The sequence below is a fragment of the Pseudomonas sp. lyk4-R2A-8 genome (assembly GCF_030209095.1).
In the GTDB taxonomy this organism is placed as follows: Bacteria; Pseudomonadota; Gammaproteobacteria; order Pseudomonadales; family Pseudomonadaceae; genus Aquipseudomonas; species Aquipseudomonas quebecensis.
The window spans coordinates 1-55995 of sequence record NZ_JARVSS010000014.1; the positions used below are offsets into that span (position 1 = coordinate 1).

Genomic DNA, 55995 nt, shown 5'->3' on the forward strand with positions numbered 1-55995 from the left:
GGCACCGTGATGAGGTGGATTCAGACCGACCTACCACCCTGACCGTGCAGCAATCCGGTGAGCTGCTTGATTACGTTCAGGCATTGAGGGACTGGCCTGCAGCGGTCGACTTCCCGGAGAAAGAGGCTCGCCCCGTTCCTCCCAGCTGGATCGCTGAACAAACACGCTGACGGTATCCCCCTGTAACCTGCCCGCCTACAAGTGCCCGCGCTCGCCCAACCGGCGCGCGCGCGGCAGCCTGTGCACTGTCATTCCATCACAGCGCAGGCACCAACCCATGGCCGATTATCTCCACGGCGTGCGGGTCATCGAACTCAACGACGGCACCCGCCCCATTCGCACTATTCCCACCGCAGTTATCGGCATGGTTTGCACGGCTGAAGATGCGGACCCTTTCGTTTTCCCTTTGGATACGCCCGTCCTGCTCACCAACGTGCAAAGCGCCGTCGGCAAAGCCGGCATCAAGGGGACGCTCGCGGCGAGCCTGCAGGGCATCGCCGATCAGACAAAGCCCTACGTCATCGTGGTGCGCGTCAAAGAAGGCGCCGATGCTGCGGCCACCACAAGCGCCCTGATCGGTGGCACCACACCGACCGGCCAGTACACCGGCATGAAAGCCTTGCTCGCCGCCAAGTCACGAGTGGGCATGACGCCGCGCATCCTCGGCGTGCCGGGCCTGGACAGTTTGCCGGTGGCCACCGCCCTCGGCGCAATCGCCAAAGACCTGCGCGCCTTTGCCTACGTCAGCGCCTGGAACTGCAAGACCAAGGAAGAGGTAGTGGCGTACCGCGAGAACTTCGGCGCACGCGAAATGATGGTGATTTGGCCGGACTTCCTGAACTGGGACACCGTCGCCAACAAGACCACCACGGCTTCGGCCGTTGCGCGTGCCCTGGGATTGCGAGCCAAGATCGATCAGGAAACGGGCTGGCACAAAACCCTCTCCAACGTGGCTGTAAGCGGTGTGACCGGTATCAGCGCCGACGTGTTCTGGGATCTGCAGAACCCAGCCACCGACGCCAACTACCTCAACAGCAACGAAGTGACCACGCTCATCAACGCCAACGGCTTCCGCTTCTGGGGTAGCCGCACCTGCAGCGACGATCCGCTGTTCGCCTTCGAAAACTACACCCGCACCGCGCAGATCCTCGCCGACACCATGGCCGAGGCGCACATGTGGGCGATTGACCGCCCAATGCACGCCTCCCTGGTGCGCGACCTGGTCGAGGGCGTGAACGCCAAGATGCGCGAGATGAAATCCCAGGGCTACCTGATCGGCGGCAGCAGCTGGTACCCGGACGACATCAACACCAAAGACACCCTCAAGGCCGGCAAGCTCTGGGTGGATTACGACTACACCCCTGTGCCGCCCCTGGAAGACCTCACCTTCCGCCAGCGAATCACCGACCGTTACCTGATCGACTTCGCCAAGGGCATCAACAGCTAAATCGGGCCTCCCCGCAAGGGGAGTTCGCCCTGAACACGTTTCCCGGAGAACACCGCTATGGCAATGCCTCGCAAGCTCAAAAACCTCAATCTGTTCAATGACGGTAACAGTTACCTCGGCGTGGCGAAGACCGTCACCCTGCCCGCCCTGGGCCGCAAGATGGAAGCCTATCGCGGCGGCGGCATGAATGGCCCGGTCAAAGCCGACCTCGGCTTCTCGGACGACGGTATCCAGTTCGAATGGAAGACCGGCGGTCTGGACCTGATTTCCCTGCGTCAATTCGGCGCCGTCAATGCCTCCAGCGTGGCTCTGCGCTTCTCTGGCCCGTATCAGCAGGACGATACCGCCGAAGTCAGCAACGTGGAGGTGGTCGTGCGTGGTCGCCACGAAACCATCGAGATGGGCGACGCCCAGCCCGGTGAGGACACCGAACATTCCATGACCACCACCTGCAGCTACTACAAGCTGACCGTGGACGGTGAAGAAATCATCGAAATCGACCTGCTCAACTTCGTCGAGAAGGTCAACGGCGTGGACATGCTGGAGAAGCACCGAACCGCCATGGGCATCTGACCCGCCCGCTCGATCAAGCCCCACACTTCAATCACCAGGAGCAAACCCAATGAAGAACGAAACCATCGAACAGCCCGACGTGCAGCAGCTGGCCGACGACAACACCGTCACCCTCGACACGCCGATCCGTCGCGGTACCACCAGCATCGACAGCATCACCCTGCGCAAACCGAACTCAGGTGAGTTACGCGGCGTAAGCCTGGTGGAGCTGCTGCAGATGGATGTAGGCAGCCTGATCAAGGTTCTGCCGCGCATCAGCTCGCCGAGCATCACCGCCATCGAGGTTGCCAGCATGGACCCGGCCGACCTACTGGCCTTGAGCAGCAAGGTCTCTGGTTTTTTGTTGCAGAAGTCGGCGAAGACGGATGCATCCCTCGTCGCGTAGAAGACGCCATGGCCGATCTGGCCGTGGTTTTCCACTGGGCACCGGCTGACATGAATCAGCTGGGCCTGCAAGACCTGATGGACTGGCGCGAGCGCGCCAGGGTGCGGAGTTCCACCGATGGCGAATGATCTGAGACTTCAGGTGCTGCTCAGCGCCATCGACAAGGCCACAGGTCCGCTGACGAAAATCACGGGAGGGAGCAAGGAAACCGCACGCGCCCTCAAAGCCGCTCGTGACCGTCTCAAAGAACTCAACACCCAGCAACGCGACGTGAGCGCCTGGCACGAGCAGCAAGCCGCCACGCGCGCGACATCTGAGGCGCTCGCGGCCAACAACGCCAAGGTGGGCGAACTCGCCCGCGAAACCGCCAAGGTTCGTCAGCAGCTCGCACCGACCCAAGCGCTTTTCGAGAAGTCCCGTCAGAAGGTCGACGCGCTCAAAGTCAGCCAGGTCGACCTCAAGCGCGAACTCACCGGGACACGCAATGCCCTGGGCTTGTTGAGCGACGAACACCGGCAGTCCGGCAGTCGGATCGCCGCGCTCAATGCGGTAATGCAGAAGGGTAATGTCCTGACCCGCGAGCAGCGGGACGAATACACCCGCCTCACAGCGGCACAGCGGGAGCGTAAGGCCCAGCTGGATCAGCTCGCCGCCAAAGAAAAAACCTTGGCCGACCGCTTCACCCTGAATAACGCACAGTTGCGCACCAGTCGCGCAGGACATGCAGGCCTGCGCGACGAGATCCGCCGGCTGGAAACACCGTTCAAGGACCAGCTCACGCTCCTGAAACAGCACACCGCCGAGTCGAAACGCCTGGGTGAGCAGTACGGGCAGCAGCAAGTAAAACTTGCCAACCTCGGCGCGCAGCTTAAGGAAGCCGGCATCAACACCAGTGCCCTGGGCGCCCACGAGTTGAAGCTCAAGCGGGATATCGACACAGCCACCCAGGCCATGAAATTGCAGATGGAGCACCTGGACGCGCTGAAGCGCAAGCAGGACAGCCTGGCAAAGGCGCGGGCCACCTATGACAGAACCCAGGCCCTGGCCGGCAGCGTTGCTGCAACTGGCGCCGGTAGCCTCGGTGCGGGCTACGCCGCCAGCCGCCCCGTGGTGTCGGCAATCAAAGCCTTCGCCCCGAACGAGGACTCGGCCACGCAGCTCAAGGTGTCGATGATGGGCGACACCGGCAAAGTGTCGGAGGACTTCCAGAGAATCACGGACCTGGCCACCAAGCTTGGCGACCGGCTGCCAGGCACCACGGCCGACTTTCAGAACATGATGACCATGCTCCGGCGCCAGGGGCTTAGCGCGCAGAGCATCCTGGGTGGCACCGGTGAGGCGGCCGCCTACCTCGGCGTCCAACTCAAGATGGAAGCCACCGAAGCGGCCGAGTTCGCTGCCAAGATGCAAGACGCCACCCGTACCACCGAGAAAGACATGATGGGGCTGATGGACACCATCCAGCGTGGCTTTTACGCGGGTGTGGACCCCGGCAACATGCTGCAGGGCTTCAGCAAAATCGCGCCGGTGATGGACGTCATTAAAAAATCAGGAATCGATGCAGCCAAGGAACTGGCACCGCTGCTGATTATGATGGACCAGGCCGGCATGGAGGGTGGTTCCGCCGGCAACGCCTTCCGCAAGATCTTCCAGGCAGGACTGGACAAGGACAAGGTCGACAAAGCCAACAAAATCGCAGCGGGTGCCAACAAGGGTATCTCGCTGAAGTTCACCAACGACGACGGCAACTTCGCGGGGCTGGAGAACCTGTATGCGCAGGTGGAAAAGCTCAAGGTTCTGAATGACACCGACCGGACCGCCGTAATCTCCAAGCTGTTCGGTGACGATGCCGAAACCCTGACCACCTTGAACACGATGATGAACAAGGGGCTAGCTGGGTATCAGGAGGTGCAACAGAAGCTGCAGAGCCAGGCCGACCTGCGCACCCGTGTCAACGAGCAGCTCGGCACACTGACCAACGTCATGGAAGCGGCCGAGGGCAGCTTCACCAACGCCATGGCCGAGTTCGGCGCGGCAGTCGCTCCCGAGCTAAAGGAGCTGATCAACACACTGGGCGAACTTGCCAACGGTGTTGGTGCCTGGGCCAGGGAAAATCCTAAGTTGGCCGGGGGCCTGGTCAAAGTCGTGGCGGCTGTAGCCGTTGCAGCCGTGGTCTTCGGCACATTGGCATTGACCATGGCAAGCATGCTCGGCCCTTTCGCGGTGCTGCGTTATGGGATGGCGATGTTCGGCATACGCCTGGGCAGTATCAAGGCTCAATTGATCGGCACCCGCATCGCGGCCGCAGGCGCCGGTGTAGAAGTCGGCCGGATGGGAAGGATCTGGAAAACCGTCACGGCCAGCCGGGCCGCCGGCGGCATGGTGAGCGTCATCCCGACGTTGATCAGTTCCGCACGGCTAGCGGCGGTCAGCGTGTTGCCAATGCTCAGCGGCGCAATCAGCACGGTAGGCGCGGCCATACTGGCTACCCCGGTCGGGTGGCTGATCGCCGCTGTCGCAGGCCTGGTTGCTGCTGCATTGCTGATTTACAAATACTGGGAGCCGATTAAGGGCTTCTTCCTCGGCTTCTGGCAGGGACTCACAGAAGCCCTGCAGCCGGTGCTTTCCGGTTTCAGCAAGTTCGGCGAGTTGCTGGCCAGCTTGGCGAAAGCGGCCTACTCCATTCCGGTCGTGGGCTCTGCACTGCGGCTGCTCGGCAGCATCGTGCGTCCGCTGTTCAACATGATCTCTTCAGGCATCAGCGGCGTAATCGGTTGGTTCAGCGACTTATTGAAACCGGTCGAAGACGTCGGCAGCGCCGCGCAGTCGATGGGCCAGCGCTTCGGCGCCGCTATCGGCAACATGATCATGACTTTGTTGCAGAGCATCAGCTCAATCACCACCGGCGCGGTCAACCTATGGACCAGCGTCAAAGCCAGCTTTGACCAGGGGCTGACGGGCATCCTGCAGTTGATCATGAATTTCAGCCCGCTTGGCATGTTCTACCAGGCGTTCGCCGGCGTGATGAATTACTTCGGCGTGGAGCTGCCGGGGAAATTCGCCGAGTTCGGTGGGATGATCGTCAACGGCCTGGTCAACGGCCTAACCGCCGGCCTCGGTGCCGTGAAAGGTGCCATCGGATCCATCGGCGATTCCAGCATCGGCTGGTTCAAGGAAAAGCTCGGCATCCACAGCCCATCGCGGGTGTTCGCTGAGCTGGGTGGCTTTACCATGGAAGGGCTGACAAAGGGCCTGGAGGGTGGACAAAAAGGCCCGCTCAACGCGCTGTCGAGCATGGGCAAACAACTCACAGCCGCCGGTACGCTGGCTCTCAGTGCGACCGCCATGCCTGCGCTGGCAGTCGATGATCGTCCCCCCATCAGCAGCGCGGGCGCACCAGCGGTGTACGACAGCCACGACACCTACCAAATCACAATCCAAGCGGCGCCGGGCATGGACGTACAGGCCATGGAAAAAAGCCTGCGCGCGATGCTGAGCAAGATTGAAAACGAGAAACGCGCCCGTCAGCGCAGCAAGTTATCGGACCGGGATTAATCACCATGATGCTCAGCCTCGGCATGTTCGTATTCAGCCTATCGACCCTCGCTTACCAGGAGCTGCAGCGCCAAACGAATTGGCGCCATGCCAGCAACAGCCGTGTCGGCGCGGCGCCTGCACTGCAATTTGTCGGGCGCGGTGAGGACACCATCACCCTGCCCGGCATCCTACTGCCGGAACTGGCCGGCAGTACTCTGAGTCTGGACGCCCTGCGCCTGATGGCGAACACCGGCAAGGCTTGGCCGATGGTCGAGGGCACCGGTCGAATTTATGGCTTGTGGGTCATCGAAAGCTTGAGCGAGACCAAGACGCTGTTTTTCCGCGACGGCACGCCACGGCGCATTGAGTTCACGCTGACTTTAAAGCGCACCGATAACGACCGTATCGATCTGCTCGGTGCTGCGACCAGTACTGGCCTCAGCATTCTGAGGGGGCTGCTGTGATTGACGCCGCGCTGTCCAAGGTCACCGGTTTCCTCAGGGACACAGCGGAGCGTTTCGTTCGGGACGCCGCTTACCCCGTGCCGGCGTTCCGCCTGATGGTAGACGGCAACGATATCGCTCAGAAGATAAGTCCGCGGCTGATGAGCTTGGATCTGACCGACAACCGTGGCGTCGAGGCCGATCAGCTCACTATTACTCTCAGTGACCACGACGGGCTGCTGTCGATTCCACCCAAGGGCGCCGTGCTGCGTTTGTGGCTGGGCTGGAGCGACACCGGCCTGGTAGACAAAGGCACTTACACCGTCGACGAAACCGAACACAGCGGCGCGCCCGACGTGCTCAGCATCCGCGCGCGATCAGCAGACCTGCGAAAGGGCCTCAAAACCAAACGCGAGCGCAGCTGGAGCAACACCACTCTCGGCGAAGTGCTGGCCGATATCGCCATTGGCAACGGTCTCACAGCCACCATCGCTGGCGCACTGGACGGCCTGCCGATCCTGCAGCTCGACCAGGCCAACGAATCCGACGCCAACCTGATCAGCCGCCTGGGCGAAGAGTTCGATGCGGTGGCCAGCGTTAAAGCCGGGTGCCTGCTGTGCCTGCCGGCGGGCGGCGGTAAGACTGCCAGCGGGCTGGATCTGCCGCACATCACCCTCACTCGCGCAGATGGCGACCAGCACCGGTACCTGCAAGCCGACCGCGACAGCTATGACGGTGTGCGGGCCTATTACTACGATGTGAACAGCGCCAAGAAACAGGAAGCCATTGCTGGCGGCGGCGACAACCTCAAGGACCTGCGCCATACGTACAGCGATCAGCAGTCAGCGCTGCGCGCGGCCCGTGCGGAGTTTCGGCGCCTGCAACGCGGCAGCGCCACGCTCAGCTACAGCCTGGCAATGGGCCGGCCGGACCTGATCCCAGAGTTGACCTATACGCTCCAGGGCGTGAAGGCGGAGATTGACGAAATCATTTGGTATGGCGGGAACGTGCAGCACAGCCTCACCGCTGACGGTGGCTACACCGTGAGTTTGGAGTTGGAAAGCAAACTGCCAGAAGACAACGTCGAGGACATGGCGGAAGAGGATAAAGGCAACTACACGGGAATCATTGCTCATTATCGCGATGAGAAAACCGGGAAGGAAAAAACAGTTACGGCAGGAGATCAGAGCAGGCCGAGGCGACTGCACTGGTTGTATGCCACAGAAAAATCGGCCAAGCGGGCCGTGGATCGGGAGTGGAAGAGAGTTCAAGCTGACCAGCAGGCATAAACCCCGGAGCATGTCCGGGGCCTGCTAGCGTTTAATCTGTTGCCTGAGTGAAGACCTCCAACAACCTCAGCAAATCTTTCTGGCGCTGGTGGCTGATCAATCGGAACATTGCCAGCAACATCACCTCCTGATCGCTAAGGCAGCTCGCATCTACGATCTGCACTTTGCTCACTGATACACCGCTGTTCTCCATCATGCGAATACTCCTTTCACACGCAACGGGGACTCGGCGCCCACACGGCGCCGTTAAAGTTTCCCGGGGAACAGCTAATTTCCAACACGTTTTGCCGTGTCATCGGACACTGGGCAAATAAATTATGTGTTTTGTTACGTCACTGAGCTGGATTAAACGGGGGTAGCGTCATGTACACGCCGTTCTCACCCCAGCCTTGCAAGTTGCCTTTGGCATCAACCACATAATGTTCGTTGAAATCAGTCTCCGGGTCATCGAGACGCAGGCCGCCGTCCGGGAGCTGCTTGCCAACATACGTGGCTGTGTTCTTCCCCCCACTAGGAAAAACGGAGTCGATCAGGTACTTGTCACCCTGTTTGAACAACACCATCACGTATCCCGGCGCGCCATCCCGTAACCAGCTCCCAATCCTGTTGGGGTAGGCCTTCAGGTCAAGCGCTTTCAGGGTCTGGTAATCGTGTAGGCTCAAACCGATAAGCGAGGCTTTATAGTCGGGATCAAACGTGGCATTTGCCCAGAAGGCCCTATCGGATTGCCCCTCGATGCGGAATCCGATGAAGGTTCTGTCAGCCTTGAACTTAGTATCGGCACGAACGGCTTCAGCCACTTTCGCGAGGTCAGCGTTGTTTAAGCGCTTAGGAAGCAGGACTTCAACTTTACGAGGCCGGCCTTCGCGGAAGTCATCTTTAGTGATTACGTAGGCAGTGGGCAAAGCAGCAGTTGAAGCATCTTGTTTCGCAGTCAATTCAGCAGGGTTGTCTTTACTCGCGATCGAACACATCGAAACAGCAACAACGACTAGGACCAACAATGTCACTAGCCTGAATACCTTCTGGCCCGAGCTCAGGCCGGGATTTTTAGCGCCGCAGTTGGGACAGACTTTTGCGGTGGCATCCACGTTGTGCTTACAGGATTTACAGGGTTTCAACGCCATCCGAACAGCTCCTTTCTTTTTCACACAAAAAACCGACCTTCATGGTCGGCGTTTCAAATCCATTTCTCCGGGTGCAATTCGCTACTTTTGCGGTTTGTTGCCTGCCAGGCTCGCAGCACTCGCAAATGCCGCCGCCGTTCGCAACAGCACATTACGGTCGTCCTCGGACATCTGCCGCAGGTTCCCCAACACGGCTGATTCAATCTCGCTGAGGTTGTTGAGATCGATATCGACGCGAGCGCCGGTCAACACGTAATGCACGTCAACCCCAAGCTCTTGCAGCCCAGAAAGGTAGCGCACGTCGGGGGAGCTGGACCCAAGTTCATAGGCCTTTTGAGTCCCACGGCTTACCCCAGCGGTGACGCCAAAGTCGGTCTGGTTTTTACCCAACCGCTCGCGTTCTTCCCGCAGGCGTTCACCGACCCCTGAAGAAATGAGCATTTTTTTGATCAATATAAGTTGACTTGAACAGAAATCTGCCCAAGAATCCTTCTCGTCGAACACGATTAAACACGGACGAACACTATGCATGCCCTACAGACCCCCGAGCAAGCCCGCGCGCTTCTTGATCGCGAGGGTAAAAGCATTGCCGAATTTAGCCGCCAACATGGCTTGAACAAAAATTTGGTCAGCGACTTGCTGAACGGCCGGAAAAAAGGCCGTCGAGGTGAAGCGCATCGAGCAGCTGTATTGCTCGGGATCAAAGACGGCCAGATCACAAACTAGGGCCTCTGGCTCCAAGGGGAAACCAGAAGATGAAACGCCCAGTTCTAGACAGCAGAAAAAGCGTCGTCATGGCCGTCATCGGCGCCTACCCAGGCGGTCGGGAATACGCCTCGGCAGACCTCGGCATGCCGCTGAAGAAGTTCGACAACCAAGCCTACGAGAACGCCGGTAGCCGCCCGCTCACCGACGAACACATCCGTCGTCTGGAACAAGTCGCCGGCACCACTTTCCTGGCCGATTACATCGCCTCCATGTACGGCGGCATGTTCGTACCGCTGAGCCTCCCGGAAACCTTGGACAACGTGGAGTTGTACAGCCGCTCGCTCAAGGCCTCGGCCAAGCGGGGCAAGGTCGACCAGATCATGTCTGCGGCTCTGGACGACGGTGTTATTGAAAAGCGTGAAGCCGACGCAATCATCGCTGCACTTATTACCTACATGTCGGCCCGTTACGCCGAGGTGTTTGCGACGATCCAGCTGTACAGTCAGGGAGCCAGCCTGTGAGTACCTACAAGCTGGTCTGCCCTCACTGCCACGGCCGCATGCGCATTCGTACCAGCGAAGGCCAGCACATCTTCCTGCGCATCACCTACCTGCAGTGCACCAATGAAGCCTGCGGCTGGGCGGGACGCGCTGAATTTCAGATGACCCACGAATTGAGCCCCAGCGGCATGCCCAACCCGGCGGTGAAGCTGCCGATTGCGGACGTGGTCATTCGTCGCCAGGCAATGAAAACCGCCAATGATCAACCCGATCTGCTGGACCAAATGGAAATGGAGGCCGAAACCATATGAACACCATCCCCCTGACGACGAACCCGGCCAGTGACTACCGTGCAGCAATGCAACAAGCGGCGGTGGCCTACCTCTACCGTCATCGTTGCGAGCACCTGGCCGGCGATTGCCAACTGCTGGACAACTGCGTTCGGTATCTGACGCTGTCGCTTGAGGTACCCCAGCACCTGGTGCAGCGCATCGCTGAACTTGCCATTGCGGAGTTTGAAAGCATGACAAGCAAGCGCGTTGCCTGGCTTGGTGTACACCCCACAAGCGACCCGGTCCGCCCGGTGATCTGGCTGCTCGACAACCGCACCCAACAGCGACATCCCGTTTCGGCACGGTTGCTACCCACGCGCTTGCTGCTGACTCGCAACCTCCCGAACTAACTCACCCCTGCCCCTGATGAATGCCCGCACCGCGTGGGTAGGGGGAATTTGCAACTTACTGGTGGCCCAAATGAGCAAAATCACCATAAAACTGGAGCTGGACGAACTACAGGCGCAGCAGTACCTGCTGTGGTTGACCAGCCAGTACGAAGTCACCATGGCTGATATTTGGTACTCCGATCGCTACCGGAATGTGCCGAGCGGTCAGCGGGCGCCCAAGGTTCTTGCGGACTTGCCCTATCTGGCAGGCATCTGCAAGACGCGCAGCGAGCTGAAAAAACAGCTCGTTGTTACGGCTGCGGAGCATGTGCAGTGATTCGCAAGCCCATGGAAGACAAGATCCGCGCTGACGTGCTTCAGCGTCTGGAGTCTGATTACGGCCTTCAGCACATGAAAGGCACGCATTACATGCGTAAGGGCACCTGCCCGCAGTGCAATCAGAAACGTTTGTTTTCGCGCCACGATGAACCCTGGTTCATCCGGTGTGGCCGCGAAAAAAACTGCCGGTATATGGCTCCGACCAAAGAGCTGTACCCGGACCTGTTCGACGACTGGAGTAAGCGCGCACCTGCAACCCGTGACGAGCCCGCCGCCAGTGCAAAAGCGTACCTGACGTTTGCCCGAGGTTTCCGCGTCGAGCTGTTAGAGGGCTGGTACACCCAGGAAAGCTACTTTGATCGCGACCTGAATATTGGCTCTGCCACCGTGCGCTTCGCCCTGGAGCACGGTGGTTACTGGGAGCGCTTGATCGATCAACCGTCACGGTTCGGTAAGAAGAAGGCACGCTTCCAACCCCTCAAGAGCTACAGGGGCCATTGGTGGTGCCCGCCGTGCGTGGATCTGCTTGAAGTAAACGAGCTGTGGATCGTTGAAGGCATCTTCGACGCCATAGCGCTCATTCAAAACGGTATCTCTGCGGTTGCGGCGCTGTCCTCAAACGCCTTTCCAGAGGAATCACTGAAGGCCCTGGTCACCGCTCGCGGCGGTAAAACCCCCAAACTGGTTTGGGCGCTGGACAACGAGCCAGGCGCTCACAAGTACACCCGCATGTGGGTCAACCGTGCCCGCGAACTCGGTTTTATCTGCGAGGCAGCCCAGGTTTCACAGCCCGACGCCCGGAAGGTTGACTGGAACGATCTGCATCAACGCTGGGCATTTATCGACGATGAAAAAGTTCGCGCTGATCGCATAGAAACGGACCTGAGAGAAGCCCGCCACCAGGGCGCCCTGCTGATCGCAGAAAGTGCCAGCGACAAGGCATTGCTCATGTACCAATGGCGTGAACGGGAGGAATTCCACTTCTGTTTCGACTCGCGCCTGTACTGGTGGAAATTGGACTTGGCGAAATACAACAGCGCCAAGCAAGCCCTCGAAAAGAGCGATGGTCACGAAGCCCAAACACTCAATGAAAAGCAGCTTCGGGAGAAGGCGCTGAACGTGGCCGGCTGCGTCGTCGAGATCGCCAACTGCTACCCCAAAGCCCTCTATTTCCAGCGCAACGAGATCACCGACGAGTCCTGGTACTTCTTCCGCGTCGACTTCCCGCACGACGGCGGTTCCGTGAAAAACACCTTCACGGGCGGTCAGGTCGCCGCTGCCAGCGAATTCAAGAAAAGACTTCTCGGCATGGGTGCCGGAGCCGTGTTCACCGGCAGTGGACAACAATTGGACAAACTCATGAAAGACCAGCTTTTCGGTATCAAGACCGTTCAGACCATCGACTACGTGGGCTACAGCAAGGAATACCACTGCTACGTGTTCAACGACGTCGCCATCCGCGAAGGCCAGGTGATCCACATCAACGAAGAAGAGTTTTTCGAGATGGGCAAGTTGAAGCTCAAGACTCTGCAAAAGGGTGTGAAGATCGATCTGGAAAAGGACAGCAAAAAATACGATGACCAGTGGCTTGGGCTTCTGTGGCAGTGCTTTGGCGCCCAGGGCATCGTGGCGTTGACCTTCTGGTTTGGCTCGTTGTTCGCCGAACAGATCCGCAGCCGGTACCAGTCGTTTCCTTTCCTTGAGGCCACTGGCGAGGCCGGCGCCGGCAAGACCACGTTGCTCACACTGCTGTGGAAACTCGCGGGCCGCGACGGATACGAAGGATTTGACCCGTCCAAATCCACCAAGGCCGGCCGCAGTCGCTTGATGGGTCAAGTATCTGGCATGCCCATTGTGCTGCTGGAATCAGACCGTAGCGGCGACGACAAGGCCCACGCCAAAACCTTCGAATGGGACGAACTCAAGGATTACTACGGCGGCGGCACCCTGGCGACCAAGGGTGTGAAAACCGCCGGTAACGAAACTTACGAACCACCGTTTCGCGGCACCATTGCCATCAGCCAGAACGCCCCTGTGGTGGCGTCAGAGGCGATCATGACCCGGATCGTCAAACTGCATTTCGTGCGTCCGAACGTCACCGCTGAAAGCCGTGCGGCGGCAGATCGGCTCAATGCGCTGGAAGGTTCGAGACTCAGCAACTTTGTGTTGCAGGCAGTGCGTAAAGAGCTGGAGGTGATGGATCTGTTCGGCCAGCGGATAGCGGGCTACGAGGCAAAGTTGCGCAACCTGCACTCCCATTGCTTTGCCTGCGACACCCCATTCAAAGACGAGCACAGCGAATGCAGCCATTGCGGCAACAAGCTGCGCGGCTACATCCGGGTGGAGCGAATCAATAAGAACCACGCCCAAATGCTCGCCCTGCTCGACTGCCTATGCATGGTGGTGCCGCTCACCGACGCGCAGGTGGAGCACACCCGCTCGCAGATCATCCGCATGGCGATTGAGCGCCAAGCCTCGATCAGCTCCGACCATCCGGTAGTTGCTGAATTCTGGGAGGTTTACGAATACCTGGAAGGCCTGGACGCCGAAGGCCCAGTGGTCAACCACAGCAAGAAAGACCACATCATCGCCATCAACCTCAACGACTTCGTGAAATGCGCCGCAGAAAACCGGCAGAAAATTGCTGACGTCGGCGAGCTGCGCGAACGCCTAAAAGACTCCCGCTCGCGGAAGCTGCTCGACGTCAATAAGGCGACTGACAGCGCGGTACGGGCTCATCAGGCCAATAAGACCAACGCCGTCGTTACGAAGCAACCCATCGTGAAGTGCTGGCACTTCCAGGCCTGATTCATCAGCGGCAATACCTGCCAGGCGCTGCAACGCCTGACACCACCCAAAGGAGAAGCACCATGCATGTACAAGTCATCACCGGTGACGGCCCAGACGGCGAGAACAATCGCCTGCGGCACATGAAAGAGCTGAAAGCGTGGTTCACCCGGCCAGCGAAAGTCATTCATGCCGAAGCGTACGACCCAGCCGGACTGATCACCATTCTAGAGGTCCGTGCGGAGACTGAAACAGAGTTACTGGTGCTGGAATGCAGCCGGGAGCAGATCCAGGCAGTGCTGGAATGGCAGTCGCAAACGGATGATTTTATCGAGTATGAAAACCTGCTGCTGCACCTGGTGCGCAAGCAAAACCCAACGGGCGAAAGCCGATAAGAAGGTGGTGCCGAGGGGCTGCAACCCCTCGACACCGACCACCCAAAGGAGAAGCACCATGCAAGTGAATCAACCCAAAGGCGGCATCGCAGAGGCTACCACAACCCCGCTTGCCGTCGGCGACAAGGTCAGCTACGTCGCAATGAGCGGCGGTGGCCGGGAATATCGCCTCAGCGCACGTAAAGGCGTGATCGTAGGGATCGAAGGTAACGTTGCCACCCTGCGCGCGACCAACGGCCGCAGCGTTACGCAGCCCCTCGATAAGCTGACGCCCGAAGGCCAGCCCAATGCACTGACACGCATGGTTATGGGAGGGCTGTGATCAATGCCTAAGCACGTTGGCCCTGAACGCGAGCGTCCGACCATGGCAAGCCATCGGTTTGACCTGCCGAGCCGCTGCGATATCTGCGGCAAAGCACGCTCCACCCGCAAACACCAGAAATGTAGCCGTATTCGCCAACAGACCAAAGTGGCGGAATGGGCGGCTTTCATGGCCGAGCGTGAAGCTGCCAGACAGAACAAACCGCGTCGATACGCACACTGATACCCAACACAGGCGGGACACGGGGAGCTGCAACTCCCCCACTGCCTGAAAGGAGAAGCACCATGCTTAAACGTACCCTCACCCACTTCCACCTCTGCTGCGGACTCGGCAGCGGCGCCGCCGGCTTCAGCGACTCCAAACCAGTCCTGGGCCCCGTGCACGCTGAATGGCGCTGTCTGGGTGGCGTCGACGTCGACCCGGCCGGCTTGCGCGACTTCCAGATGATGACCGGTGTGCGTGGCACGCTGATGGACCTGTTCACACGCGAACAGTACACAGCGTTCCACGGCCAGCAGCCGCCAGCCGGTTGGACCGAGGCCACCGCCGAGGATCTGCGCCGCGCCGCCGGCAACGAAGACCCGGACGCGGTATTCATCAGCAGTCCCTGCAAGGGCGCATCGGGCCTCCTTTCGGAGACAATGAGCCAGACTCCCAAATACCGAGCGCTCAACGAGCTGACGTTGCGGTGTGTGTGGCTGATGTGCGAAGCCTGGAAGCACCAACCGGTGAAGCTGATCGTGTTCGAAAACGTGCCGCGCCTGGCAACCCGTGGCCGCTACCTGCTGGATCAGATCACCAAGTTGCTCCGCCATTACGGCTATGCGGTGGCGGAAAGCACCCACGACTGTGGCGAAATTGGCGGGCTGGCACAGAGCCGCAAGCGTTTCTTGCTGGTGGCCAGGCACGTCGAGCAGGTCCCGGCGTTCTTGTATGAACCTGAAAAGCGGAGCCTGCGCGCTGTCGGTGATGTACTAAGCCGCATGCCGCTGGCCGGCGATATCGATCAGGCGGGGCCGATGCACCGGGTGCCGGCATTGCAGTGGAAAACTTGGGTACGCCTGGCTCTTGTTGAGGCGGGCAAGGATTGGCGCAGCCTGAGTCGGTTTGCGATTGAGGACGGTCATCTTCGTGACTTCGTGATCGTGCCGGAATACCACAACGGCGTGCTCGGGGTTGTCGATTGGGACGATACAGCCGGCGTGGTTGCAGGTGCGAGCCGGCCCATGAACGGCAAGTTTTCCGTGGCAGATCCGCGCCCGACCAGCAAATTCGAATACACCCAGTACGGAGTGCTGCCCTTTGACCGCCACTGCGGTGTGGTCACCGGTCAGCGCAGCCCAGGACAAGGGACATTTAGCGTTGCTGACCCGCGCATGGGCGGCGAACGCCACAATAATGTGTTCCGCGTGGTACGTAATGACCAAGCCGCCGGCACGGTTACCGCAGGCCACGGCCCCAGCTCCGGTGGGCAGGCCGTAGCCGACCCACGCCAACCGTCCAAAGGCTTCGGTAAGTACCTGGTCACCGACTACAGCAAGCCCGCAGGCACAGTGATCGCCGGCAGCACCACAGGGCAAGGCGCTTTCGCCGTGGCAGATCCTGCTTACAAAAACTGGCACCCGAACGCCAGCACCCAAAAGCTGCGGATCACGCCCTGGTGCGAGAGCGCCAAAACCGTGACAGGGTCACAACAGGTTGCCAGCGGGGCTCTATCTATCGCAGATCCGCGCCCAGGCATGTCGCGCTCCAAGGGCGATGCGTACTTGACCGGCGGGCACTACGGAGTTGTCGACTACAACACTCCGGCCGGCGCAGTGTCTGCCAGCGCCTGCCACGACAACGGCCGGTGGTCGGTTGCCGATCAGCGCATGCCAGCGCCCAATGACCGGTTGACCTGCATGATCACCAGCCTCGACGGCACCTGGCACCGGCCCTTCACCACCTTGGAGCTGGCCGCGCTGCAATCGCTGTTTGATCCAGAGGACCACTGGTCATCAGACCCGCAGACCGCCCATGAGATTGAGCGGATGCAGCGCGTTCGCAAGATCGAACAGGCTGGGGTCTTCATGCTGGACGGCATCAATGATGGCAACCACCGGGAGCGGATCGGCAACGCGGTACCGCGCGCGGCAGCGAGAGCGATGGCCGACGTGTTTGGCATGACGCTGCTGCTTTCTGAGGCTGGAGAGACGTTCACGCTGAGCAACGTGTCAGTTTGGGTGCAGCCGGTAGCGATTGCGCTGAGCGTGGCGCAACAGGAGGTTGGTCATGTCTGACCTCTTCTTCTTGCAGGACAGCCGTAGCAATGTCGGCAGCCGGGCCATGTTCTGGCGAGCGGGCGGCGGCTACACCTCGAACCTGAACGAGGCTGAGCAGTTCAAGCGCGAGCCCGCAGTAAAGCAGTACGAATGCCGCGAAACCGACCTGCCCTGGCCAGTGGAGTACGTACGCACCCGAGCAGAGGTCGGCGTTGACTGCCAGTACCTCACCAGGTCAGAGGCCGAGGCCTACCGCAACCAAGACGGCCGTGTATACATCGCCTACGCACGCGAGTGGGACGGCAATGATCTTGTGTGGCGCGGCGGCAAAGGCCCAACCGCTAACCTGGATGACGCCATCCACCCGGGCGCGGTAGATGCCGCTGGATACCTGGCCCAAGGTTTCGTGCTTTGGCCATGCGGATATATCGTCGAGCGTTCCCGGCCGGTGGTCCCGGCCGCGCTGCTCGACCACAAGCAGGCACTAAGCTCAGTCGGCCTCAAGATGCCCAGGCTCAAGCGCCCGCGCAACCACATCTACAGCGACAGGCTCAACTGCGAAGGCTGCGGGCGTTTTCTCAGCGAGCGTCAGCGCTTCGACGACTGCCCGAACTGCGGCGCGGGGAACGCACCATGACCGTATTCCTTTTGCTTTACCTGTGCGCAGATGCGACCCGTACGGATTGCCAGGTGGTAAGGGCTGATAGCTGGAATGGCCCTCACGCCTACGAGCAATGCTCCGACGTCGTGCCAGGCCTGACTGCGGCGCTCACTGCGCCCAATCGGAAACGCCATCTGTTTGTTTGCGAGATACAGAGCGACGGACCGAAGCCTGCAGGACACAAAGCGCTGCCGGCCTTTATTCATCAATCGTTTCGGATGTGAGGGGATCACCTTGAACACAGCCTTCATTCTCATGGCCCAATACGACGGCCAGGCGATTATCTCGCTGGAAGTGGTGTGCCGGGATTACTTCACCCACCTGACGCCGGAGATGTTCCAGCGCAAGGTGATGAGTGGTCAGATCAAGCTTCCGATCACACGCCTGGAGCCGAGCCAGAAGTCGGCTAAAGGCATCCACCTCACCGACCTGGCCGCATACTTGGACTTGCAACGCGCGGCCGCAGTTAAAGAGCACCACCAGCTCAACGGGTTAAAACACGTCGTTTGAGCCACTTCATTGATGCGGCGCCCAATTGGACGGGCGCCCTCAATATCTTCTCGTGCCACTCCCACCCCAAATAGCGGTCTCCCTTGCCACGCAAGTGGGTGTATCGCCGCATTGAATTCCAATCCCGGTGGCCGGAAACACTCGCCACACGCGGTATGTCCCAATCCATTTCAAACAGACGACTGATACCTTCATGGCGTAGGTCGTGGAAGTGCAGATCTGCGATCTCCAGAAATTTGCACGCTTTCGCCCAGGATGTGGAAATTGACTCAGGGCTGTAGGGGAATATGTCTTCGCCAGCCTTGGGCATTGTCTGGAGAATGTGCCACGCTTCATCCGGCAGGTAACACCAAACATCGTTCCCGATTTTCTGCCCAGGATTTTTCATGTCTCGCACCAGCACCCGCTGACCTGCTTCGTCGACGTCCGCCCAGCGAATACGGGTTATTTCATCAAGCCGACGTGTGGAGAACAGAGCGAAGCCCACGACCTTCAACATATTGGTGACAGTCGGGCGTCTCGCCTGCATGGCCTGATAGTGCGTCAGCACCTTTCCCAGCTCATCCAACGAAGGCCGACGGTCACGCTCCCGGCTTTTCAGGTTGTAACCCAACTTGCGTAACACCCGACGGGCACCGCCCATGGCGAGCGGATCGACCTGATAGCCCCAGGCATCTTTGGCAATCGCCAGAACAGCACCGAGGTGCGCCAGGTCGTTGCCGGCGGTTTGCGGCTGGACCCCACCACCCTCTCCGCTCATCCGCCAAAGGGCAAAATCGACAAGGCACTGGGCGTTGATGTCGGTGTCGCTCAACTTGCCGAAGTGCGTTTCACTGATGGCAGTGAGGGTGGCCTTCTTGGTTTTGCCCAACGGCCGAGCCTTTTCCACTTCCACCAGGTACTGGTCGATCATTTCTTTGACGGTGACGCCCTTGCGGCTCGCCCGCTCGATCGCGCCAGGCTCATCCAGCTCCGACTCACGTTTACGCGCCCAAGCCTGCGCGGCCTGTTTTCGGGCGAAGGTCTGGCTCTCTTGGTAGACTTGCACTCCGTCGCGCTTGATGCGGATCTGGGCTGTGTAGCTCACGGTCCCATCCGCCAGTTTTCTTGCCCTGATAGTCGCCATATCGAAAGTGGTACGCGCTTGTTTTTGAGTGGTACATCGTACCACCGAGCCTTAAAAAACGCCTGAAAACGCCCCAAAACACGCCCAGAACACGTTGAGTAAAATGCTAGATAAACAGAGCTTTAGCCCAGCAGAATCAAGCCCCGCACTGTCTCGGCGCTTTAGCGTTGCACCCATGATGGATTGGACCGACCGCCACTGCCGGTTCTTCCTGCGCCTGCTCTCCAAGCACGCCCTGCTCTACACCGAGATGGTCACCACCGGCGCGATCCTGCACGGCGATCATGAGCGGTTCCTGCGTCACAACGAAGCCGAGCACCCGTTGGCGCTGCAGTTGGGCGGCAGCGTCCCCGCCGACCTGGCTGCCTGCGCGCGCATGGCCGAGGCCGCGGGTTACGACGAAGTGAACCTGAACGTCGGCTGCCCCAGCGACCGTGTGCAGAACAATATGATCGGCGCGATCCTGATGGCGCACCCCGCCCTGGTGGCCGATTGCGTGAAGGCGATGCGCGATGCGGTGTCGATTCCGGTGACGGTGAAGCATCGCATCGGGATCAACGGCCGGGACAGTTATGGCCAGTTGTGTGATTTCGTCGGCACGGTGAAGGACGCCGGCTGCACCAGTTTTACCGTGCATGCGCGGATTGCGATTCTGGAGGGGTTGTCGCCTAAGGAGAACCGCGACATTCCGCCGTTGCGCTATGACGTGGCGGCGCAGTTGAAGCAGGATTTCCCTGAGCTGGAGATTGTGCTCAATGGCGGGATCAAGACGTTGGAACAGTGCCACGAGCATTTGCAGATGTTTGATGGTGTGATGCTCGGACGTGAGGCATATCACAACCCCTATCTGCTGGCGGAAGTGGATCAGCAGCTATTTGGCAGTGAAGCGCCGGTGATCAGTCGGGCGCAGGCGCTGGCACAGTTGCGACCATATATTGCCGAGCATTTGGCCACGGGTGGGGCGATGCACCATATAACGCGGCATGTGCTGGGCTTGGGCACGGGGTTTCCGGGGGCGAGGAAGTTTCGGCAGTTGTTGTCGGTGGATATTCATAAGGCGAGTGATCCGCTGGCATTGCTGGATCAGGCCGCGGAGTTGCTGGAGGGTCGCTGATTGTTCCCATGCTCTGCGTGGGGACGATCGAGCTGCCGCTATCGGAGCGAGCGTTGCCCACATGGCAGTTGGGTTGAACCTGCGGTCAGTTTTGCCCTCCTATAAGCACCACAGCCGGTGATTCAAACGGCTGTTTTCAGGTTGTTGCCCCCGCAAACGATCGAACGCATTTGCGCCCTTGAGCGCCTGTCGGCGCTCGGGTAATGTCAACAGACCCATAGGACAGAGCACGCTCATGACTTCCAAGCTGGAACAACTCAAGCAATTCACCACCGTCGTAGCCGACACCGGCGACTTTTCCACCCTCGCCAAGCTCAAGCCGCAAGACGCTACCACCAACCCTTCGCTGCTGCTCAAGGCCGCTTCGATTGCGGGCTATGCCAATCTGTTGGATGAGTGCGTGAAGGACTGCAACGGTGACGTGGGCCTGGCCAGCGACCGTTTTGCGGTGGCGGTCGGTCAAGAAATTCTCAAAGTGGTACCGGGCCGCATTTCCACCGAAGTGGATGCCCGCTTGTCGTTCGACGAAGGCGCGATCCTCAAGCGTGCGCACCGTCTGATCGAGCTGTACGACAAAGCCGGCGTCGGCCGTGACCGCGTGCTGATCAAGATCGCCTCCACCTGGGAAGGCATCCGCGCGGCGGAGAAGCTGGAAAAAGAAGGCATCCAGACCAACCTGACGCTGCTGTTCTCCTTTGCCCAGGCCGTGGCGTGTGCCGAAGCAGGCGTGTTCCTGATCTCGCCGTTCGTGGGCCGCATCTACGACTGGTACAAGAAAGCCAATGGCAACGACTACACCGGCGCGGATGATCCGGGCGTGCAGTCGGTGACGCGCATCTACAACTACTACAAGGCCAACGGTTACAAAACCGTAGTCATGGGTGCGAGCTTCCGCAACCTCAGCCAGATCGAGGAGTTGGCCGGCTGCGACCGCCTGACCATCAGCCCGGACCTGCTGGAGAAGTTGGCGGCGGATGAGGGCACGCTGGAGCGCAAGTTGTCGCCAGGGCATGCCGGCGAGGCGCGCGTGCACATGAATGAAGCGCAGTTCCGTTGGGAGTCCAACGAGGACGCAATGGCGACTGAGAAACTGGCCGAGGGTATTCGCCAGTTTGCGCGGGACCAGGAGAAGCTGGAGGCGCTGCTGTCCGCTAAGCTGTAAACGGCGGAGGCGACAAAAAGGGCGGTACCTGTGAGGGTACCGCCCTTTTTTGTGTCGATGTCTCAAGCCGATGTCATTTCAACAGTGGAAGATACATTGACTGATACTGCGTTATCGGGGGCAAGCCCCTCCCACAATGGGGGGAATGTTAGGCAGAGGCTCAGTGACGCTCGAGGGCGTTGACCAGGTCGTGGAAGGCTTCGCGGTTGGACTCGTTAAGGCCCATCAGGATTTTGTGCGCTTCCAGCACCTTGACCCGCACGACTTCCTCGGACTGGTCCTGGGAGGGTAAATCGGTAAGGCACTCCGGGCATGGAATCGGGCGACCAACGATATTGAATACCTGGTCGAAGCCCATGGACTGCAGGAGCCGGGTGATGTCGTCGTGGGTAGTGACCACGGTCGGCAACAGGCCAACCTTCTGCCGAGACAGAATGGACAGCTTGGCCAAGAGGCCCAGCGTGGTGCTATCGATGCTGCGGGTTTCGGTCAGATCGATCACGATCGCCGAGAAGTTCAGCGCAGTAAAGATGCGCTCAATCGTCGCATCCAGCGCCGAACACAAGGTCAGGCGCACTTCACCGACAAACTTCAGGACAAAAGTCCCGTCTTGCTCGGCGAATTGGATTCTTCCGGTACTCATCAAAGATTCCTGCTCAACACCAGTAGGGCGATATCATCCGGCATCTCCCCCAGCGTGGCCAATCCAAAAACCTGCCGCAAGCCATCCAGGCTGCCGCCCGCCGACTTGACCTTTTGGGGCAAGGCGGCTTCTTTCTCTTTGAGTGTAGGTTCTGGAAGAAGGTCCAGAATGCCATCGGACATCAGCGTCAGGCTGAACGTCGGCGGCAGTTCCAGAATGTGGTCCTCGTAGGTCGCTTCATTAAACAAGCCTACGGGCAGGCCACGGCCTTCCAGGTAACGCACACTGTCAGGAGTGTATAAAACAGGCATCGGCAGGTGACCGCCAATACTGTAGGTCAAAAGACCGGTTTCTTCGTCAATCACGCCGCCGACCATCGTCACGTGCTTGCCCAGCTTGCAACTGATCAGGCCTCGGTTGATGTGGCCCAGCACTTGCGACGGGGTAAACTCCGGCAAGGTGCCATTGCGCTTGGATTCGAACAACAGCCGTGTGGTCATGAATTTCAACAACACGGTCACAAAGGCCGAAGACGCACCGTGGCCGGATACGTCGGCCAAATAAAACGCAACGCGCCGCTCATCAACGCGAAAATAGTCGACAAAATCCCCCGACAGGTACAACGACGGGATGATCTGGTGCGCGAACTGGAACTCATCGATGGTCCAGGGGCTCACCGGCAGCATGTTCATCTGCACCTGGCGACCGGCGTTCTGGTCTTCCTGCAGCAGGTTCAGGCTGGCTTCGAGCTCGCGATTGGCGGCTTCGAGTTTCTCACGGTAGCGCTGGTTTTCCAGCAGCAGGCGTGCCCGATCCAGGGCACGACGCACCGAGTGCTCCAGCACCGCCAGGTCTTCCAGGGGCTTGATCAGATAATCGGCGGCGCCCAGGCGCAGCGCCTCGACGGCGTCGTTCATCACACCGGCGCCGGACACAACGATCACAGGCGTCTGCGGCGCACGCTCAGTGACCTGGCGAATCAGCTCCAGGCCGCCCATCTGGGGCATGCGCAGGTCGCAGATCACGAGGTCGGGCTGGTCGCGCTCGAACACCTGGAGACCCTGTTGGCCGTTGCCGGCCTGCAGGACGCTGAAGCCACTGTCTTCCAAATAGGCCGCGAGACTCGCGCGCACTACTTCGTCGTCATCGATTATCAGCAGCGTGGCACTGGTTTTTTGCATGTGGGCAAACGGCGCCAGAATTAGGTTGGCGTAGGCGGCGCGGCAATGGCCGGGCTCATACTACTGGATTCGCTTTCTAGCCTCTCTGTCCTACAAAGCATGGGCTTTTTGCCCACGCACAACTGTAATGCAGAGGTGCCCTTCTAAGGCGCAGACGGTACTCCCATCCGTCAGGTGTTTCAAGCTCATGCCGATGGTCGCCGGGCGTCTTTACACCGCAAATCACCGGGAGTTATAAGAACGGTCACTACCCCAACACAAAGTAAGGACGGATGCTGTGAGCGAACACGAGCGCGATTACGCCGAAAAACGCGATTTCATCCGCATGCGGGTGGATGCCAATGTGTCCCTGATCCACGCCGGGCAGGAGATTGAAGGCGTGTGCCTGGACCTGTCCAGTTCCGGCATGCAAGTGCAGGCACCCCGCCAGTTCAGCGTGGGCGACCTGCTGAGCGTGCGCATTGATTCCGAGCACGCGGCCCTCAAGGGCCTGGAAGCCGAGACCGAGGTGGTTTGGGTCAAAGCTGACGGCGAGCAGCACGAGAACCAGCGGCTGGGCCTTAAGATCCTGAAAATGCGCTGAAAGACGCGCACAAAAAAGGCGACCTGCACGGATCGCCTTTTTCGTTTCAAAACATCACGGCTTAAAAGTCGTCGACGACCTTGCCATCCTTGACCTTGAACTCACGGTTCTGCAGGTAAGCATTGCGGATAAAGGTGTATTTGTCGCCGGTGATCAGCTTCTCGCTATCCAGCAAGCTGGCGCGGGTGTCGATGATGTTGAGGCCCATCGTGCTGTTGCGCCAGTCGATATCATTCATATAGCGGTACGGCTGGGTGTAACTGTCCACGTACTTGGAAGGCGCATCCCGCAGCGTGCTTGGGCCCAGCAGCGGGATCATCACGTACGGACCGCTGCCCACGCCCCAGTAGCCCAGGGTCTGACCGAAGTCTTCATCACTGCGTTGCAGCCCCATTTTGGTGCCGACATCGACGAAGCCCAGCACGCCGAACGTGGTGTTGACCAGCAGGCGCGCGGTATCGACACCCGCGTTGTGTGGCTTGAGCTGCAGCACGTTGTTGGCCAGGTTGCCGACATCGCCGATGTTGCGGAAGAAGTTGTGGATGCCGTCTTCGACAAATTGCGGGGTGATCCACTCATAACCCTGGGCCAGAGGCTTGAGGGCGTAGGTATCAATGGTGTCGTTGAACGCGAAGATCGGGCGGTTAACGCTTTCCCATGGATCGTCTTCGGTTGCAGCCTGTACGGCGAACGGCGCCAACATCACAGTGGCACACACCGACAGCTGAGCGAAGTAGTGGCTCCAGCGCATAGCTTTTGCTCCTTGAATGGTCTGTCATGGGCGCTATGCCCTGAATAAGGCGGTGAGTATATGACGGAAGTGTGCTTTTAGGCAGCTCCTAGGAAACGACATACGGAAAATGCACAAAATTCCTACAATTGCATACAGCTGTCATCGCCTTGTCATCCCGCGCCGATAGCGTCGGAGCTATTTCAGGGACGTCGACATGCCACACGCCGAGATCGCCATCGCCACCGCCCCCACCTTGACTGCGGTGCTGTTCGGCCTGAGTGGTTGCCTGGTGGACTTTGGTTCCCAGGCGCGTACCGATTCCTCGGCGCCCGACTCTCAGGCCACTCCAGGCGCCCTGAACATCCTGCGCCACCTCAAAGAACAAGGCGTGCCCTGCGCCTGGCTGGATGAACTCCCACCCACCGTGACCACTGCGCTGGCCGCCGTGCTGCCGCGTTGGGTCAAGGCCATATCGCCCTCCCCGATCCGCTGGCCCGCGCCCCACGCCTGTTGGCAAGCCTTGATGGAGTTGAACATCGAGCGTCTGGAAGGCTGCGTGTTGGTCAGCGGCGAGCCGCGCCTCCTGCAATCCGGGCTCAACGCCGGATTGTGGACCATCGGTTTGGCCTCCTGTGGTTCGCTGTGCGGCCTGGCGCCCGAACCCTGGCAAGCGCTGAGCGAAAAGGAACGCGAGCACAAGCGCGCCAAGGCAACAGTGGCGCTGTACGGCCTGGGGGTACACTCGGTGATCGATCACCTGGGCGAACTCGGCACTTGCCTGGCCGACATCAGCCTGCGCCGGCTCAAGGGCGAGAAGCCCTGATCGAGATCATGCACAGTTGGCCCCAGTGAATTAATCTACAGGTCAGCCCGTAGACCTTTCACGGCGTGCCGCGGTCTATGCCAGTGCCTATCGATAAAAGGAAAGAACGTCATGCCTGATCGCGAAAAGTTAAAACAGCAGGCCGATATTGTGAGCAAACAACTGGAAGAGCATCCGGATTTGCCCGTTGAAAAGCGCCGAGCCCTGGAAAAACTGGTTGCCGATTTGAATTTTCAACTTCAAATGGAACCGGGTGCCCAGTCACCCAGCATTGCCGACGATTTCAACAAAGCGGCGATCGAGTTTGAGTCCAGTCATCCCGGGTTGGCTGGAGCGTTTCGCAATATAGTCACTACCCTGGGCAATATCGGCATCTAACCCGAGCCCAAGCCGAACACCAAACCAAATGTGGGAGCCAGCTCCCACAGTATTGTTGGGTAAAGGCTTACTGGCGCGCCAGCCGCACGTTCAGGAACTGAGTGTTTTCGGTACTGCGGTAGGGGTTGATGTCCAATCCACCCCGGCGCACATACCGCGCGTACACGGTCAACTTCTCGGGCTTGAGCAAGCGCTGCAGGTCCAGGAAGATCCGCTCCACGCACTGTTCATGGAAGTCCGAGTGCTGGCGAAAGCTGACGATATATTCCAACAGGCTGGCATGATCCAGCGCCGCACCACGATATTCCACCACCACACTGCCCCAGTCCGGCTGGCTGGTCACCGGGCAGTTGGACTTGAGCAGGTGGCTGTGCACGCTCTCCTCTACTACACGCGAGTCATCGCAACGCAGCAGTTCCGGGCGCGGGTGTTCGTAACTGCTGACGTTGATATCCAGGTCGTCAATGCACACGCCCGGCAACGCCATCACGCCTTCGGCTTCGATATCGGCCAGGCTACGAATGCGCACGCTCACTGGCTTGCCGGCAGCAAAACTGAGGTCGGTGCGCAGGGTGGCTTCAAGGCTGGCCGTATCGGCAAACGCCGTCTGGTTCAGCGAGTTGAGGTACAGCTTGAAGGACTTGGATTCGATAATATTCGGCGAATCGGCCGCAATGCTGAACTCACCAATGGCCACCACCGGCTTGCCCGACGGCAGCAGCCACGACAGTTCGAAGCAGTTCCAGAAATCCACGCCCTTATAGGGCAGGGTCTCGGCGCTCAACCCCAGCTCGGCCCACTTGGCGGCACGGGGAATCGGGAACAGCAACGACGGGGTGTAGGTAGAAATGTATTCACTGGACTTGCCCAGCGGCGAATGTTCGGCTGCGGGATGCATGGCGGAAACCTGACTGAATAAACCGCGCCAGTCTAACAGCCTTTGGCCCCGCGTTTGCGCACCCGCCGCTTACTGGCTGACGTTGAGCTTGCCCACCATGCCCGCCTGGTAATGGCCCGGCAGGTTGCAGGCAAACTCCAACCCCGTCGCCTGCTTGAAAGTCCACGTCAGTTCAGCGGTCTTGCCCGGCGCCACCAGCACACTGTTCGGGTCGTCGTGCTTCATGACCTCACCGTGGCCCATGGCACTGTGGTCCATTTCCCCCATTACCGTGGGGGTAAGCATGCCGCTGGCCTGCATCTGCAACATTTCCTGCTGGTGCTGTGCATGCATCGCCGCGTCGCCCAGGTTGAATTCGTGCAGCAGCCGGCCTTTGTTGACCAACACGAAGCGCACGGTTTCACCGGCTTTGACGTCCAGCGATGTGGGCGAGAAGGCAATGTCCTGCAACGTGATTTCCACCGTGCGCGTGGCCTTGTCGGCCGGTGCCGGCTGTCCGAAGGCGTAGGTGTGCGCCCCTTCGGCCAGTGCATTGACGCTCAACGCTAACAGGCAGCCCGCCAGCAACAGGGGTGTACGTAACGTCATCGCTCTTCTCCAAAAATGTGTCACTGCTTTGAGCGGCACTCTAAGATGAAGCGGCTGCCAGCCAGCTGACTGCTGGATTACAACTTTGTCAGGTTGCGCCCTTTGCCTGATACCCGCGGTATAAAGCCCGTCGTCACCTGTTACCCAGAGCCGCCCATGAAACTGCTGATCGTCGAAGACCAATCCAAGACTGGCCAATACCTGCGCCAGGGCCTGGCAGAGGCAGGTTTCATCACCGAGTGGGTGGCCGATGGGCTCACCGGGCAGCACCTGGCATTGACCGGTGATTACGACTTGCTGATCCTCGACGTGATGCTGCCGGACCGCGACGGCTGGCAAATCCTGCAGGCGGTGCGTGCAGCCGGTCTGGATGTGCCGGTGCTGTTTCTCACCGCGCGCGACGCCGTGGAAGACCGCGTGCATGGCCTGGAGCTGGGTGCCGACGACTATCTGGTCAAGCCGTTCGCCTTTTCCGAACTGCTGGCCCGCGTACGCAGCCTGTTGCGACGTGGCAGCAGTTTGCCGCAGGACACCGCGCTGCAACTGGCCGACCTGCGCCTGGACCTGATCCGCCGCCGCGTCGAGCGAGACGGCCAACGCATCGACCTCACCGCCAAGGAATTTTCTTTGCTCGAACTGCTGCTGCGACGCCAGGGCGAAGTGCTGCCCAAGTCGCTGATCGCCTCCCAGGTGTGGGACATGAACTTCGACAGCGACACCAACATCATCGAAGTCGCGATCCGCCGCCTGCGCCTGAAAGTCGATGACCACTTTCCCACTAAACTGATCCACACCGTACGCGGCATGGGCTATGTGCTGGAGGAGCGGTGCAATTGATCCGTCGCCTGTCCCTGGCCAGCCGCCTGGCGCTGTTGTTTGCCGCCTGCACCGCGGTGGTTTCACTGCTGGCCGGGGTGCTGTTCAATCAGGCCAGCGAGGCGCACTTTCTTGAACTTGACCAGCAGTTGCTCGACAGCAAGCTGATTGCGCTGCGCGCCGCCCTGCAAGGCGTCGACACCCAGCAGGCATTGGCTCAACGCGCACCCCAACTGCAGGCCGAACTCAGCCGCCAACCCGATCTGGCCCTGCGCATCACGGCTGCCGGGCAGGATTGGTTCGACAGCGCGACGAGTATTAGTTTGCCGCAATCATCCGGGCTGCATAGCCTGCAACACGCCGGTACGGATTACCGGGTGTACAACGCGCCGTTAATTGCAGAGCAGCCCGATTCGCCGCAATTGAGCCTGGTGCTCGACATCACCCATCACCAGCATTTCCTGCAGCGCATGCAGCACCTGATCTGGCTCACCGTCGGCCTGTCGGCGCTGGCCACCGCCCTGCTCGGCGCCTGGGCCGCGCGCAGCGGTCTACGGCCTCTGCGGCGCATGGGGGAAGTCGCGGCCAGCGTGTCGGCCAACTCCCTCACCCAGCGCCTGCCCCAGCAACAGATGCCGGCCGAACTGGCGGAACTGGCCCAGGCCTTCAACGCCATGCTCGGCCGCCTGGACGACGCGTTCCAGCGCCTCTCGGCGTTCTCCGCCGATATCGCCCACGAATTGCGCACACCGCTGTCGAACCTGCTGACCCACACCCAGGTCATCCTTACCCAGCCGCGCCCGCTGGAGGATTACCGCGAGGCGCTGCACAGCAACCTTGAAGAGCTGCAATGGATGGCGCAGCTGGTCAACGACATGTTGTACCTGGCCAAGGCCGACCATGGCTTGCTGATGCCCAAGCGCGAGCCCCTGACGCTGGTGGATGAAGTCGACGCCGTGCTCGAATTCTTCGCCCTGCTGGCCGAAGACGCGACGGTGCATCTGGTTCGCGAGGGCACGGCCGATACACGCGGTGATCGCGGCATGTTGCGCCGGGCGTTGTCGAATCTGCTGGATAACGCGCTGCGTTTTACCCCGCCCGGCGGCGAAGTGCGAGTGACGCTGACCGAGGATGGGCGCGCAGTGACGATGGCGGTGCAGAACACCGGCGAAGGCATCCCGGCGCAGCAGTTATCGAAATTATTCGACCGTTTCTACCGAGCAGACCCGGCGAGACGCGAAGGCAGCAGCGAGCATGCCGGACTGGGCTTGGCGATTACCCAGTCGATCGTACGGGCCCATGGGGGGCGGATTTTTTGTGAATCAGCGGCTGGAGTGACAAGGTTTGTGATTGAGTTGCCCAGAGTGAATTGATGCAAGATGGGCCGGCCCTATCGGGGGCAAGCCCCCTCCCACATTCGACCGTATGCTTCCTGAATAAACGCGATCAACTGTGGGAGGGGGCTCGCCCCCGATAGCGGTCTCAATGACTACGAATATCTCAGCGCATGCGCCGGCTCGATCTTCGCCGCCCGGTACGCTGGGTAAATGGTCGCCAGAAAGCTCAGTACAAAGCCGGCCGAGCAGATCAACAGCACATCCCCGCCTTGCAGCTCGGACGGCAAGTTGCTGACAAAGTACACATCCGAACTGAAGATATGCTGCCCGGTCACGCGCTCCAGCCACCCCACCAGTTCACTCACGTTCAACGCCGCGATCACGCCGAGCACGCCGCCGATCAAGGTGCCGACGATCCCGATTACCGTGCCCTGCACCATAAAGATCGCCATGATCTGGCGCGGCGTGGCGCCGATGGTGCGCAGGATCGCGATGTCCGCGCCCTTGTCGTTCACCACCATGATCAACGTAGCGATGATATTGAACGCGGCCACGGCGACGATCATCAGCAGCAACAGGCCGATCATGGTCTTTTCCATTTTCATCGCGCTGAACAGACTGCCCTGAGTGTGGGTCCAGTCATCGGCCTTGTAGCCCGCGCCCAGGCTGGCGGCAATGTCCGCCGACACTTTGGGCGCGGCGTACAGGTCTTTCACCGCCAGGCGTACGCTCTGCACCTGGTTCGGCTGCCAATGTTGAATCTCGGCGGCGTCGGCCATGTTGATCAGGGCCATGGAGCCATCCAGCTCGGCGCCGACCTTGAAGATCCCCACTACATTCAACCGCTGCATGCGCGGGGTGATGCCGCCAGGCGCGCTGCTGAGTTCCGGCACGATCAGGGTCAGCTTGTCGCCCACATTGAGGCGGAAACGCCGCGCGGTGATCTCACCGACCACCACGCCGAACTCGCCCGGCCTCAGGTCTTCCAGTTTGCCGCGCACGATATGCTGGGCCACGATCGACACCTTGCCTTCCTGGGCCGGATCGACGCCGCTGATTTCGATGGGCTGCATGGCGCCCTTGTAGGAGAACATGCCGTCCATTTGCGTGAAAGGCACCGCAGCCGTGACCTGCGGGTTCTTCATCGCAGCGGCCGCCACCGGCTGCCAATCGTCGATCGGTTTTACGCCGACGACGGTCGCATGGGGCACCATGCCGAGGATGCGCGAACTCATTTCGCGCTGGAAGCCGTTCATCACCGACAGCACCACGATCATCGCCAGCACGCCCAGGGCGAGCCCGATCATGGATGTCATGGAGATGAACGACACAAAGCGATTGCGGCGCTTGGCGCGGGTATAGCGCGTGCCGATGAAAATCGATAACGGTCTGAACATTCGCGTGCACCGCCTGAAAAAATGAAAAAGCCCGACGCCAGGCGCCGGGCTGGAAAACGGGTCAGATGGCGACCAGATGACCTTCCTGCAGATGCAGCACGCGGTCCATCTGCCGGGCCATGCTCATGTCATGGGTCACCACCAGGAACGCGGTGCGCATCTGGGTGCTCAACTCCAGCATCAAGTCCTTGATGCCTTGGGCGGTGTGGGAGTCGAGGTTGCCGGTGGGCTCATCGAGCATCACCAGGCCGGGGTTGTTCACCAGGGCGCGGGCAATCGCTACGCGCTGGCGCTCGCCCCCGGACAACTCCGCCGGTTTATGCTCCAGACGGTGACCGAGGCCGACACGCTCCAGCAGCGCCGTGGCGCGTTGGCGGGCCTCGGGGATCGCGGTCTTGCCGATCAGCAACGGCATGCACACGTTCTCCAGGGCGGTGAATTCCGGCAACAGGTGGTGAAACTGGTAGACAAAACCCAGCGACCGATTGCGCAGCTGGCCACGGGCCTTCTCACCGAGAGCCGACAGCTCTTCACCGGCCAGCCACACACTGCCCTGGGACGGCGTATCAAGGCCGCCCAACAGGTTGAGCAACGTACTTTTACCGGAACCCGAACTGCCGACAATCGCCACGCGCTCGCCCGGGTGCAGTTCAAGCTGCAGGTTGGAGAGCACCACCACGGATTCCGGGCCTTCCTCATAGGATTTGCCCAGGTTGCGGCAGCTCAAAATTGCTTTTTCACTCATGCCCGATTCACTCATAACGTAAGGCCTGTGCTGGCTGGGTGCGTGCCGCGCGCCAGGCTGGATACAGGGTGGCAAGGAAACTCAGGACCAACGCCGCGCCGCCCACCATCAACACGTCCTGGGCCTGAACCTGGGACGGTAAGTAGTCGATGAAATACACGTCGGCGTTGAGAAATTTGTGACCGATCAGGGTTTCCAGGCCGGCGATGGCCGCGCTGACGTTGAGCGCGGCGAGGATGCCGACGGCGGTGCCGATCAAGGTGCCGACCACGCCGATCACGGTGCCCTGCACCATGAAGATCGCCATGATCTGCCCCGGCGTGGCGCCCAGGGTGCGCAGGATGGCGATATCGCCTTTCTTGTCGTTGACCACCATCACCAGGGTGGAAATGATGTTGAACGCTGCAACGGCGACGATCAGCAGCAGCAACAGGCCGATCATGGCTTTTTCCATGCGGATGGCCTGGTACAGGTTGCCGTGGGTGCGGGTCCAGTCGCGGGCGTAATACTCGGTTTCACCCAAGTGCTGGGCGATTTCCCAGGCACCGCGCGGCGCGTCGAACAGATCGCTGAATTTCAGGCGCAGGCCCTGCACCTGATCCGGCTGCCAGCGATGCAGGCGGGCCAGGTCGGTGAGATTGGTCAGGCCGAGGTAGCCGTCGATTTCACCGGCGCCGACGTGGAACGTGCCGACCACGGTAAAGCGCTTCATGCGTGGGAACATACCGGCCGGGGTCACCGTGACTTCCGGGGCGACGAAGGTGAGCTTGTCGCCGATGCCCACGCCGAGCTTGGCTGCGGCCTTGTCACCGATGACGATGCCAAAACTGCCGGGCGCCAGGTCGTCAAGCCTGCCCTGCAGCATGAACCGGTCGATGATCGAGACCTTGCGCTCCTGGGCCGGGTCGATGGCGTTGAGCAGGATTTTCTGCACCTTGCCATCATTGGTCAGCAACCCCTGCATCTGGGTGAACGGCGCAACGGCCACCACCTTGGGGTTCTGCTTGACCTTGTCGGCCAGGCTCTGCCAGTCGCCGATGGGCTCGCTGGCTTCGATGGTCGCATGGGGCACCATGCCCAGCACGCGGGTGCGCATCTCATGATCGAAGCCGTTCATCACCGACAGCACCACGATCATCACAACCACGCCCAAGGCGAGCCCGATCATCGAGGTCAAGGAAATGAACGACACAAAATGATTGCGGCGCTTTGCACGGGTATAACGCGTGCCGATAAATACGAAGAGAGGTCTGAACATGTCGGGGCTTGTTCGGAGGAAAAGAAGACGTCCCGGTGGCGGGGTCTGGTAAGCAGCTTTACACTCAGACCATTACCGCCAGCTGGGGTTCGCCATGACGACATTAGATGAAGAAGAGCGCCGCGAATACTACCGTATCGATGACATGATCGCACTTCAAATCAAAAGCCTGTCTGCCCCTGAAGCAGCCAGCAAGGAAGTATTGCTGGATGATTCACCGCTGTTCAACCTGCTCAGTGAATTGCACCTGAGCGAATTCGAAGCCCAGCACCTGTTGCGCCAGATCAGCGAGAAAGATCGCAGCCTGGCGGCGTTCCTCAAAGTCCAGAACAAACGCCTGGATCTGCTCAGCCAAATCATGGCCCGTGGCCTGTTGGACGAAGTCGGCGCCCCGCAGCCGGTGATCATCTCCGAAGGCGGTATCGACTTCCAGCACCCCTCATCGTTGCCTGTCGGCGCGCACCTGGCGGTCAAGCTGGTGCTGATGCCCCAGGCCCTGGGCCTGCTGCTGCGCGCCAAGGTTACCCATTGCGACGCCAAGGGCGAGGGCTTCGATGTGGGCACGGAATTCGAATCCATGACCGATGCCCAACGCCAGTTGCTGGCGCGCTACATCCTGCAGAAGCAAGCCCAGGAACGGCGCCTGGCGCGGGAAAAAAGCGACGCCCAGGCCACCTGAATTCGTATACACCCCGCCGGACGATCCGGCGAAAAGGAGCAACTGTGACCCTGATTTACGGCCACCGCGGTGCCAAAGGCGAAGCACCGGAAAACACCCTGACCAGCTTTCAACAATGCCTCAAGCACGGTGTACGCCGCTGCGAACTGGACTTGCACCTGTCCATGGACGGCGAGCTGATGGTTATCCATGACCCGACCCTCAAACGCACGGCTGACCGTCGCGGCAAGGTGGTCGACTATTCGGCAGCCGACCTGGTGAAGATGGACGCGCGCAAGGGCGGTCCCGGCTGGCTCACGCCCTGCCCCATTCCACGCCTGGAGGCGTTGTTCGAACAGTGCGACTTCGATCACTGGCAACTGGAAGTCAAAAGCGCCTCGCGCACTCGCGCGGCGACCACCGTATTGGCAATCCGTGAAATGGCCGTGCGTTTTGGCCTGATGGACAAGGTCACTGTGACCTCCAGCTCGCGGGAAGTGCTCAAGGCCGCCGTGGAGCTCACGCCGGACCTGTCACGCGGGCTGGTGGCCGAATACGCCTGGCTCGACCCATTGAAAGTCGCGCAGAACTACGGCTGTGAGTACCTGGCATTGAATTGGACGCTGTGCACCCCTGAACGCTTGCAGAAAGCCCAGCGCCAGGGGTTGCACGTGTCCGTGTGGACGGTCAACGAACCCGCGCTGATGCGCAGGCTCGCCGACTTCGGCGTCGATAGCCTGATTACAGACTTTCCCGGTTTGGCCACTGCCACCCTCGGGAATGGCTGAAATCGGTCTCCCCGGCCGGCTCAGGCCACCGGCCGGAGCCGCTCAAAAAAGCCGGTTGAGGCCGTCGTAGGCGGCTACCCGATAGGCTTCGGCCATGGTCGGGTAGTTGAACGTGGTGTTTACAAAATACTTGAGGGTATTTTGCTCGCCCGGCTGATTCATGATGGCCTGGCCGATGTGCACGATCTCCGACGCCTGGTAACCGAAGCAATGCACGCCGAGGACTTCCAGGGTTTCACGGTGAAACAGAATCTTCAGCATGCCTTGCGGCTCACCGGCGATCTGCGCACGCGCCATGCTCTTGAAAAACGCCTTGCCCACTTCATAAGGCACCTTGGCCCTGGTCAGTTCGTGCTCGTTCTTGCCGATCGAGCTGATCTCGGGAATCGTGTAGATACCGGTGGGCACGTCGTTCACATAGCGCCAGCTGCCGTTGTCGACAATACTGCCGGCGGCCGAACGCCCCTGGTCATGGGCGGCGCTGGCCAGGCTCGGCCAACCGATCACATCGCCGGCGCCATAGACGTTCGCCACACAGGTGCGGTAATTCTCGTCCACTTCGATCTGGCCACGGTTGTTGACCTTGACCCCGATGTTTTCCATGCCCAGCTTGTCGGTGTTGCCGGTACGCCCGTTGCACCACAGCAAGGCGTCGGCCTTTATCTTCTTGCCGGACTTGAGGTGCAGGATCACCCCGTTGTCCAGGCCTTCGACGCGCTCGTACTCTTCGTTGTGGCGCACGGTGATGTTGTTGTTGCTGAAGTGGTAACTCAACGCCTGGGAAATTTCCGAGTCCAGAAAGCTCAGCAACTGGTCGCGGTTGTCCACCAGCTCCACCAGTACGCCCAGGCCGCTGAAAATCGAGGCGTATTCACAGCCGATCACGCCGGCGCCGTAGATGATCAGTTTGCGCGGGGTGTGGCCCAGGCTCAGGATGGTGTCGCTGTCGTAGATACGCGCGTGGTTGAAGTCGATATCGGCCGGGCGATACGGGCGCGAGCCGGTGGCGATGATGATGTGCTTGGCCACCAGTTTTTCGACCACGCCGTTGGAACACACCACTTCGATGGTTTGCTCGTCGGCGAAGCTGCCGGTACCGAAGAACAGGTCGACACGGTTGCGTGCGTAGTAACCGGTGCGCGACGCCACTTGCTTGGAGATGACTTTCTCGGCGCTTTTCAACACGTCCGGGAACGAAAACCAGCGCGGCTCGCCAATGGCCCGGAACATCGGGTTGGTGTTGAACTGCATGATCTGGCGCACCGAGTGACGCAAGGCCTTGGACGGGATGGTACCCAGGTGGGTGCAGTTACCGCCGACCTGGCGACGGCTATCGACCATCGCCACCTTGCGCCCTGCCTTCGCGGCGTTCATCGCCGCACCTTCTCCAGCCGGGCCGGAACCCAGTACCACCACGTCGTAGTTGTAGACAGCCATGCGTACTCCTCAGAACAGGCCAGGCGTACGGTTGGACGCCGGGCTAAATCATGCCGCGGCCAGCGGTCATGAAGGACAATTTGGCTCAAGTGTGTGAACCGGGGCACAGTCTATAGAAGGCTCAACGCCGCGCACATTAACCCTTGGTCGCGTCGTAGGCCAACCTTGCCATACTACAGGACGCAAATCAGCGTCGATTTCAGGATGAGCATTATGCGACAACTATTTTTTTGTTTGATGCTGATGGTGTCGATCACCGCGCACGCCAGTGATGCTCAGCGGCTCAAGCAAGCGGCCTTCCCGGCGCAGGCTGGGGAACTGATCCTGAAAAACCAAGCGGTGCTCACCTATCTGTGGGCGGACGTGTATGCCGCAGCGCTGTATGCCCCGGCAGCGCTCAGCGCCAGGCACGCCTGGGACCAGCAGGCTGCACTGCGCCTGACGCTGTATTACTTTCGCGACATCGACCGCAACGACGTGATCAAGGCCGCCACGGCCACCCTTGAGCGCCAACAAGCCAATGCTCGATTAAAGCCTGAGCTGGATAAGTTGCACGCCAGCTTTCGCGACATCCGCAACGGTGACTGTTATGCCCTGGACTTTCATCCCGGTCGCGGTTTGGAGCTGGAGATCAATGGGCAAGTGGTGTTCATCAGTCGCGATGACGAACTGGCACGGGCCTACCTGGGCATCTGGCTCGCGCCTGCGGGGTTATCGGATGAGTTGCGCGGCCGGTTGCTGAAGTGATGCGGCGGATGAACGATCGCCATCGAGGGCAAGCCCCCTCCCATATTTGAATCTATTCCCACATCAAACCGTGGGAGTATCCCAGACAACACAAAATCCCAGCCACAAAAAAGCCCCGAACCAGTCGGGGCTTTTTCATTCAGCGCAGAGGCTTAGCGCGGAAACGCCGGCGGGTTGACCCCGGCCATGTCTTCCATCACGCGAACCACCTGGCAGCTGTAGCCGAACTCGTTGTCGTACCACACGTACAGCACAACGCGGTTGTCCTGGGTAATGGTCGCTTCCGCATCCACCACACCGGCGTGGCGCGAGCCGACGAAGTCGGTGGACACCACTTCCTGCGAATTGACGAAGTCGATCTGCTTGTGCAGGTCGGAGTGCAGCGCCATGTAGCGCAGGTACTCGTTCATCTCTTCGCGGGTAGCGGCTTTCTCAAGGTTCAGGTTGAGAATAGCCATCGACACGTTAGGCGTCGGAACACGGATCGCGTTGCCGGTCAGCTTGCCGGCCAATTCAGGCAGGGCTTTGGCAGCGGCAGTGGCGGCACCGGTCTCGGTGATCACCATATTCAGCGCGGCGCTGCGGCCACGGCGGTCGCCTTTGTGGAAGTTGTCGATCAGGTTCTGGTCGTTGGTGTACGAGTGAACGGTTTCGACGTGGCCATTGACGATGCCGAACTTGTCGTTCACGGCCTTGAGCACCGGCACGATGGCGTTGGTGGTGCAGGACGCGGCCGACACGATTTTGTCGTCAGCGGTGATGTCAGCGTGGTTGATGCCATGCACGATGTTCTTGAGCTTGCCCTTGCCAGGCGCGGTCAGGACGACGCGGGCGATGCCCGGGCACTGCAAGTGCTGGCCCAGGCCCTCGGCATCACGCCATACGCCGGTGTTGTCCACCAGCAGGGCGTCCTGGATGCCGTACTGGGTGTAGTCCACCTCGGTCGGGTTCTTGGCGTAGATCACCTGGATCAGGTTACCGTTGGCCGTGATGGTGTTGTTTTCTTCGTCGATGGTGATGGTGCCGTTGAACGAACCATGTACCGAATCGCGACGCAGCAGGCTGGCGCGCTTGGTCAGGTCATTCTCGGCGCCTTTGCGCACGACGATGGCACGCAGGCGCAGGCCGTCGCCGCCACCGGTTTTTTCGATCAGGATGCGTGCCAGCAGGCGGCCGATACGACCAAAGCCGTACAGCACCACGTCGGTGCCCTTGCGGGCCGCGGCGCTCTGCTGGCCGACCACATCGGCCATTTCTTCACGCACGAACTGCTCGGCGCTGCGGCCGTTGGCTTCATTGCGGAATTTGTAGGCCAGTTTGCCCAGGTCTACCGATGCCGCGCCGAGCTTGAGCTCGCTCATGGCCTTGAGCAGGGGGAATGTTTCGTGGACGGAGAGTTCGCTGTCGTCGGCGGAGCGATGGCGAGCAAAGCGGTGCGCCTTGAGAATCGCGATGACTGACTGGTTGATCAGGCTGCGGCCATAGATCGAGCTGACCACATTGTTATTGCGGTACAGCTGACCGATGAGCGGGATCATCGCTTCTGCGAGTGCTTCACGGTCGATCCATTCACCAAGACACTGGTCGGGCTTCTGAGTCACGGGAACCTTCCACATGTAGGGGCTGAAAAAAGGGGCTACATTATGTCGCCCGACTGCCCGTTGAGCAATGCGCCGACACCAACAAAAACCCCTTGCAAAAAACTACCACCACGCTACAGGCCAGGAAACACGCGGGTTCCAGAAGGCCACCATTGAGACGGTTGCGCCGACTTGTCCGTAACCCTCCGAAACATACGTGCTTTTCGGCACTACATATTGAGTCAAAACCCTGCATTGTTTGTCTTAGCCACTACATTTCCTACAAACCGTAATAGGCACAGTCAGCAACTGACAGGCGGCACCTGGGGCCGTTACAATTACCGACTTTGTCGCAACGCTTGGAGCTCAACCTTCCGTGCCCGTTCTGCGTCTACCGCAACTCCCTGCCGCGGCAGGTAAACAGCACTGGGGCAACCTGCCCGGTGCCGCCCTGAGCCTGGCCATCGCCGAGGCTGCCAGCGCAGCCAAGCGCTTTACCCTGCTGCTTACCGCCGACAGCCAAAGCGCCGAACGGCTGGAGCAGGAGCTGAGCTTCTTCGCCCCCGATTTGCCGGTGCTGCATTTTCCCGACTGGGAAACCCTGCCCTACGATCTGTTCTCGCCGCACCAGGACATCATCTCCCAACGCATCGCCAGCCTGTACCGCCTGCCGGAACTGGCCCACGGCGTGCTGGTGGTGCCGATCACCACGGCGTTGCACCGCCTGGCACCGACCAGGTTCCTGTTGGGCAGCAGCCTGGTGCTGGATGTGGGCCAGAAGCTTGACGTGGAGCAGATGCGCACGCGCCTGGAAGCCAGCGGCTATCGCTGTGTGGACACGGTGTACGAGCACGGCGAATTCGCGGTACGCGGCGCGCTGATCGACCTGTTTCCGATGGGCAGCAAGTTGCCTTATCGCATCGATCTGTTCGACGACGAAATCGAAACCCTGCGCACCTTCGACCCGGAAAACCAGCGTTCCATCGACAAGGTCGAATCGATCAAGCTGCTGCCGGCGCGGGAATTCCCGTTGCAAAAAGACGCAGTGACCCGCTTCAAGGCGCGTTTTCGTGAGCGCTTCGACGTCGACTTCCGCCGCTGCCCGATCTTCCAGGACCTGAGCAGCGGGATTACACCCGCCGGTATCGAGTACTACCTGCCGCTGTTTTTCGACGAAACCTCCACCCTGTTCGATTACCTGCCCCAGGACACGCAAGTGTTCTCGCTGCCGGGCATCGAACAGGCGGCGGAAAACTTCTGGAACGACGTGCGCAACCGTTATGAGGAGCGCCGCGTCGATCCCTCGCGTCCTTTATTGCCGCCCGCCGAATTATTCCTGCCGGTGGAAGACTGCTTCGCGCGCCTGAAAAACTGGCCGCGTGTGGTGGCCAGTCAGCAGGATGTGGACGCCGGTGGCGGTCGCGAACGCTTCCCCGCGCAAGCACTGCCCGACCTCGCGATCCAGGCCAAGGCCACTCAGCCGCTGGAAGCGCTGTCCACATTCCTTGGCGACTTCCCGGGCCGCGTGCTGTTTACCGCCGAATCCGCCGGGCGCCGCGAAGTGCTGCTGGAGCTGCTCGAACGCCTGAAACTGCGACCTAAAACCGTCGACAGTTGGCCGGACTTTGTCGCGGGCAAGGATCGCCTGGCGATCACCATCGCACCGCTCGACGAAGGCCTGCTGTTGAATGACCCGGCCCTGGCACTGATTGCCGAGAGCCCGCTGTTCGGCCAGCGCGTGATGCAGCGTCGGCGTCGTGAAAAACGCGCCGACGCCAACAATGACGCGGTGATCAAGAACCTCACCGAACTGCGCGAAGGCGCGCCGGTGGTGCATATCGACCACGGTGTGGGCCGTTATCTGGGCCTGCAGACCCTGGAGATCGACAACCAGGCCGCCGAATTCCTCACGATGGAATATGCCGAGGGTGCCAAGCTTTACGTGCCGGTGGCCAACCTGCACCTGATCGCGCGCTATACCGGCAGCGACGACGCCTTGGCGCCGTTGCACCGGTTGGGCTCCGAGACCTGGCAGAAAGCCAAGCGCAAGGCCGCCGAACAAGTACGCGATGTCGCGGCCGAGCTGCTGGACATCTACGCCCGCCGCGCCGCGCGTGAGGGTTATGCCTTCGCCGATCCGAAGGCCGACTATGCGACCTTCAGCGCCGGTTTCGCCTTTGAAGAAACCCCGGACCAGCAAACCACCATCGAAGCGGTGCGCGCCGATATGCTCGCGCCCAAACCGATGGATCGCCTGGTCTGCGGCGACGTCGGGTTCGGCAAGACCGAAGTGGCCATGCGCGCCGCCTTCATCGCAGTGCACGGCGGCAAACAGGTGGCAATCCTGGTGCCCACCACCCTACTCGCTCAGCAGCACTACAACAGTTTCCGCGACCGCTTTGCCGATTGGCCGGTGACCGTGGAAGTGATGAGCCGTTTCAAGTCCGCAAAGGAAGTGAACGCGGCCGTTGCCGACCTGGCCGAAGGCAAGATCGATATCGTGATCGGCACCCACAAGCTGCTGTCGGACGATGTGAAGATCAAGAACCTGGGGCTGGTGATCATCGACGAAGAACACCGCTTTGGTGTTCGACAAAAGGAACAACTCAAGGCTTTGCGCAGCGAAGTCGACATCCTCACCCTGACTGCCACGCCGATTCCGCGCACGTTGAACATGGCGGTGTCGGGCATGCGCGACCTGTCCATCATCGCCACCCCACCGGCGCGGCGCCTGTCGGTGCGCACTTTCGTGATGGAGCAGAATAAAAGCACGGTCAAGGAAGCGCTGCTGCGGGAACTGCTGCGCGGCGGGCAGGTGTATTACCTGCACAACGACGTCAAGACCATCGAGAAATGCGCCGCCGATCTCGCCGAGCTGGTGCCCGAGGCGCGGATCGCCATCGGCCACGGGCAGATGCGCGAGCGCGAGCTCGAACAGGTGATGAGCGACTTCTATCACAAGCGCTTCAATGTGCTGATCGCCTCGACCATCATCGAGACCGGCATCGACGTGCCGAGCGCCAACACCATCATCATCGAGCGCGCCGACAAATTCGGCCTGGCGCAACTGCATCAGTTGCGCGGCCGGGTCGGACGCAGCCATCACCAGGCTTACGCCTACCTGCTCACGCCGCCGCGCCAGCAGATTACCGGCGACGCGGAAAAACGCCTGGAAGCCATCGCCAACACCCAGGACCTGGGCGCCGGCTTTGTGCTGGCCACCAACGACCTGGAAATCCGCGGTGCCGGCGAACTGCTGGGCGACGGCCAGAGCGGGCAAATCCAGGCTGTAGGCTTCACGTTGTATATGGAAATGCTTGAGCGCGCGGTGAAAGCCATCCGCAAGGGCGAGCAGCCGAACCTTGACCAGCCGTTGGGCGGCGGTCCGGAAATCAACCTGCGCTTGCCGGCGTTGATTCCCGAAGACTACCTGCCGGACGTGCACGCGCGGTTGATCCTGTACAAGCGCATCGCCTCGGCCACCGACGAAGAGGGCCTCAAGGACCTGCAAGTGGAGATGATCGACCGCTTCGGCCTGCTGCCGGAACCGACCAAGAACCTGGTGCGCCTGACCCTGCTCAAACTGCAGGCCGAGCAGCTGGGCATCAAGAAGGTCGACGCCGGGCCGCAGGGCGGGCGGATCGAGTTCGAAGCGCAGACGCCGGTAGACCCACTGGTGCTGATCAAGCTGATCCAGGGCCAGCCCAACCGCTATAAATTCGAAGGGGCTACGCTGTTCAAGTTCATGGTGCCGATGGAACGCGCCGAAGAACGCTTCAATACCCTGGAGGCGCTGTTTGAGCGCCTCATTCCGACACCTGTTTGAAGGACGCCCCAATGCGCCTGTTCCGCATTCTGAGCCTGTTGTTAGTGGTATTCGCGCCCGCGGCGTTCGCCGACAGCCCGTACCAGGTAGAAATGATCCTGGTGCGCCAGAATGCGGAGCCGGTAATCAACAGCCGCGCCGCGCCGGAAAACTGGGATGCCGGCGCCTCGCGCTTGGGCACTGACACCATGAGCCCGCCGCGCCTGAACAACATTGTCGACAAACTGAACGCCGATAACAGCTTCACCGTGCTGGCGCACAAGGCCTGGGAGCAGAACCTCGGCGAACAGCCGGTAAAAATCGCCGTCACCGATGGCCAGGAGCAGTTCGGTCAATTCCCCATCCAGGGCGTGCTGAACCTGCAACTGGGGCGCTTCACCGATATCGATGCGGATTTCTGGATCAACCAGTTCGACAGCAACGGCAGCGTCGTAGCCAGCGAGCACTTGTCGCAGAAGGACGTGCGCACCAAGAACAACCAGCTCAACTACCTTGACGGCGGCCATCTGGCACTGCTGATCAAGATCACTTCACTGACCGCCAAACCACCCAGCGCGCCGCCGCCCGAGCTGCAGGACTGATCCAGCGCCATGCCCCCGACGTCGTCGCTTACCAAACCACTGGCCCCTTCGTGGGCCAATCGCTTTAAAGAGCAAAGCCTGGAGCGTGGCCGGCGTTACGCGCTGGAAAACCGCGTACGTATCGTCGAGGCCGGCGACAGCACCATTATTGCCAGTTGCGAAGGCTCGGGCGGCAACGTGTACCGTCAGACCATTTCGCTGCGCGAGTCGGCCAAAGGCGCGCTGCTTTTGGTGGACAGCCGCTGCACCTGCCCGGTGCACAGCAACTGCAAACACATCGCGGCGGTACTGCTCAAGGTACAGGAAACCCTGGCCTACCCCGCCGCCGCCCAGGACGCCGAACTGCTGGAAAAACTCCAGGCCGTACTGGATAACCGCGTCGTACTGCCGCAAGTGCCGATGGACGACGTCCAACCGGTGCCGCGCCTGTGGCTGGCCAGCGCCGAGTTCAGCGCGTTCGAACCGCGCAACGGCAAGATGCAGCGTTATATCCAGCACCGCGCGGCGTTATCCTTCAACTACCTGGGCAACTATGTCAGCGGACAGAAAAACGCCGACATCATTGTGCGCCAGGACACCCAGAGCCTGCGGATCAAGCGCCACCCCGAGGTGGAACAGGCCTACCGCGAACAGCTGCGCCTGCTGGGTTTCAAGATCGCCACACGCCAGAGCAAAGCCTTGCCGGAAAGCGCCGGCGAACTGTTCGAGATGGTCAATGACAGCGCCTGGCTGAACTTCACCCTCAACGCCGCGCCGACCCTGCGCGCCGACGGCTGGGAACTGCAGATTGACGACGACTTCGGTTTCGACCTCAGCGCGGTGGACGACTGGTATGCCACCGTCGATGAAGGTCCCGAACGGGATTGGTTCGACCTTGAGCTGGGGATTATCGTCAATGGCGAGCGGCTGAGCCTGCTGCCGATCCTGCTGAACCTGATGCGCTCCCACACCGAGCTCCTCAACCCGGAGAAAATCGCTCGGCGCCGTGATGACGAGCTGGTCCTGGTGAATATCCCCGGCCTGCCCAATGGCGGGCATGGCCCGCTGCAAGTGGCACTGCCCTACGGCCGCCTGAAACCGGTACTGGCTACCCTCGGTGAGTTTTACCTGCAGGAGCCCGGCACCACCGCGCTGCGCCTGGCCAAGGCCGATGCGATTCGCCTCAACCCGCTGGAAGACCTGCCTTTGCAATGGGAAGGCGGCGAGAAGATTCGCAACTTTGCCCAGCGCCTGCGGGACATCAAGGACTTCACCTGTGTGGCGCCCGAAGGCCTGAACGCGACCTTGCGGCCTTATCAGCTGGAAGGTTTGAGCTGGATGCAGTCGCTGCGCCAGTTGGATGTGGGCGGCATTCTTGCGGATGACATGGGCCTGGGTAAAACCCTGCAGACCCTGGCGCATATCCTCAGTGAAAAGGCCGCCGGGCGCCTGGACCGGCCGTGCATGGTGGTCATGCCCACCAGCCTGATCCCCAACTGGTTGGACGAAGCGGCGCACTTCACCCCGCAACTCAAGGTGCTGGCGCTGTACGGCGCCACGCGTAAAAAACACTTCGCCAGCCTGCAGGACTACGATCTGCTGCTGACCACTTATGCGCTGCTGCCCAAGGACATCGAGCACCTGGCCGCCCTGCCCTTGCATGTGCTGATCCTCGATGAAGCCCAGTACATCAAAAACCCTTCCAGCAAGGCTGCCCAGGCCGCGCGCGAGCTGAATGCCCGGCAGCGTCTGTGCCTGAGCGGCACACCGCTGGAAAACCACCTGGGCGAACTATGGTCACTGTTCCACTTTCTGCTGCCGGGTTGGCTGGGCGACGTCAAAAGCTTCAACCGCGACTACCGCGTTCCCATCGAAAAACGCGCCAGCGAGGTACGACTGCAGCACCTTAACGGTCGGATCAAACCCTTCCTGCTGCGCCGCACCAAGGAGCAGGTGGCCACTGAGCTGCCGCCCAAGACCGAGATCATTCACTGGGTCGACCTCAACGAGGCCCAGCGCGACGTGTACGAAACCATGCGCCTGGCCATGGATAAGAAAGTCCGCGATGAAATCACCCGCAAAGGCGTGGCGCGCAGCCAGATCATCATCCTTGAAGCACTGTTGAAGCTACGCCAGGTGTGCTGTGACCTGCGTTTGATCAACGATGCGACCCTGCCCACTCGCGGCAGCAGCTCGGGCAAGCTCGACAGCCTGATGGAAATGCTCGAAGAACTGTTTGAGGAAGGCCGCCGGATCCTGTTGTTTTCCCAGTTCACCTCGATGTTGAGCCTGATCGAAGTGGAGCTGAAAAAACGCGGTGTCGCTTACGCGCTGTTGACGGGCCAGACTCGCGACCGGCGCACACCCGTGAAGGATTTCCAGAGCGGCAAGTTGCAGATTTTTCTGATCAGCCTGAAGGCCGGCGGTGTGGGTCTGAACCTGACCGAGGCCGATACCGTGATTCACTATGACCCGTGGTGGAACCCGGCCACGGAAAACCAGGCGACCGACCGTGCTTATCGCATCGGCCAGGAAAAACCGGTCTTCGTGTACAAAATGATCGCCCGCGGCACCGTGGAAGAGAAAATCCAGCACCTGCAGAAGGAAAAATCCGACCTGGCGGCGGGGGTGCTGGATGGACGGACCACGGGAGATTGGCAGTTGGGCAACGAGGATATCGAGGCGTTGTTTGCGCCGTTGCCCAATAAGCAGGAAAAGCGCTAGATCAGCTGTGCATCCCGCAAAGCGCCAAGTGCGGTGAGCCAGCGCGGATCCTGTTTGTAGTCAGTCGAAGCAATCGCCTGCCCACGCATACGCGCGATGCGGGCCGATGGCGTGACCTTCATCCGCTGCGCCGCACTCAGCGCCAACTCAGCCGCCGCACGATCGTTACACACCAGCCCCATGTCACAACCGGCGGTCAATGCCGCCTCGATCCGGCTGGCCGCATCGCCGACCACATGGGCACCGGCCATCGACAGGTCATCGCTGAAAATCACCCCATCGAACTGCAACTCGCCGCGCAGGATGTCCTGCAACCAGCGGCGTGAGAAACCGGCGGGCTGGGCGTCCACCTGCGGGTAGATAACATGCGCCGGCATCACTGCCGCCAACTGCTTGCTCAGGCGTGCGAAAGGCACCAGGTCATTCGCGCGAATCTGCTCCAGGCTGCGTTCGTCATTGGGAATTGCGACGTGGGAATCAGCCTCAGCCCAGCCGTGGCCGGGAAAGTGTTTACCGGTGGCGGCCATGCCGGCGCTGTTCATGCCACGGATAAAGGCACCGGCGAGCACGGCGGCGCGCTCGGGGTTGCCCTCAAAGGAACGGGTGCCGACCACGGCGCTACGCTGGTAGTCCAGGTCCAGTACCGGGGCGAAGCTCAGGTCGAGACCGACCGCCAGCACTTCAGTGGCCATGATCCAGCCGCACTGCTCGGCCAGGTACTCGGCGTTGGGGTTGTCCGCCAACGCGCGCATGGCCGGCAGGCGCACGAAGCCTTGGCGCAGGCGCTGCACGCGCCCGCCTTCCTGGTCGACCGCCAGCAGCAGGTCCCGGCGCACCGCCCGAATGGCCGCGCTCAACTCACGGACCTGGCGTGGATGCTCGATATTGCGCGCAAAAATGATCAAGCCGCCCACCTCCGGCTGGCGCAACAGGTGGCGATCCTCAGCCGTGAGCCAAGTACCGGCCACGTCGACCATCAAAGAACCTTGCAGGGCAACTGTCATAAACCTTCCTTAAATAACGCACACAACCCGTTGCGCTCACTCGGTGCAAGGCACGCGGTGAGCACAACGGGTTGCGAATAATCAGCAGACATGAACATGGCGGCTAGCTTAGCGGATGCCAGTGGCCGCGCACACCCAGGGAGATCAAACCTTGGCGGGGGTGGGCACGGTTTTGCTGCGTGGGCGCAGTTGCGCGGCGGCCATGGTCGGGTCGGTCACGCCGGTTTCAGCGCGCATGCCGGCGGCAAGGAACGGCACCATCAGGCGCATGACTTGCTCGATGGAGGTATTGACGCCGAAATCAGTCTCGGCAATTGCACGCAACGCCTTGATGCCGGACATGCTGAACGCCGCGGCCCCGAGCATGAAATGCACGCGCCAGAACAATTCGATCGGCGGAATACGCGGCGCGGCTTCGTTGACCAGCAACATATAGCGGCGAAAAACCTTACCGTACATATCTTCCAGGTACCGCCGCAGGTGGCCCTGGCTCTGGCTGAACGCCAGGCCGAGCAAGCGCATGAAGATCGACAAGTCATTGCCGCTGCGCGGTTGCACCACGAGCGCTTGCTCGACAAGAATTTCCAGCAGTTCTTCCAGGCTAGGCTTGTGATCGGCCTTGGCCTGGCGGCGCTCGAGCTCACGGTCGAGGCTGGCGCAGAAAGGCCCCAGGAAGCGCGAGAACACCGCCTGGATCAGGGCCTTTTTCGAGCCGAAATGGTAATTCACTGCCGCGAGGTTGACCCCGGCCTTGCTGGTAATCAGCCGCAATGAAGTTTCAGCAAATCCTTTTTCCGCGAACAATTGCTCGGCGGCATCGAGAATGCGTTCAACGGTTTCCGACTGGGCCATGGCTACTCCGCCTGACAAACACTTGTTTGAAACATACGTTTCAGGTTGTGTCTTGTCAAGCCTGGCAGGCCGTTTTCCGGCCGGGCAGTCATCGCTCCAAGCGCCATTTAATCACATCCGAACGGGTCTGTAGGTAGCGCTATCCAGCACTTGTAGGAAGGATGCATCACGACCGTCCAGCGGAGTGCTGAAAAAGGATGATTGCCAAGCGCAGTTCACTGTATATAATCCCAGTCACTGTATAAAAAGACAGAGCGATCAACATGCTAAAACTGACGCCACGCCAAGCTGAGATTCTGGCTTTTATCAAGCGCTGCCTCGATGACAACGGCTACCCGCCGACGCGAGCGGAAATTGCGCTGGAACTGGGGTTCAAGTCCCCCAACGCCGCCGAAGAACACCTAAAGGCCCTCGCACGCAAAGGCGCGATCGAGATGACCCCAGGTGCTTCGCGAGGCATTCGCATCCCAGGCTTCGAGGCCAAGGCCGACGAGTCGACATTGCCGATCATCGGGCGCGTCGCCGCCGGTGCGCCGATCCTGGCGCAGCAACACGTCGAAGAGTCCTGCAATATCAACCCGACCTTCTTCCATCCTCGCGCCGACTATTTGTTGCGAGTACACGGCATGAGCATGAAGGACGTCGGCATCTTCGACGGCGATCTACTGGCCGTGCACACCACCCGTGAGGCCCGCAATGGCCAGATCGTCGTGGCCCGTATCGGCGATGAAGTCACCGTCAAACGCTTCAAGCGCGAAGGCAGCAAGGTCTGGCTCCTGGCCGAGAACCCTGAGTTCGCCCCGATTGAAGTGAACCTGAAAGATCAGGACCTGGTGATCGAAGGCTTGAGCGTCGGCGTCATTCGCCGCTAGAGGAGGCACCATGCAGCTCGTACACACCCCACAACACACCCAACTTTCGCTGTTCGAGGCCTTCATGGCCCATCCCCTTGCGCCGATCCTCAAGGAAACGGTCGAGGCGCCCTGGAACGTCGAACCCGAGGCGTTCAGTGAGCTGTCGTTGCGCGGTGCTGCCGAGAGCTGCCTGAACCTGTTGGCGCCTATCCTGCGCAACTTGAGCGAAGAGCAGGACGCCCGCTGGCTGACCCTGATCGCCCCGCCCGCCAGCCTTACCCAGGCCTGGCTGCGGGAAGCCGGCCTCAACCGCGAACGTATCCTTTTGCTGCAACCGCGCGGCACACAAAGCGCTCAACAGCTGACGTGCGAGGCATTGCGCCTGGGCCGCAGCCACACCGTGGTCAGCTGGCTAAACCCATTGAGTGCCGCCTCCAGGCAACAACTGGTCAACGCCGCGCGCGTCGGCGATGCGCAGAGCCTGAATATTCGATTGGGATGAAGATTCCCCCACGCGGGCCATCCTCAGGAGGAGGCTCGTTGTGGTGGAGAGTGAAGGTAGGCGTGAAACGACGTGAGTGGTGAGCCTGCTTAATACCCCACCACAACACCATACGGCTTGAACAATCAGTGAAGTACTCGCGGTCCGTCTTCTTTCTCCGGCTCGCCTTCGGCCAGTCGCCCCGCCATCTGCACACCGACGCTCAACATGGCTTTTGCCACTTCCACATGCTGACCTTGCAGAAACACCTTGGCGTCCTCGGAAAAATCCAGAATAACCAGAGAGCCCTCGTCCTCAGCCCGGCGCAGTTCGATTCGGCCGTCAGGCAGTTCAACAATTTCCAGAAAGGACGTCGGCATAAAATCTGTTCTCCACGAAAGGCCGGGATTATATCAGTCATCCGCCCGGCCTCGCTGCGGATCTGAACAGGTTTCTTTACGGCTTGATAAACGGTGCTTTTTAAGTAAAAGCCGCTATTAACACTCGTTGAGCCCTTCACGAAAGCGCAGTGCCATCTTTTTCAGCGCTTGCCGCCAGCCTTCCAGCTCTTCCCGACTCAGGGGCTTGGGCTCCTCCTCTTCCAGCGCGACCGCTACGATCAGCGGTTGAGTGACGTCGCCTTTAGGTACATGGGGGACGCGGGGCGGCTGGAACATATCAGCATGGGCCTTGAGCAAACGCGCCACCCAGCTGTCGGGACTCTGAGCCATTTCTACCAGCTCGGCTAATTCGGGAATGGCCATGGACGCCAGCACTTCACTGTTCATGATCATTTCGGCACGCGGCGAACCCGCCTGGGGTAAGCGGTAGAACCCGGCGATTTCATGGCACAGCCCCAGCAAGGCGCCGTACAAGTGGAACAACGCCGCTTCTCGCCCCGCCTGGACCAGCGCGATGGCGTTCATCTCCTTCCCTTCCTCGGCACGACCGAGGGCTTCCAGGGACAAACCCGCGAAGTAAATTTTCTGATTGGTACGGGTATAGAGTTCGTGGGCCATAACGGCAATCTCCACAACGAATTAGGCGTGATGCTGGCTGAACAGTGTCACGGATCAGCCGAATCGACCGCAAGTGCAATAACCGCTGCTTGTGCAGGTCGGAACTCTACTTTCAGAAACCAAAAAAATCCAAATGTGGCAGGGGCTTGCCCCTCCCACACTGGATCTTCAGTGCATGCGAAAGATCAAGCGCCCTGGCGCTTGTCCTCGACCTTCCACTTGCCACCTTCGTAGAAGGCTTTCCAGCCGGTCGGCTTGCCATCCACTTCGGATTGCACGTACTGCTCCTTGGTCTTGCGGCTGTAGCGAATCACCGCTGGGCGACCGTCCGGGTCCTTCTTCGGTGCTTCACACAGGAAGTGGTACTTAGGATCGATCTCGTCCTTGTGCGGCACGATCTCCATCACCAACGGCGCGCGGGTCTCGCGGTTTTTCGGGAACTGACTGGCCGCCAGGAACAAGCCCGAGGCACCATCACGCAGGATGTAAGTGTCGTTGACCTTCTCGCACTTGAGCTCCGGCATTTTCACCGGGTCCATCTTCGGCGGCGCCGCGTCGCCGCTTTTCAGCAGTTTGCGGGTGTTTTTGCACGTCGGGTTGGTACAGCCGAAGAACTTGCCGAAACGGCCGGTCTTGAGCTGCATCTCACTGCCGCACTTGTCGCATTCCAGGCTCGGACCTTCGTAGCCCTTGATGCGGTAAGTGCCCTCTTCGATCTCGTAGCCGTTGCAATCCGGGTTGTTACCGCAGATATGCAGCTTGTGCTTCTCATCCAACAGGTAAGCATCCATCGCCGTGCTGCAGATTGGGCAGCGATGCTTGCCGCGCAGGACCAGCGATTCGGATTCACCTTCGTCGTCGGCGGCGATTTCATCGCCCGGCACCAGGTTGACCGTGGCCTTGCAGCGTTCTTTCGGCGGCAGGCTATAGCCCGAGCAGCCGAGGAAAACACCCGTGGACGCCGTGCGAATCTGCATCGGACGACCGCATGTCTGGCATGGAATGTCCGTCATCACCGGCTGGTTGGCACGCATGCCGTTTTCAGGGCTCTCGGCCACTTCGAGTTTCTTCTTGAAGTCGCCGTAGAACTCGTCCAGCACGTTTTTCCAGTCGCGCTCGCCCTGCGCCACATCGTCCAGGTTCTCTTCCATGCCGGCGGTGAAGCCGTAGTCCATCAGGTTTGAGAAGCTCTCGGAGAGACGCTCGGTAACGATGTCACCCATCTTTTCCGAATAGAAACGACGGTTATGCAGCGCCACGTAGCCACGGTCCTGGATGGTGGAAATGATCGCCGCGTAGGTCGACGGACGACCGATGCCGCGTTTTTCCATCTCTTTGACCAGGCTGGCTTCCGAATAACGCGCCGGCGGCTTGGTGAAGTGCTGGGACGGGTCAAGCTTGATCAGCTTCAACGTGTCGCCCTGGGCCATGTCCGGCAGCACATCGTCGTCGCCAGGCTTGGCGATCTGCGGCATCACGCGGGTGTAACCGTCGAACTTGAGGATACGGCCCTTGGCGCGCAACTCGAAATCCCCGGCGCCCACGCTGACTGTGGTGGACAGGTATTGCGCCGGCAGCATCTGGCAAGCCAGGAACTGGCGCCAGATCAGCTCGTAGAGGCGCTCAGCGTCGCGTTCCATGCCACTGAGCTTGCTTGGCTCGGTGTTGGCGTCGGAAGGACGAATCGCTTCGTGAGCCTCCTGGGCGCCTTCCTTGCTGCTATAGACGTTAGGCTTTTCCGGCAGGTACTTCTTGCCGAACTCGCTTTCGATATAGGTACGCGCCATCGCCACCGCATCCTGCGACAGGTTGGTGGAGTCGGTACGCATATAAGTGATGTAACCGGCTTCGTACAGACGCTGGGCCATCATCATGGTTTTCTTCACACCGAAGCCCAGGCGGTTGCTCGCGGCCTGTTGCAGGGTGGAGGTGATGAACGGTGCCGACGGCTTGCTGCTGGTAGGTTTGTCTTCACGCTTGACGATGCTGTAGCTGGATGCCTTGAGCTTTTCCAGCGCGGCCATGGCCTGGGCTTCGTTCAGCGGCTTGAAGGCTTCGCCTTTCTCACGAGCCACTTCGAAGCGCACATTGGCGCCCTTGGCGGTGCCCAGGTCGGCGTGGACTTCCCAGTACTCTTCAGGGATGAATGCACGGATCTCGCGCTCACGTTCCACCACCAGCTTCACGGCTACAGACTGCACACGGCCGGCGGACAGGCCACGGGCGATCTTGGCCCACAGCAGCGGCGAAACCATGTAACCCACTACGCGGTCAAGGAAACGCCGCGCCTGCTGGGCATTGACGCGGTCGATATCCAGCTCGCCGGGCTTGGAGAAAGCTTCCTGGATGGCTTTCTTGGTGATCTCGTTGAACACCACGCGCTTGTAGCGGCTGTCGTCACCGCCGATGGCTTCCCGCAGGTGCCAGGCAATGGCTTCCCCTTCGCGGTCCAAGTCCGTCGCGAGATAGATGGTGTCAGCATCCTTGGCGAGCCGGCGCAGCTCTTCGATCACCTTCTCCTTGCCCGGAAGGATTTCGTACTTGGCCTTCCAGCCATGATCCGGATCGACGCCCATGCGCGAGACCAGCTGCTTGCGCGCTTTCTCCTTGGGGCTGAGTACCGGACCTTCGCCCGCGGCGGCCTTGCCGCGCTTGGCGGCAGGCTCCTTGCTGGCGCTAGCCGAACCGCTGGTGGGCAGGTCTCGGATATGGCCGATACTCGACTTCACCACGTACTCGTTGCCCAAGTACTTGTTGATGGTCTTGGCCTTAGCCGGGGATTCCACAATGACCAGCGATTTGCCCATGGATCGGAAAATTCCTGAATTCGAGAAGTGAAAGGCAGTTGGCGCCTGACGCGGCAACGCTATATATAGTGGCAACCGGGTGAGGTCAAGCGCAGCATTCTGCGCGGCCTACGGTTATTGCCCTTTAAAAAGACTGGGTTCGGCCTGGACCAAAGCAAAGCGTGGGACCTGCTCGCCGTCAACCTCGACGCTTTCCAGGAACATGCTCAAGGGGCGCACCCAAAAGCCGTAATCGCCATACAGTGCTTGGTAAAACACGACTTGCTCTTCGGTCTCGGAGTGGCGCGCCACGCTGAAAACCCGGTACTGCGGACCTTTATAATGCTGGTAGAGCCCTGGTTCGACTTTCATGCTCTGGCCCCCTTACAAAATTTATAAAAAAAAAATTTAAAAAATCCAAAAAACAAAAACCGGGGCACTGGGCCCCGGCTTCCGTCAACCCAACGCTTAGACGCGTTCGAAGACGGTGGAAATGCCTTGGCCAAGACCAATGCACATGGTGGCTACCCCAAGGTTGCCGCCATTTTGCTTCATTACATTGAGCAACGTGCCAGAGATCCGCGCACCGGAGCAACCGAATGGATGGCCCAGGGCAATCGCACCGCCGTGCAGGTTAACCTTCTCATTCATCTTGTCGAGCACTTTCAAATCTTTCAGCACCGGCAGAGCCTGTGCGGCGAATGCTTCGTTGAGCTCGAAGAAGTCGATATCGCTGATGGAAAGACCCGCGCGCTTCAAGGCTTTCTGCGTCGCCGGTACTGGACCATAGCCCATGATCGCCGGGTCCACACCCGCCACCGCCATCGAACGAATCACCGCCAGCGGTTGGATCCCGAGGTCCTGGGCACGCTGCGCCGACATCACGATCATGCACGAGGCACCATCGGTGATTTGCGACGACGTGCCCGCCGTGACGGTACCGCCCTTCGGATTAAAGGCAGGCTTGAGGGCCGCCAGGCTTTCCAGGGTGGTATCCGGACGAATGGTCTCGTCGTAGTCGAACAGTTTCAGGAAACCGTTCTCGTCGTAGCCGTTCATCGGGATGATTTCATCCTTGAACTTGCCTTCCACGGTCGCCTTGTGAGCGAGTTGATGGGAACGCAGGCCGAAGGCATCCTGGGCTTCACGGGTAATGCCGTGCATTTTGCCGAGCATCTCCGCCGTCAGGCCCATCATGCCCGAGGCTTTGGCCGCGTACAGCGACATATGCGGGTTCGGATCGACGCCGTGCATCATGCTGACGTGGCCCATATGCTCCACGCCACCGACCACGAATACATCGCCGTTACCGGTCATGATCGCCTGGGCGGCGGTGTGCAGCGCGCTCATCGACGAGCCGCACAGGCGGCTGACGGTCTGGCCGGCCGCAGTGTGGGGGATCTGAGTCATCAGCGACGCCATGCGCGCGATGTTCCAGCCCTGCTCCAGGGTCTGGTTGACGCAGCCCCAGATCACATCCTCGACTTCGTTCGGGTCGACCTTGGTGTTACGTTCCAGCACTTTGCTGATCAGGTGCGCCGACATGTCTTCGGCGCGGGTATTGCGGTGCATGCCGCCCTTGGAGCGGCCCATCGGCGTGCGACCGAAGTCGACAATCACGACGTCTCTTGGATTCAAGCTCATAAATATTCTCGCTCTAGTCGTCTGGGCGCTTAACCGAAGAAGCTCTGGCCGTTCTTGGCCATTTCACGCAGCTTCGCGGTCGGGTGGTACAGCGGGCCCAGCTCAGCGTATTGATCAGCCAGGGCAACGAACTCGGCCACACCGATCGAGTCGATGTAACGCAGCGCACCACCACGGAATGGAGGGAAACCAATACCGTACACCAGGCCCATATCGGCTTCGGCGGCAGTCTCGACGATGCCATCTTCCAGGCAACGCACGGTTTCCAGGCACAGGGCGATCATCATCCAGTTGATGATGTCCTCGTCGGACACTTCACGCTGCTCGTAGACGATCGGGGCGAGTACTTCGTGCACCGAAGGGTCGGCGACTTTCTTCTGCTTGCCCTTCTTGTCCGCCTCGTAGGCGTAGAAGCCCTTGCCGTTCTTCTGGCCCAGGCGCTTGGCGTCGTACAGCGCGTCAACAGCCGAGCGGCGGTCATCTTTCATACGGTCCGGGAAGCCTTCGGCCATCACGTCGCGACCGTGGTGGCCGGTGTCGATGCCAACCACGTCCATCAGGTACGCCGGGCCCATGGGCCAGCCGAATTTTTCCATGACTTTATCGATGCGCACGAAGTCCACGCCGGCGCTGACCAGCTTGGCGAAACCGCCGAAGTAGGGGAACAGCACGCGGTTGACCAGGAAGCCCGGGCAATCGTTGACCACGATCGGGTTCTTGCCCATTTTCTTGGCGTAGGCAACGGTGGTGGCCACCGCGTGCTCGCTGGACTTCTCGCCACGGATCACTTCCACCAGCGGCATCATGTGCACCGGGTTGAAGAAGTGCATGCCGACGAAGTTTTCCGGACGCTTGAGGGCCTTGGCCAGCAGCGAGATGGAAATGGTCGAGGTGTTGGAGGCCAGGATGGTGTTTTCCTTGACCTGCGCTTCCACTTCAGCCAATACGGCCTGTTTGACTTTCGGGTTTTCGACGACCGCCTCGACCACCAGGTCGACGTGGCCGAAATCACCGTAGGACAGCGTAGGACGAATGCCATTGAGCACTTCAGCCATTTTCGCTGCGGTCATACGACCTTTATCCACACGGCCCACCAGCAGTTTGGCGGCTTCCGCCAGGCCCTGCTCGATACCGTGTTCGTTGATGTCTTTCATCAGGATTGGCGTGCCTTTGGACGCCGACTGATAGGCGATACCGCCGCCCATGATACCGGCGCCGAGTACGGCAGCCTGCTTCACGTCGCTGGCGATTTCGTCGTAGGCCTTGGCCTTTTTCTTCAGCTCCTGATCGTTCAGGAACAGGCCGATCAGGCTCTGGGCAGCCGAGGTCTTCGCCAGTTTGACGAAGCCCGCCGCTTCCACTTCCAGGGCTTTGTCGCGACCGAAGTTCGCGGCTTTCTGGATGGTCTTGATGGCTTCAACCGGCGCCGGGTAGTTCGGGCCCGCCTGGCCAGCGACGAAACCTTTGGCGGTTTCGAACGACATCATTTGTTCGATGGCGTTGAGCTTGAGTTTTTCCAGCTTGGGCTGACGCTTGGCCTTGTAGTCGAATTCGCCACTGATGGCGCCTTTGATCAGGTTCAGCGCGGCCTCGGACAGTTTGTCCGGGGCAACCACAGCGTCCACGGCACCGACTTTCAGTGCGTCTTCGGCACGGTTTTCCTTGCCGGCGGCGATCCACTCGATGGCATTGTCCGCACCGATCAGGCGCGGCAGGCGCACGGTGCCGCCGAAACCTGGGTAGATGCCCAGCTTCACTTCCGGCAGGCCGATTTTTGCGGTCGCCGACATCACACGAAAGTCAGCGGCCAGGCACATCTCCAGGCCACCACCGAGGGCGATGCCATTGATCGCGGCAACCGTCGGGACGTTGAGGTCTTCGAAATCGCTGAAAATCTTGTTGGCTTCGAGGTTGCCAGCCACCAGCTCGGCATCGGGCAGCTTGAAGTTGTCGACGAATTCGGTGATGTCAGCGCCGACGATGAACACGTCCTTGCCGCTGGAGACGATCACGCCCTTGACCGAAGCATCTGCTTTGATGGTGTCTACGGCCTGACGCAGTTCGTTCAGGGTTAGACGGTTGAACTTGTTGACGGACTCACCCTTGAGGTCGAATTTCAATTCGACGATGCCACTTTCAAGAGCCTTAACCGTGATGGCTTTACCTTCGTAAATCATCAACTGATCTCCACGATATGGAAGCTGAACAGTACACATCGGACGCTGGCCTCTGGTTGGACACTGACGGTGAGGTCAATGCTCATGCCAATCCGCCAGGCACACCCGCCAATGCGATAGTCGGGATTCTG

57 protein-coding genes are annotated in these 55995 nt (G+C 60.3%); 35 read left to right on the forward strand and 22 right to left on the reverse strand.

Annotation, left to right across the window (positions count from 1 at the left end; translation table 11 throughout):
• Nucleotides 1-44: 44 nt before the first annotated feature.
• The 8 genes from QRN10_RS25185 (at nucleotide 45) to QRN10_RS14460 (ending at nucleotide 7674) form a co-directional block, all read left to right on the forward strand.
• Nucleotides 45-170, forward strand: a complete 126-nt coding sequence (locus tag QRN10_RS25185; protein WP_350310266.1) for a phage tail assembly chaperone — start codon at nucleotides 45-47, stop codon at nucleotides 168-170.
• A 107-nt stretch (nucleotides 171-277) separates the two neighbouring features.
• A complete protein-coding gene (locus QRN10_RS14430; RefSeq protein ID WP_285428597.1) occupies nucleotides 278-1447 on the forward strand; it encodes a phage tail sheath protein in 1170 nt (389 codons plus the stop codon).
• A gap of 57 nt (nucleotides 1448-1504) precedes the next feature.
• Complete coding sequence (locus QRN10_RS14435) at nucleotides 1505-2020, forward strand: phage major tail tube protein (protein WP_285428598.1); 516 nt, start codon at nucleotides 1505-1507, stop codon at nucleotides 2018-2020.
• A gap of 49 nt (nucleotides 2021-2069) precedes the next feature.
• Nucleotides 2070-2405 carry a phage tail assembly protein gene (locus tag QRN10_RS14440; RefSeq protein ID WP_285428599.1) on the forward strand — a complete coding sequence of 112 codons (336 nt, stop codon included), beginning with the start codon at nucleotides 2070-2072 and terminating at the stop codon, nucleotides 2403-2405.
• Nucleotides 2406-2413: 8 nt separating this feature from the next.
• Entirely contained in the window at nucleotides 2414-2533 is a 120-nt protein-coding gene (locus QRN10_RS14445) for a GpE family phage tail protein (protein WP_198712365.1), read from the forward strand.
• Nucleotides 2523-5960 (forward strand): phage tail tape measure protein, encoded by a 3438-nt coding sequence (locus QRN10_RS14450; RefSeq protein WP_285428600.1) that lies wholly within the window; start codon nucleotides 2523-2525, stop codon nucleotides 5958-5960. The genes QRN10_RS14445 and QRN10_RS14450 overlap by 11 nt, the downstream gene beginning before the upstream one ends.
• A 5-nt stretch (nucleotides 5961-5965) precedes the next feature.
• Nucleotides 5966-6406 carry a phage tail protein gene (locus QRN10_RS14455; RefSeq protein WP_198712367.1) on the forward strand — a complete coding sequence of 147 codons (441 nt, stop codon included), beginning with the start codon at nucleotides 5966-5968 and terminating at the stop codon, nucleotides 6404-6406.
• Nucleotides 6403-7674, forward strand: coding sequence for a phage late control D family protein (locus QRN10_RS14460; protein ID WP_285428601.1), 1272 nt, complete (start codon nucleotides 6403-6405; stop codon nucleotides 7672-7674). The genes QRN10_RS14455 and QRN10_RS14460 overlap by 4 nt, the downstream gene beginning before the upstream one ends.
• Before the next feature lie 31 nt (nucleotides 7675-7705).
• On the opposite strand, the gene QRN10_RS14465 is transcribed toward QRN10_RS14460, so the two are convergent.
• The 3 genes from QRN10_RS14465 to QRN10_RS14475 form a co-directional block, all read right to left on the reverse strand.
• Nucleotides 7706-7870 carry a hypothetical protein gene (locus QRN10_RS14465; RefSeq protein ID WP_198712369.1) on the reverse strand — a complete coding sequence of 55 codons (165 nt, stop codon included), beginning with the start codon at nucleotides 7868-7870 and terminating at the stop codon, nucleotides 7706-7708.
• Between the two features lie 136 nt (nucleotides 7871-8006).
• Complete coding sequence (locus tag QRN10_RS14470; RefSeq protein WP_285428603.1) at nucleotides 8007-8801, reverse strand: zinc ribbon domain-containing protein; 795 nt, start codon at nucleotides 8799-8801, stop codon at nucleotides 8007-8009.
• Between the two features lie 81 nt (nucleotides 8802-8882).
• On the reverse strand, nucleotides 8883-9305 hold the full coding sequence (locus tag QRN10_RS14475; RefSeq protein ID WP_416146527.1) for an XRE family transcriptional regulator: 423 nt from the start codon (nucleotides 9303-9305) through the stop codon (nucleotides 8883-8885).
• A 21-nt stretch (nucleotides 9306-9326) separates the two neighbouring features.
• On the opposite strand from QRN10_RS14475, the gene QRN10_RS14480 reads away from it, so the two are divergent.
• The 12 genes from QRN10_RS14480 to QRN10_RS14535 all read left to right on the forward strand — a co-directional run bounded on the left by QRN10_RS14480 (nucleotide 9327) and on the right by QRN10_RS14535 (nucleotide 17945).
• Nucleotides 9327-9527, forward strand: a complete 201-nt coding sequence (locus tag QRN10_RS14480; protein WP_082036869.1) for a DNA-binding protein — start codon at nucleotides 9327-9329, stop codon at nucleotides 9525-9527.
• A 29-nt stretch (nucleotides 9528-9556) separates the two neighbouring features.
• Entirely contained in the window at nucleotides 9557-10030 is a 474-nt protein-coding gene (locus QRN10_RS14485) for a YmfL family putative regulatory protein (RefSeq protein ID WP_285428605.1), read from the forward strand.
• Nucleotides 10027-10320 carry an Ogr/Delta-like zinc finger protein gene (locus tag QRN10_RS14490; protein WP_191955231.1) on the forward strand — a complete coding sequence of 98 codons (294 nt, stop codon included), beginning with the start codon at nucleotides 10027-10029 and terminating at the stop codon, nucleotides 10318-10320. The genes QRN10_RS14485 and QRN10_RS14490 overlap by 4 nt, the downstream gene beginning before the upstream one ends.
• Nucleotides 10317-10691, forward strand: a complete 375-nt coding sequence (locus QRN10_RS14495) for a hypothetical protein (protein WP_285428606.1) — start codon at nucleotides 10317-10319, stop codon at nucleotides 10689-10691. Before QRN10_RS14490 ends, QRN10_RS14495 begins: the two co-directional genes overlap by 4 nt.
• 70 nt (nucleotides 10692-10761) lie before the next feature.
• Entirely contained in the window at nucleotides 10762-11007 is a 246-nt protein-coding gene (locus QRN10_RS14500; protein ID WP_285428607.1) for a hypothetical protein, read from the forward strand.
• 11 nt (nucleotides 11008-11018) lie between these two features.
• Complete coding sequence (locus tag QRN10_RS14505) at nucleotides 11019-13817, forward strand: toprim domain-containing protein (protein WP_285428665.1); 2799 nt, start codon at nucleotides 11019-11021, stop codon at nucleotides 13815-13817.
• Between the two features lie 62 nt (nucleotides 13818-13879).
• Nucleotides 13880-14191 carry a hypothetical protein gene (locus QRN10_RS14510; protein ID WP_285428608.1) on the forward strand — a complete coding sequence of 104 codons (312 nt, stop codon included), beginning with the start codon at nucleotides 13880-13882 and terminating at the stop codon, nucleotides 14189-14191.
• Between the two features lie 58 nt (nucleotides 14192-14249).
• Nucleotides 14250-14513, forward strand: a complete 264-nt coding sequence (locus tag QRN10_RS14515) for a hypothetical protein (protein WP_285428609.1) — start codon at nucleotides 14250-14252, stop codon at nucleotides 14511-14513.
• A 3-nt stretch (nucleotides 14514-14516) separates the two neighbouring features.
• Nucleotides 14517-14735, forward strand: coding sequence for a hypothetical protein (locus QRN10_RS14520; RefSeq protein ID WP_285428610.1), 219 nt, complete (start codon nucleotides 14517-14519; stop codon nucleotides 14733-14735).
• Nucleotides 14736-14797: 62 nt separating this feature from the next.
• Nucleotides 14798-16792: a DNA cytosine methyltransferase gene (locus tag QRN10_RS14525; protein WP_285428611.1), complete on the forward strand. Its 1995-nt coding sequence runs from the start codon at nucleotides 14798-14800 to the stop codon at nucleotides 16790-16792.
• A complete protein-coding gene (locus QRN10_RS14530) occupies nucleotides 16785-17411 on the forward strand; it encodes an FmdB family zinc ribbon protein (RefSeq protein WP_285428612.1) in 627 nt (208 codons plus the stop codon). Before QRN10_RS14525 ends, QRN10_RS14530 begins: the two co-directional genes overlap by 8 nt.
• Before the next feature lie 258 nt (nucleotides 17412-17669).
• A complete protein-coding gene (locus tag QRN10_RS14535; protein WP_285428613.1) occupies nucleotides 17670-17945 on the forward strand; it encodes a pyocin activator PrtN family protein in 276 nt (91 codons plus the stop codon).
• Here the strand turns inward: QRN10_RS14535 and QRN10_RS14540 are convergent.
• Complete coding sequence (locus QRN10_RS14540) at nucleotides 17920-19071, reverse strand: tyrosine-type recombinase/integrase (RefSeq protein ID WP_285428615.1); 1152 nt, start codon at nucleotides 19069-19071, stop codon at nucleotides 17920-17922. The genes QRN10_RS14535 and QRN10_RS14540 overlap by 26 nt on opposite strands.
• Nucleotides 19072-19174: 103 nt before the next feature.
• Between QRN10_RS14540 and dusA the strand changes: the two genes are divergently transcribed.
• Complete coding sequence (gene dusA / locus QRN10_RS14545) at nucleotides 19175-20185, forward strand: tRNA dihydrouridine(20/20a) synthase DusA (RefSeq protein ID WP_285428616.1); 1011 nt, start codon at nucleotides 19175-19177, stop codon at nucleotides 20183-20185.
• 235 nt (nucleotides 20186-20420) lie between these two features.
• A complete protein-coding gene (tal, locus tag QRN10_RS14550; RefSeq protein WP_285428617.1) occupies nucleotides 20421-21347 on the forward strand; it encodes a transaldolase in 927 nt (308 codons plus the stop codon).
• A 160-nt stretch (nucleotides 21348-21507) separates the two neighbouring features.
• On the opposite strand, the gene rssC is transcribed toward tal, so the two are convergent.
• Nucleotides 21508-21990: an anti-sigma factor antagonist RssC gene (rssC, locus tag QRN10_RS14555; RefSeq protein ID WP_181078097.1), complete on the reverse strand. Its 483-nt coding sequence runs from the start codon at nucleotides 21988-21990 to the stop codon at nucleotides 21508-21510.
• Nucleotides 21990-23171, reverse strand: a complete 1182-nt coding sequence (rssB, locus tag QRN10_RS14560; RefSeq protein WP_253511314.1) for a two-component system response regulator RssB — start codon at nucleotides 23169-23171, stop codon at nucleotides 21990-21992. Before rssB ends, rssC begins: the two co-directional genes overlap by 1 nt.
• A 277-nt stretch (nucleotides 23172-23448) precedes the next feature.
• Here rssB and QRN10_RS14565 point away from each other — a divergent pair, with 277 nt between their 5' ends.
• Nucleotides 23449-23754 carry a PilZ domain-containing protein gene (locus tag QRN10_RS14565; RefSeq protein ID WP_285428618.1) on the forward strand — a complete coding sequence of 102 codons (306 nt, stop codon included), beginning with the start codon at nucleotides 23449-23451 and terminating at the stop codon, nucleotides 23752-23754.
• Nucleotides 23755-23815: 61 nt separating this feature from the next.
• Here QRN10_RS14565 and QRN10_RS14570 read toward each other — a convergent pair whose 3' ends face one another.
• Nucleotides 23816-24505, reverse strand: coding sequence for an MlaA family lipoprotein (locus QRN10_RS14570; RefSeq protein WP_181078092.1), 690 nt, complete (start codon nucleotides 24503-24505; stop codon nucleotides 23816-23818).
• A 196-nt stretch (nucleotides 24506-24701) separates the two neighbouring features.
• Here QRN10_RS14570 and pcrP point away from each other — a divergent pair, with 196 nt between their 5' ends.
• Entirely contained in the window at nucleotides 24702-25310 is a 609-nt protein-coding gene (gene pcrP / locus QRN10_RS14575) for an HAD superfamily inactivated hydrolase PcrP (protein ID WP_181078090.1), read from the forward strand.
• Between the two features lie 111 nt (nucleotides 25311-25421).
• Nucleotides 25422-25688: a DUF4404 family protein gene (locus QRN10_RS14580; protein ID WP_253511311.1), complete on the forward strand. Its 267-nt coding sequence runs from the start codon at nucleotides 25422-25424 to the stop codon at nucleotides 25686-25688.
• A 67-nt stretch (nucleotides 25689-25755) separates the two neighbouring features.
• On the opposite strand, the gene queF is transcribed toward QRN10_RS14580, so the two are convergent.
• Together queF and copI are read right to left on the reverse strand one after the other, a co-directional pair.
• Nucleotides 25756-26586, reverse strand: a complete 831-nt coding sequence (gene queF / locus QRN10_RS14585) for an NADPH-dependent 7-cyano-7-deazaguanine reductase QueF (protein WP_181078087.1) — start codon at nucleotides 26584-26586, stop codon at nucleotides 25756-25758.
• A gap of 69 nt (nucleotides 26587-26655) precedes the next feature.
• Entirely contained in the window at nucleotides 26656-27174 is a 519-nt protein-coding gene (gene copI / locus QRN10_RS14590) for a copper-resistant cuproprotein CopI (protein ID WP_285428619.1), read from the reverse strand.
• A gap of 156 nt (nucleotides 27175-27330) precedes the next feature.
• On the opposite strand from copI, the gene QRN10_RS14595 reads away from it, so the two are divergent.
• Together QRN10_RS14595 and QRN10_RS14600 are read left to right on the forward strand one after the other, a co-directional pair.
• A complete protein-coding gene (locus tag QRN10_RS14595) occupies nucleotides 27331-28011 on the forward strand; it encodes a heavy metal response regulator transcription factor (protein ID WP_253511308.1) in 681 nt (226 codons plus the stop codon).
• Nucleotides 28008-29363: a heavy metal sensor histidine kinase gene (locus tag QRN10_RS14600; protein WP_285428666.1), complete on the forward strand. Its 1356-nt coding sequence runs from the start codon at nucleotides 28008-28010 to the stop codon at nucleotides 29361-29363. Before QRN10_RS14595 ends, QRN10_RS14600 begins: the two co-directional genes overlap by 4 nt.
• Before the next feature lie 116 nt (nucleotides 29364-29479).
• Here QRN10_RS14600 and QRN10_RS14605 read toward each other — a convergent pair whose 3' ends face one another.
• The 3 genes from QRN10_RS14605 to QRN10_RS14615 form a co-directional block, all read right to left on the reverse strand.
• Nucleotides 29480-30724, reverse strand: coding sequence for a lipoprotein-releasing ABC transporter permease subunit (locus tag QRN10_RS14605; RefSeq protein ID WP_083377897.1), 1245 nt, complete (start codon nucleotides 30722-30724; stop codon nucleotides 29480-29482).
• 61 nt (nucleotides 30725-30785) lie between these two features.
• Nucleotides 30786-31469: a lipoprotein-releasing ABC transporter ATP-binding protein LolD gene (gene lolD / locus QRN10_RS14610; RefSeq protein ID WP_162830773.1), complete on the reverse strand. Its 684-nt coding sequence runs from the start codon at nucleotides 31467-31469 to the stop codon at nucleotides 30786-30788.
• A 7-nt stretch (nucleotides 31470-31476) separates the two neighbouring features.
• Nucleotides 31477-32727: a lipoprotein-releasing ABC transporter permease subunit gene (locus QRN10_RS14615; protein WP_181078081.1), complete on the reverse strand. Its 1251-nt coding sequence runs from the start codon at nucleotides 32725-32727 to the stop codon at nucleotides 31477-31479.
• A gap of 94 nt (nucleotides 32728-32821) precedes the next feature.
• On the opposite strand from QRN10_RS14615, the gene QRN10_RS14620 reads away from it, so the two are divergent.
• Nucleotides 32822-33406, forward strand: a complete 585-nt coding sequence (locus tag QRN10_RS14620; RefSeq protein WP_181078079.1) for a PilZ domain-containing protein — start codon at nucleotides 32822-32824, stop codon at nucleotides 33404-33406.
• A gap of 44 nt (nucleotides 33407-33450) precedes the next feature.
• Nucleotides 33451-34173 (forward strand): glycerophosphodiester phosphodiesterase, encoded by a 723-nt coding sequence (locus tag QRN10_RS14625; protein ID WP_181078077.1) that lies wholly within the window; start codon nucleotides 33451-33453, stop codon nucleotides 34171-34173.
• Nucleotides 34174-34215: 42 nt separating this feature from the next.
• Here the strand turns inward: QRN10_RS14625 and sthA are convergent, their stop codons facing one another.
• A complete protein-coding gene (gene sthA / locus QRN10_RS14630) occupies nucleotides 34216-35610 on the reverse strand; it encodes a Si-specific NAD(P)(+) transhydrogenase (protein ID WP_285428620.1) in 1395 nt (464 codons plus the stop codon).
• A 213-nt stretch (nucleotides 35611-35823) separates the two neighbouring features.
• On the opposite strand from sthA, the gene QRN10_RS14635 reads away from it, so the two are divergent.
• Nucleotides 35824-36357 (forward strand): chalcone isomerase family protein, encoded by a 534-nt coding sequence (locus QRN10_RS14635; RefSeq protein ID WP_285428621.1) that lies wholly within the window; start codon nucleotides 35824-35826, stop codon nucleotides 36355-36357.
• A gap of 152 nt (nucleotides 36358-36509) precedes the next feature.
• Here the strand turns inward: QRN10_RS14635 and QRN10_RS14640 are convergent, their stop codons facing one another.
• Nucleotides 36510-37973, reverse strand: a complete 1464-nt coding sequence (locus QRN10_RS14640) for a glyceraldehyde-3-phosphate dehydrogenase (protein ID WP_181078073.1) — start codon at nucleotides 37971-37973, stop codon at nucleotides 36510-36512.
• Nucleotides 37974-38313: 340 nt separating this feature from the next.
• On the opposite strand from QRN10_RS14640, the gene mfd reads away from it, so the two are divergent.
• From mfd to QRN10_RS14655, 3 genes are read left to right on the forward strand one after another with little or no spacing between them, the layout of a single operon-like run.
• Nucleotides 38314-41763 (forward strand): transcription-repair coupling factor, encoded by a 3450-nt coding sequence (gene mfd / locus QRN10_RS14645; RefSeq protein WP_181078071.1) that lies wholly within the window; start codon nucleotides 38314-38316, stop codon nucleotides 41761-41763.
• Nucleotides 41764-41774: 11 nt separating this feature from the next.
• Nucleotides 41775-42344, forward strand: a complete 570-nt coding sequence (locus QRN10_RS14650; RefSeq protein WP_181078070.1) for a CsiV family protein — start codon at nucleotides 41775-41777, stop codon at nucleotides 42342-42344.
• A 9-nt stretch (nucleotides 42345-42353) separates the two neighbouring features.
• Nucleotides 42354-45047 (forward strand): SNF2-related protein, encoded by a 2694-nt coding sequence (locus QRN10_RS14655; RefSeq protein WP_285428622.1) that lies wholly within the window; start codon nucleotides 42354-42356, stop codon nucleotides 45045-45047.
• On the opposite strand, the gene nagZ is transcribed toward QRN10_RS14655, so the two are convergent.
• Both nagZ and QRN10_RS14665 read right to left on the reverse strand, forming a co-directional pair.
• A complete protein-coding gene (nagZ, locus tag QRN10_RS14660; RefSeq protein WP_285428623.1) occupies nucleotides 45044-46051 on the reverse strand; it encodes a beta-N-acetylhexosaminidase in 1008 nt (335 codons plus the stop codon). The two genes, QRN10_RS14655 and nagZ, sit on opposite strands and share 4 nt — an antisense overlap.
• Nucleotides 46052-46195: 144 nt before the next feature.
• Nucleotides 46196-46903, reverse strand: a complete 708-nt coding sequence (locus tag QRN10_RS14665; protein WP_181078064.1) for a TetR/AcrR family transcriptional regulator — start codon at nucleotides 46901-46903, stop codon at nucleotides 46196-46198.
• A 263-nt stretch (nucleotides 46904-47166) separates the two neighbouring features.
• Here QRN10_RS14665 and lexA point away from each other — a divergent pair, with 263 nt between their 5' ends.
• Both lexA and sulA read left to right on the forward strand, forming a co-directional pair.
• Nucleotides 47167-47775: a transcriptional repressor LexA gene (lexA, locus tag QRN10_RS14670; protein WP_003172575.1), complete on the forward strand. Its 609-nt coding sequence runs from the start codon at nucleotides 47167-47169 to the stop codon at nucleotides 47773-47775.
• Between the two features lie 10 nt (nucleotides 47776-47785).
• Entirely contained in the window at nucleotides 47786-48259 is a 474-nt protein-coding gene (gene sulA, locus QRN10_RS14675; RefSeq protein ID WP_181078063.1) for an SOS-induced cell division inhibitor SulA, read from the forward strand.
• A 125-nt stretch (nucleotides 48260-48384) separates the two neighbouring features.
• Here the strand turns inward: sulA and QRN10_RS14680 are convergent, their stop codons facing one another.
• From QRN10_RS14680 to fadB, 6 genes are all read right to left on the reverse strand, one after another.
• Nucleotides 48385-48618: a hypothetical protein gene (locus tag QRN10_RS14680; protein WP_010212068.1), complete on the reverse strand. Its 234-nt coding sequence runs from the start codon at nucleotides 48616-48618 to the stop codon at nucleotides 48385-48387.
• Between the two features lie 117 nt (nucleotides 48619-48735).
• Nucleotides 48736-49257 (reverse strand): DUF6586 family protein, encoded by a 522-nt coding sequence (locus QRN10_RS14685; protein WP_181078061.1) that lies wholly within the window; start codon nucleotides 49255-49257, stop codon nucleotides 48736-48738.
• Between the two features lie 185 nt (nucleotides 49258-49442).
• On the reverse strand, nucleotides 49443-52064 hold the full coding sequence (topA, locus tag QRN10_RS14690) for a type I DNA topoisomerase (protein ID WP_253511294.1): 2622 nt from the start codon (nucleotides 52062-52064) through the stop codon (nucleotides 49443-49445).
• A gap of 114 nt (nucleotides 52065-52178) precedes the next feature.
• Nucleotides 52179-52415, reverse strand: a complete 237-nt coding sequence (locus tag QRN10_RS14695; RefSeq protein WP_181078057.1) for a DUF1653 domain-containing protein — start codon at nucleotides 52413-52415, stop codon at nucleotides 52179-52181.
• Nucleotides 52416-52511: 96 nt separating this feature from the next.
• Entirely contained in the window at nucleotides 52512-53687 is a 1176-nt protein-coding gene (gene fadA / locus QRN10_RS14700; protein ID WP_003189650.1) for an acetyl-CoA C-acyltransferase FadA, read from the reverse strand.
• Between the two features lie 29 nt (nucleotides 53688-53716).
• Complete coding sequence (gene fadB, locus QRN10_RS14705) at nucleotides 53717-55864, reverse strand: fatty acid oxidation complex subunit alpha FadB (protein ID WP_253511291.1); 2148 nt, start codon at nucleotides 55862-55864, stop codon at nucleotides 53717-53719.
• Between the last annotated feature and the right edge of the window lie 131 nt (nucleotides 55865-55995).

Excerpts from the sequence above, each read along its gene's own strand:
- QRN10_RS14435 (WP_285428598.1), top strand. The coding sequence starts at position 1,505 with ATGGCAATGCCTCGCAAGCTCAAAAACCTCAATCTGTTCAATGACGGT.
- QRN10_RS14430 (WP_285428597.1), top strand. The coding sequence starts at position 278 with ATGGCCGATTATCTCCACGGCGTGCGGGTCATCGAACTCAACGACGGC.
- rssB (WP_253511314.1), bottom strand. The coding sequence starts at position 23,171 with ATGCAAAAAACCAGTGCCACGCTGCTGATAATCGATGACGACGAAGTA.
- QRN10_RS14620 (WP_181078079.1), top strand. The coding sequence starts at position 32,822 with ATGACGACATTAGATGAAGAAGAGCGCCGCGAATACTACCGTATCGAT.
- fadB (WP_253511291.1), bottom strand. The coding sequence starts at position 55,864 with ATGATTTACGAAGGTAAAGCCATCACGGTTAAGGCTCTTGAAAGTGGC.
- QRN10_RS14485 (WP_285428605.1), top strand. The coding sequence starts at position 9,557 with ATGAAACGCCCAGTTCTAGACAGCAGAAAAAGCGTCGTCATGGCCGTC.
- QRN10_RS14695 (WP_181078057.1), bottom strand. The coding sequence starts at position 52,415 with ATGAAAGTCGAACCAGGGCTCTACCAGCATTATAAAGGTCCGCAGTAC.
- QRN10_RS14665 (WP_181078064.1), bottom strand. The coding sequence starts at position 46,903 with ATGGCCCAGTCGGAAACCGTTGAACGCATTCTCGATGCCGCCGAGCAA.
- QRN10_RS14440 (WP_285428599.1), top strand. The coding sequence starts at position 2,070 with ATGAAGAACGAAACCATCGAACAGCCCGACGTGCAGCAGCTGGCCGAC.
- lexA (WP_003172575.1), top strand. The coding sequence starts at position 47,167 with ATGCTAAAACTGACGCCACGCCAAGCTGAGATTCTGGCTTTTATCAAG.
- copI (WP_285428619.1), bottom strand. The coding sequence starts at position 27,174 with ATGACGTTACGTACACCCCTGTTGCTGGCGGGCTGCCTGTTAGCGTTG.
- QRN10_RS14520 (WP_285428610.1), top strand. The coding sequence starts at position 14,517 with ATGCCTAAGCACGTTGGCCCTGAACGCGAGCGTCCGACCATGGCAAGC.
- QRN10_RS14455 (WP_198712367.1), top strand. The coding sequence starts at position 5,966 with ATGATGCTCAGCCTCGGCATGTTCGTATTCAGCCTATCGACCCTCGCT.
- QRN10_RS14510 (WP_285428608.1), top strand. The coding sequence starts at position 13,880 with ATGCATGTACAAGTCATCACCGGTGACGGCCCAGACGGCGAGAACAAT.
- pcrP (WP_181078090.1), top strand. The coding sequence starts at position 24,702 with ATGCCACACGCCGAGATCGCCATCGCCACCGCCCCCACCTTGACTGCG.
- QRN10_RS14525 (WP_285428611.1), top strand. The coding sequence starts at position 14,798 with ATGCTTAAACGTACCCTCACCCACTTCCACCTCTGCTGCGGACTCGGC.
- QRN10_RS14595 (WP_253511308.1), top strand. The coding sequence starts at position 27,331 with ATGAAACTGCTGATCGTCGAAGACCAATCCAAGACTGGCCAATACCTG.
- QRN10_RS14640 (WP_181078073.1), bottom strand. The coding sequence starts at position 37,973 with ATGTGGAAGGTTCCCGTGACTCAGAAGCCCGACCAGTGTCTTGGTGAA.
- QRN10_RS14655 (WP_285428622.1), top strand. The coding sequence starts at position 42,354 with ATGCCCCCGACGTCGTCGCTTACCAAACCACTGGCCCCTTCGTGGGCC.
- QRN10_RS14685 (WP_181078061.1), bottom strand. The coding sequence starts at position 49,257 with ATGGCCCACGAACTCTATACCCGTACCAATCAGAAAATTTACTTCGCG.
- QRN10_RS14605 (WP_083377897.1), bottom strand. The coding sequence starts at position 30,724 with ATGTTCAGACCGTTATCGATTTTCATCGGCACGCGCTATACCCGCGCC.
- QRN10_RS14470 (WP_285428603.1), bottom strand. The coding sequence starts at position 8,801 with ATGGCGTTGAAACCCTGTAAATCCTGTAAGCACAACGTGGATGCCACC.
- QRN10_RS14615 (WP_181078081.1), bottom strand. The coding sequence starts at position 32,727 with ATGTTCAGACCTCTCTTCGTATTTATCGGCACGCGTTATACCCGTGCA.
- sthA (WP_285428620.1), bottom strand. The coding sequence starts at position 35,610 with ATGGCTGTCTACAACTACGACGTGGTGGTACTGGGTTCCGGCCCGGCT.
- QRN10_RS14530 (WP_285428612.1), top strand. The coding sequence starts at position 16,785 with ATGTCTGACCTCTTCTTCTTGCAGGACAGCCGTAGCAATGTCGGCAGC.
- rssC (WP_181078097.1), bottom strand. The coding sequence starts at position 21,990 with ATGAGTACCGGAAGAATCCAATTCGCCGAGCAAGACGGGACTTTTGTC.
- QRN10_RS14635 (WP_285428621.1), top strand. The coding sequence starts at position 35,824 with ATGCGACAACTATTTTTTTGTTTGATGCTGATGGTGTCGATCACCGCG.
- QRN10_RS14465 (WP_198712369.1), bottom strand. The coding sequence starts at position 7,870 with ATGATGGAGAACAGCGGTGTATCAGTGAGCAAAGTGCAGATCGTAGAT.
- lolD (WP_162830773.1), bottom strand. The coding sequence starts at position 31,469 with ATGAGTGAAAAAGCAATTTTGAGCTGCCGCAACCTGGGCAAATCCTAT.
- nagZ (WP_285428623.1), bottom strand. The coding sequence starts at position 46,051 with ATGACAGTTGCCCTGCAAGGTTCTTTGATGGTCGACGTGGCCGGTACT.
- QRN10_RS14580 (WP_253511311.1), top strand. The coding sequence starts at position 25,422 with ATGCCTGATCGCGAAAAGTTAAAACAGCAGGCCGATATTGTGAGCAAA.
- QRN10_RS14680 (WP_010212068.1), bottom strand. The coding sequence starts at position 48,618 with ATGCCGACGTCCTTTCTGGAAATTGTTGAACTGCCTGACGGCCGAATC.
- fadA (WP_003189650.1), bottom strand. The coding sequence starts at position 53,687 with ATGAGCTTGAATCCAAGAGACGTCGTGATTGTCGACTTCGGTCGCACG.
- sulA (WP_181078063.1), top strand. The coding sequence starts at position 47,786 with ATGCAGCTCGTACACACCCCACAACACACCCAACTTTCGCTGTTCGAG.
- QRN10_RS14445 (WP_198712365.1), top strand. The coding sequence starts at position 2,414 with ATGGCCGATCTGGCCGTGGTTTTCCACTGGGCACCGGCTGACATGAAT.
- QRN10_RS14495 (WP_285428606.1), top strand. The coding sequence starts at position 10,317 with ATGAACACCATCCCCCTGACGACGAACCCGGCCAGTGACTACCGTGCA.
- QRN10_RS14480 (WP_082036869.1), top strand. The coding sequence starts at position 9,327 with ATGCATGCCCTACAGACCCCCGAGCAAGCCCGCGCGCTTCTTGATCGC.
- QRN10_RS14500 (WP_285428607.1), top strand. The coding sequence starts at position 10,762 with ATGAGCAAAATCACCATAAAACTGGAGCTGGACGAACTACAGGCGCAG.
- topA (WP_253511294.1), bottom strand. The coding sequence starts at position 52,064 with ATGGGCAAATCGCTGGTCATTGTGGAATCCCCGGCTAAGGCCAAGACC.
- QRN10_RS14505 (WP_285428665.1), top strand. The coding sequence starts at position 11,019 with ATGGAAGACAAGATCCGCGCTGACGTGCTTCAGCGTCTGGAGTCTGAT.
- QRN10_RS14570 (WP_181078092.1), bottom strand. The coding sequence starts at position 24,505 with ATGCGCTGGAGCCACTACTTCGCTCAGCTGTCGGTGTGTGCCACTGTG.
- QRN10_RS14450 (WP_285428600.1), top strand. The coding sequence starts at position 2,523 with ATGGCGAATGATCTGAGACTTCAGGTGCTGCTCAGCGCCATCGACAAG.
- QRN10_RS14540 (WP_285428615.1), bottom strand. The coding sequence starts at position 19,071 with ATGGCGACTATCAGGGCAAGAAAACTGGCGGATGGGACCGTGAGCTAC.
- tal (WP_285428617.1), top strand. The coding sequence starts at position 20,421 with ATGACTTCCAAGCTGGAACAACTCAAGCAATTCACCACCGTCGTAGCC.
- dusA (WP_285428616.1), top strand. The coding sequence starts at position 19,175 with ATGCTAGATAAACAGAGCTTTAGCCCAGCAGAATCAAGCCCCGCACTG.
- QRN10_RS14515 (WP_285428609.1), top strand. The coding sequence starts at position 14,250 with ATGCAAGTGAATCAACCCAAAGGCGGCATCGCAGAGGCTACCACAACC.
- queF (WP_181078087.1), bottom strand. The coding sequence starts at position 26,586 with ATGCATCCCGCAGCCGAACATTCGCCGCTGGGCAAGTCCAGTGAATAC.
- QRN10_RS14650 (WP_181078070.1), top strand. The coding sequence starts at position 41,775 with ATGCGCCTGTTCCGCATTCTGAGCCTGTTGTTAGTGGTATTCGCGCCC.